Source organism: Streptomyces spongiicola (assembly GCF_003122365.1).
Classification (GTDB): Bacteria; Actinomycetota; Actinomycetes; order Streptomycetales; family Streptomycetaceae; genus Streptomyces; species Streptomyces spongiicola.
Map to the genome: position 1 here is coordinate 2,610,172 of NZ_CP029254.1, position 57,671 is coordinate 2,667,842.

The window sequence follows — 57,671 nt, forward strand, 5'->3', positions numbered from 1 at the left end:
GAAACCTCCCGAGAACGATCAGCCGCTCGGCCGGCGGACCGCGAGGGCCGTCCGCCGCGCACTGCCTCCCATCCGGACTTTCACCGTCGGTCCAGGAATTTCACCTGGTCAACCGGCCGCTGGCTGCGGACGGGTCGCGGACTGTAACCGCCGGTTCGGAATTGCACCGACCCCGGAGTGCGCTGCTGCTGATACAGGCCAAGTGTGCCATGAGCACCCGTGGGCCATACGGGTGAACTCGTGTGTGCTGGCTCACAGCGGACCCGGTCGCGGACGGACCCCGCCGCGGACGGACCCGGCCGGCGCGGCGCCCCATTGGCACCGGACCGCGTCCGCCACCCGCCGGTGCGCCGCACACCGCCGAAGGCCCCGGCCGGGGCCTTCGGCGGCGGCCGGGGGCTCCCGGACGGCCGTCCGGGAGGGGGCGGGACCCGCCCGGCGCGGGCTTCCCGGACACCGGTGCGCCGCGCCGTCCGGCGGACCGCGTACGGCTCCTCCGGTGGCAGCGCACGGCCCCGCCGGTGGCAGCGCACGGCCCCGCCGGTGGCAGCGCACAGATCCCCCGGGGCAGCGCACAGCTCCTCCGGCGGCAGCGCGACTCCCCCGGTGGCAGCTCACGGCCGTCCCGAGCCGGCGCCCACCGTCAGAGCGCGGGCGCGAAGACATCGGCCTGCGCCGCGTCCCGCACCGCGAGCAGGCGTCCGGCGGACCGCGCACGGCTCCTCCGGTGGCAGCGCACAGATCCCCCGGGGCAGCGCACAGATCCCCCGGGGCAGCGCACAGATCCCCCGGCGGCAGCGCGACTCCCCCGGTGGCAGCTCACGGCCGTCCCGAGCCGGCGCCCACCGTCAGAGCGCGGGCGCGAAGACATCGGCCTGCGCCGCGTCCCGCACCGCGAGCAGCGCGCCCCGCAGCACCGCCTCACCGCCCAGCGCGGTCGGCCGGATCGCGGTGCGCAGCGGCGACAGGACGGCCAGTCGCGCCTCCACCCGGGCGGCGAGCGCTGCTCCGCCGGCGTACCCGACCTCACCGCCGAGCACCACGCAGCCGGGGTCCAGCACGGCGGCGACGGCGGCGGCCCCGACGGCCAGCCGCCCGGCGAGGGCGTCGAGGAAGGCGTCACCCCGCCCGCCGGGGCACTCCCCCGCCGCCGCCCGTACCGCCTCCTCGGCCTCGCCGCCGATGCCGTGGCGCACGGCCAGCTCCCGGACCGCGGCCGCGGCCGCCAGCGCGTGGAACCCGGCCTCGCAGCCGGTCGCGGACGGCAGACCGCCGGTTCCGGGCACGGGCAGGAAACCGATCTCCCCGGCACCGCCCGACGCACCCCGCCGCAGCGCACCGCCGAGGACGACGGCGGCGCCGACCCCCTGGCCGAGCCAGAGCAGCACGAAGTCGTCCAGGTCGCGGGCGGCACCGAGGCGCTGCTCGGCGACGGCGGCCAGATTGGTCTCGTTCTCCACGAGGACGGTCCCCGGAAGGCGCTGCTGGAGGGCGGCGACGAGTCCGCGATGCCAGGCGGGCAGCGCGGTGGAGTCGCGCAGTTCCCCGGTGACCGGCTCGATCAGTCCGGGCGCGCCTATGCCGACGCTGTGCAGTCGTGTGGCACCGGCCTCCCGGGCGGTGTTCTCCAGCAGGGCCGCGGCCTGCTCGACGGCCGGTTCGGTGCCCGTGTCGCCGCCGATGGGCAGCGTCGCCTCGGCCAGCGTGGTGCCCAGCAGGTCGGCGACCACGACGGTGAGTCCGCGGGTGCGCACGTCGAGGGCCGCGAGATGGGCACGGTCGGCGACGATGCCGTACAGCCGGGCGTTGGGTCCGCGCCGCTGCTCGCCGGCCTCTCCGACGACCCGGACCAGGCCGGACTCCTGGAGCCGTTCCACCAGGTCGGCGACCGAGGGCCGGGAGAGCCCGGTGAGGGTCTTCAGCTGGCCCGCCGTCAACGGGCCCTCCTGCTGGAGCAGTCGGAGCGCGAGCCTGTCGTTGATGGCCCGGGCGGTGCTCGGGGATGCGGGCATGCCGGAATCCTTCCAGATCCCCACCGGCCGGCGCTATTTATCAGGCAGGGTTCCTGATAGTTTACGCGCACACCACGACTCCCGGGGAGGACGGCCCGATGCCGGAGGACGGCCCGATGCCGGCGGAGACGGCCCACGACAGGCGACGGCTGAGCGGGGCGCGCTGGGCCGTCGCCGCCGTCTTCTGTGTACACGGCGCCGTGACCGGCAGCTTCGCCACCCGGATCCCCTGGATCCAGGACCACGCGGGCGTCAGTGCCGGCCAGCTCGGGCTGGCCCTCGCCTTCCCCGCCGTCGGCGCCTCCCTCGCGATGCCCCTCGCCGGAGCGGTCACCCACCGGTACGGGGCACGCACGGCTCTGCGGGGGCTGCTCTCGCTGTGGACGCTGTCCCTGGTCCTGCCGGCGCTCGCCCCCGACATGCAGACGCTGTGTGCCGCCCTGTTCGTGTACGGCGCCACCGCCGGGATGTCCGACGTCGCCATGAACGCCCTCGGGGTCGAGGTGGAGAACCGGCTGAACCGCTCGGTGATGTCCGGCCTGCACGGAATGTGGAGTGTGGGCGCGCTCCTGGGCTCGGCGGCCGGCACGGTCGCCGCGCATCTCGGCACCGACGCGCGGCTCCACCATCTGCTCGCGTCCGCCGTGCTGACCGCGGTCGGGCTGCTGGCCTGCCAGGGCGTGCTCGACCTGCGCGGCTCCGCCGGCGAGAGGCCGCCGCGGTTCGCGCTGCCGCCGAAGTCCGCGCTGGCCATCGGCGCGATCGGCTTCTGCGGGGTGTTCGCCGAGGGCGCGAGCCTGGACTGGTCGGCGGTGTACCTGCGGGACGTACTGGGCGCCTCCGCCGGCCTCGCCGCCGCGTCCACCACGGCGTTCGTGCTGACCATGGCGGTGGCCCGGCTCGCCGGCGACCGCGTCGTGGACCGGTTCGGCCCGGTCGGCACGGTCCGCGCCGGCGGGGTGCTGGCGACCGGCGGAGGGGTACTGGTGGTCCTGGCGCCCCACCCGGTGGCCGCGATGGCGGGATTCGGCTGCATCGGCCTCGGAGTCGCCGTGGTGGTGCCGCTGGCGTTCGCGGCGGCCGGGCGCAGCGGGACCAATCCGAGCCTGTCGATCGCGGGAGTGGCGACGATCACCTACACCTCCGGACTGATCGCACCCTCCGCGATCGGCGGGATCGCCGATCTGACCTCGCTGGCGGTGTCGTTCGGGCTGGTGACGGTGCTCGCGGCCGGGCTGGTTCCGGGGGCGGGAGTGCTGCGGGGCAGCGGCCGGGGCGCGACGTCCGGACCACCCGGACCACCCGGACCACCCGGACCACCCGGACCACCCGGACCACCCGGACCACCCGGACCACCCGGTGGGCGGCGTCCGGCGTCCGCGCCGGACCTCCGGGCCTAGTGCCTCGCGGCGGACGGAGGCACCGGACCCCCGCGCTCGGCCGGGGGCTCCGCGGCGGGCGGAGGGGCCCGGAGGGCGCCCCGGACCGCCCCGGCGCGAGGAGTCGGGGCCCCCGCGGCCTCGTACGATGGGCGCCGGTCACCGCCCCCTCTCACCTGGAGCCCGCATGAACCTCGGCGTGCGCTGGAGCCTGCACGGCGACGGACGAAACCCCGCTCCGGGAGCGGTCGTACGGCCCGACGAGCGGCTTTCGTGGCCGCGTACCGCGGGCCTCGGTGCCCAGCACGTGGTGGCCATGTTCGGAGCCTCGTTCGTGGCACCGGTACTGATGGGCCTGGACCCCAACCTCGCCATCATGATGTCCGGGGTCGCGACCATGATCTTCCTGCTCGCGACCCGCGGCCGGATACCGAGCTATCTGGGCTGCTCGCTGTCGTTCGTGGGCGTGGCCGCGGCCATCCGGGCCACCGGCGGGGACAGCGCCACCATCACCGGCGCGATCCTCGTGGTCGGCGTGGTGCTCCTCCTCGCGGGCCTCGCCGTGCGGCGCTTCGGCGCACGGATCATCCACGCCGCGATGCCACCGATCGTCACCGGCGCCGTGGTCATGCTCATCGGATTCAACCTGGCACCCGTCACGGCCGCGGTGTACTGGCCGCAGGACCAGTGGACCGCCCTGCTCACCATGCTGTTCACCGGGCTGGCCGTGGTGTGCCTGCGCGGCTTCTGGTCACGCGTCGCGATCTTCCTGGGGCTGCTCTTCGGCTACGGCGTCTCCTGGCTCCTCGACCGGGTCCTCGGGAGGATCAACTCCCCGGTGGGCGGTACCGAGGCCGTCGACCACTGGCGGCTCGACCTGTCGGGCGTCGGGGAGGCCGAGTGGATCGGGCTCCCCGGCTTCCACGCCCCGGCGTTCGAGTGGTCGGCGATCCTGGTGGCGCTGCCCGTCGTCATCGCCCTCGTCGCGGAGAACGCCGGCCATGTGAAGGCCGTGGGCGAGATGATCGGGGAACCGGTCGACGACAGGCTGGGCACCGCCATCGCCGCCGACGGCGCCGCGTCGATGCTCTCCAGCGCGGTGGGCGGGCCGCCGAACACCACGTACTCGGAGAACATCGGCGTCATGGCCGCCACCCGGGTGTACTCGACGGCCGCCTACTGGGCGGCCGCGCTCTTCGCCCTGCTCTTCGGCCTCTGCCCGAAGTTCGGCGCGGTCGTCGCCGCCATCCCGGGGGGCGTGCTCGGCGGCATCACGGTCATCCTGTACGGGATGATCGGTCTGCTCGGCGCGCAGATCTGGATCAACGCGAAGGTGGACCTGCGCAATCCGCTGAACCTCGTCCCGGCGGCCGCGGGCATCATCATCGGCGTCGGCGGCGTCAGCCTGGAGTTCACCGACGACTTCGAACTCGGCGGTATCGCCCTCGGCACCATCGTCGTCATCACCGGCTACCACGTGCTGCGCGCCTTCGCCCCCGCCCATATGAAGCAGCGGCAGCCGCTGCTGGACGCGGGCACTTCCGCGTACGACGAGGACGGAGCCGGCGGTCAGCCGGTCGCCAACTCGAAGGCGTAGTCCGGTGTGAAGGTGCCGGCGGCGCCCCTGCACCCGTCCGACTCCCCCGGCAGCTTGACCCACAGATAGGCGTCGATCCGGGACTCCCCCGTCTCGGTGGTCGGGGTCCGGCCGAGTGCGCGACCGGAGGGATCGCACCAGGCGCCCTGCTCCGGCGCGCCGTTGCCGTTGCGGCTGGTGTCGATGACGGCGCCCAGCCCCGGGGGCCCGCCGAGGGCCTCCAGCACCCGGCGTGCGTACCGGGTCTCGTCGCCGGTGCGGTGGAAGTTGGAGACGTTGGTGAAGATGCCGTCGCCGCTCGCGGCGGCGCCCGCGGCGCGCAGTTCGGCCGCCTGCCTCGCCGCCGGGTGCCATCCCGAGTGGCCGGCGTCGAAGTACACCCTCGCCTGCGGGTTGGCCGCCTTCATGGCGCGCGCCGCCCGGGCCAGCGAGGCGTAGCGGGCCGCCCGGAGGCCGTCGGACAGACAGCCCGAGAGCGCGATCGAGTCGGGTTCGAGGACCACGATGACCGGTTCGCGGCCGAGGCCTGCGGCGAACTCCGCCGTCCAGGCGTCGTACGCGGCCAGATCCGGCGCGCCGCCCTGGGAGGCTCCACCGCAGTCCCGGTCGGGGATCGCGTACGGCACCAGCACCGGCACCCGGCCCGCCGCGGCCGCGCCTGCGGTCACCGCCCGTACCTCGCCCCTGATCCGGCCGGGGTCGTGCTCCGGGAACCAGACCGCGGCGGGGTGCGCGGCGATCCGTGACTCGATCAGCGGCCTTCGGGGATCGTCAAGGTGCTCGCGCACCCAGTCCAGGACCTGGGAGCGCGGATGCCGGTGGAGCAGGCCGGGGGCGTCCGGCGGCCCGGTGCGCGGTGCCGGGCGGCTCGCCGGCGAAGCGGGCGCGGGAGCCGCCGACCGCTCGGGCGGAGGTGGCGGCAACGGTGATCCCGACGGTTGCGCGGGCGCGGACGGCGGGCGGCTCGGGCGCGCGGGCAGCGGGACGGTCACGGGCGAACTCCTCACCTCGGGACGTGCCGTGTCGTCCTGGCCGCCGCGTCCGGCGGCCGACATCAGTCCGGCTACGGCTCCCAGTGCCACCACCGCCGAGGCCGCCGTGGTCATGACGCCGCGGCCGGCCGCGAGACGCCGCCCGTTCCGTTCCGCCCGGCGCCGATCGCGTGCGACTGGCATGCGCTGTGCTCCCCTCCCCCTGGCCGCCGCGGCCGTGGCGTTCCCCCGTTCCGGGGACACCTGCCGCCGTGCGGCGCGTGTCCGAGCCTATGCCTGGGACGCTGCCCCCATGGCGAAGATCGCACAGTACCCGGCGGACGGCGGGGCGCACGGCGCGCCGCCCGGCACGGTCCCGGCCCGGATGCGGGCGTTCCGCTCCGGCTGGCCGGTGGACGACGGGATCGCGGTGTTCAACGACGCGTATCTGGCCGTCACGGAGGAACTGGGCCGGCGCATCGACCGGGGCGAGTTCCCCGACCGCGGATCGGCCGCCACCCTGCGGGTTCTCCTCGCCGAGCGCTATCTGGCGGCAGTTGACACGGTGACCGCGGGCGGGCGCGCGCCGGCCTGCTGGCGTCCGCTGTTCCAGCTGCGCCGTCATCGAGGCGTACGCCCGCTGCAGTTCGCGCTCGCCGGGATCAATGCGCACATCGGGCACGACCTCGGGCTGGCGGTCGTGGACACCTGCCGTACGCTCGACTGCCGGCCGACGGACCTCGAAGGGGACTTCGACCGCGTGGGTGAGATCCTCACGATGCTGGAGGAGCGCATCCGCGAGGATCTGATGCACGGTCCCGAACTGCTGGAGATCACCGATCCGCTCGCCCATCTGCTCGGCTCGTGGAGCCTGGAGCGGGCCCGCGACGGCGCCTGGTCGGCGGCGCGGCTGCTCTGGGGGCTGCGCGGACTCCCGGCGCTCGCGGCGGAGTTCACGGAACGGCTGGACGCCGGGGCGGGCCTGGTCGGACGCTGCCTGCTCACTCCGCTGCGCTGACCGAAGACCCCGCGGCGGGCCCGGTCACCCACTGCCCGCTCACACCACCGCGCTGACCGAAGACCCCGCGGCGGGCCCGGTCACCCACTGCCCGCTCACACCACCGCGCCTCACTCCGCCGCGCTGGGGAGACGCGACCGGAATCCGGCCGCGGCGTGCGGACGGGGCCGCCGCCGGCCGGGGGTTCCCGGCCGGCGGCGGCTGAGGTGACCTCCCGGGGCCGGCCGGATCGCGGTCGGCGGCGGGGGTTCGTTCACGGAGGACCCGCGGGTGCGGGTCCCGGACCGGGGCGAGCCGGAGCCGTCGCGGAAGCCGGGGCGCATTCCTCGCCCCGGCCGTCGGGGAGTCGGGCTTCCCCGCGGGCGGTCCCGCCGGTTGCCCTCAGTCCTCGGGAAGCTCCACCGGGGCGATCTCCTCGAAGACGTCGCCCGGTCCCGGGTTGGTGGCGTCGGTGGCGCCGCCGAGGTGGTGCATCACGCCCCACACGGCGTTGAGCGCCGTCTGCACCGCGCCCTCGGCCCAGCCGGCCGTCCACGAGATGTCGTCGCCGGCGAGGAAGATGCCGCGCTTGTCGTCGGGCAGCCGGTCCTGCACGAAGTGGGTGAACAACCGCCGCTGGTAGCGGTAGTGGCCCGGCAGGTTGGCCTTGAACGCGCCCATGAAGTAGGGCTCGTCCTCCCAGGACACGGTCACCGGGTTGCCGATGATGTGCTTGCGGATGTCGACCTTCGGATAGATCTCGCCGAGCGACTTCAGCATGACCTCCATGCGCTCGCTCGCCGACAGCGGGAGCCACTTCAGGCTGTCGTCGCACCAGGTGTAGGAGAGGCAGATGACGGCGGGCCTGTCCGGGCCGTCGTCCAGCAGGTAGGTGCCGCGCGTCATCCGGTCGGTGAGCGTCATCGACATGACGTCGCGGCCGGTCTGCTCGTCCTTGTCCAGCCAGAACGGCCGGTCCACCGGCACGAACAGCTTGGACGACTCCATGTAGTGGGTCCGCTCCATCGCCGTCCAGTGGTCGATGGGGAACAGCGAGTCGTCGCAGGCGATCTTGGAGAGCAGCATCCAGGACTGTGCGGTGAAGATCGCCGCCTGGTAGGTGCGGATGTCGCCGGAGGAGTCCGTGACGGTGATGCGGTTGCCCGCGGTGCGGTGCAGCCGGGTCACGGCGGGCCGGGGCTCCCCGCCCGCGTGCAGCGTGGCGAGCGAGGTGCCGTACGTCCAGTGCGTGATCTTCTCCGGCGTGCGCTCCCAGAGGCGCAGCGGCAGCTGCTGGGAGCCGCCGACGATGCCGCGGTGGTGGTCGTCGGCCTCGGTGTAGACGACGCGGAGGATCTCCAGGATGGAGTTGGGGAAGTCGGTGTCCCAGCCGCCGGTACCGAAGCCGACCTGGCCGAAGATCTCGCGGTGCCGGAAGGACCTGAAGGCCTCGGACTCGCAGAGGAAGCCGTAGAAGGTCTGGTTGTCGAGCTTCTCGACGAGCTTCGCCCAGATCTCGCGGATCCGCGGCACGTCGCGCTCGCGCATGGCGCGGTTCATGTCGGAGAAGTCCGCGCCCTCCTCCAGGCAGTCGTTCCAGGCCTTCGCGACGTCGCGGTACACCTGCGGGAGGTCGTCGATGGTCTGCGCGTAGTGCGACTCGCCCTTGAGGTCGACGACGGTCGAGGGGGTGGCCTCGGCCAGCGGGTTGGGGAAGGGCCGCGTCTCCAGCCCCACCAGGTCGATGTAGTGCGCCAGCGCCGTCGAGGAGGGCGGGAAGCGCATGGCGCCCATCTCCGCGGTGAGCGAAGGGTCGCAGCCCTCGAAGCCCACCGTGCGCAGCCGGCCGCCGATCCGGTCCGCCTCGTAGACGACCGGCTTGAGCCCCATCTTCATCAGCTCGTAGGCGGCGACGATGCCGGAGAGGCCGCCGCCGATGACCGCGACCTCGGTGCCGTGCTCGGTCGCGGGTATCTGGCCCAGGCCCGCCGGGTGTGCGAGGAAGTCGTCGTAGGCGTAGGGGAAGTCAGGCCCGAACATGGTGATGGGCGGCTGCGCGCCGGTGTGCGGGACGGAGGTGGGCACCGTGGACGTCATGGGTGTTGCTCCTGGTGTGGCGGGGCGGGGCGGGAGGTCTCAGCGGGCGAGCGGCCCGTACAGGCCGGGGCGGCGGTCGCGCAGATAGGGGTTGCCGGCGCGGGAGGCCGCCAGCAGATCCGGGTCGGCGTCGCCGGCCACCAGGTCCTCTCCCAGGCCGGCGCGGGCCCGGACGATGCCGTCGGGGCCGGCGAGGCAGCTCAGCCCGGCGAAGTCGAACTCCCCCTCGGGGCCGGTGCGGTTGGCGTACGCCACGTACATCTGGCTCTCGAAGGCGCGCACCGGGAGGAGCTTCTCGGCGACGAACCGGAACGGGTTCATCAGCGCGGTCGGCACCACCAGCAGGTCCGTGCCCGCCAGGGCGTGGGCGCGCACGTTCTCCGGGAACTCCACGTCGTAGCAGATCAGCAGCCCGACCCGGAGGCCGCCGAGCTCGGCCTGGACGACCGGCTCGTCGCCGGGGGTGAACCACTCCTGCTCGAAGCGGCCGAAGAGGTGGGTCTTGCGGTAGTTCGCGAGGCGCTCGCCCCCGGGACCGACCAGCTGCGCCGCGTTGTACACGGCTCCCGGGTCGCCGCCGGCGCCGCGCTCCGGGTAGCCGTAGACGACGGCGATCCCGTGGCGGGCGGCGATCGCGGCGACGGCCCGGGCAGCGGCGCCGTCGGCGGTCTCGGCGAGGCGGTGCACGTCGGCGCCGATGGCGTACCCGGTGAGGAACATCTCCGGCGCGACGAGGAGGCCGGCTCCCCCGGCGGCGGCCCGGGACGCGTGGGCGTCGAGGATCTCGAGGTTCTTCGCGATGTCGCCGGGGGTCCCGGAGCTCTGGAGCAGGGCTGTGCGCAGCGGAGGCATGGGCCTACCTCGGAAGGAGTGGGTGAGGTGTCGGGGAGACGTCAGAAACCGTACGTTCCGGCCAACCGCAGGGACAAGGCGGGACCGTTGCGTTCGGAGACTCGATCCGTTGCGTGAATCCGGGGTGCACCGGTGATTCGTTGCACGGGGCGCCCGGCAACCCCTGCGCGTCCCGGCGGCGTCCGGCACCGGCGGGGCGTCCGGCACCCGGCGCCAGTCCGGCACCGGCGGGGCGTCCGGCACCCGGGGCGGGTCCGGCACCGGCGGGGCGTACCTCCCGGCGGGCCGGGACGGTCCCCGCCGGGCCGGGGCGACCCCGGCGGGGATCAGGCGGGTGCCCCCGAGGAGAACCGCCTGAGCAGGGGCGACAGCACCAGCACCGACTTGGTCCGCTCCACGAAGGGCTCGCCGGCGATCCGCTCCAGGACACGCTCGAAGTGGCGCATGTCCGAGGCGAAGACCTGGACGATCGCGTCCGCCTCACCGGTGACGGTGGAGGCGGACGCGACTTCCGGGTACCGCGCGAGGCCGCGCTTGATCGTCTCGGGTGAGGTGTTGCTGCGTGCGTGGATCTCGATGAAGCCCTCGGTCTCCCAACCCATCGCGCCCGGGTCGACGCGGACCGTGAAGCCGGTGATGACCCCCTCCGCCCGGAGCCTGTCCACACGCCGTTTGACGGCGGGCGCGGACAGGCCGACGAGCGAACCGATGTCGGCGTAGGAACGGCGGGCGTCCTCGGCGAGGGCGTGGACGATGCGTTCGTCGAGATCGTTCAGTCGCACGGGCGGTGGATCACTTCTCTGCTGTTGCCATCCGGGAGCGGCGAATGCCGTAGAGGAAGTAGAACACGAGCCCGGCCGCCATCCAGCCGGCGAACCACACCCAGGTGACACCGGGGAGGCTGAGCATCATGTAGGCGCAGAAGAGGAAGCCCAGGATCGGGGTGACCGGGAAGAGCATCACCTTGAAGGTGCGGTCCATGTCCGGGCGCTTCCAGCGCAGGATGACCACGGCGACGTTGACCAGGGCGAAGGCGAAGAGGGTGCCGATACTCGTGGCGTTCGCCAGTTCGCCGAGCGGGATGAAGGCCGCCAGGACACCGCAGAACAGCGAGACGATCACGGTGTTGGCCCGCGGGGCGCCGGTCTTCTCGTTGACCCTGGCGAAGACCTTGGGGACCAGGCCGTCGCGGGACATCGCGAACAGGATGCGGGTCTGCCCGTACAGCACGGCGAAGACGACGCTGGCGATCGCGACGACGGCGCCGGCGGCCAGCACCACGCCCCAGAAGCTCTGGCCCGTGACGTCCTTCATGATCTGGGCGAGCGCCGCCTCGGTGCCCTCGAAGTCCTGCCACGGCATGGCGCCGACGGCGACCAGGGCGACGAGGCAGTAGAGCACCGTGACGATCAGCAGCGACAGCATGATCGCCCGCGGGAGGTCCCTCTTCGGGTTCTTCGCCTCCTCGCCGGCGGTGGAGGCGGCGTCGAAGCCGATGTACGAGAAGAAGAGCGTGGCCGCGGCGGCGCTGATGCCGGTGACGCCGAGCGGGGCGAGCGGGGCGTAGTTGCCGGCCCTGATGCCCATGAAGCCGATGCCGATGAACAGCAGCAGCGTCACGATCTTGACGGCGACCATGACCGTGTTGACCCGTGCGCTCTCCTTGGCGCCTCCCATCAGGAAGACCATGGCGAGCAGCACGACGACGAGCGCGGGAAGGTTGATCAACCCGCCCTCGCCGACCGGAGCGGAGACGGCGTCCGGGATCGTCACTCCGATCGTGCCGTCGAGCAGTTCGTTGAGGTACTCGCCCCAGCCGACGGCGACGGCCGCGACGGAGACGCCGTACTCCAGCACCAGGCACCAGCCGCAGACCCAGGCGACCAGTTCGCCCATCGTGGCGTACGAGTAGGAGTACGACGAGCCGGACACCGGTACGGAGCCGGCGAGTTCGGCGTACGACAGGGCCGAGAACAGGGCGGTCAGCCCGGCGATGACGAAGGAGATCGCGACGGCCGGGCCGGCCAGCGGGGTGGCCTCCCCGAGCACGACGAAGATGCCGGTACCGAGGGTGGCACCGATGCTGATCATGGTCAGCTGCCACATGGTGAGCGAGCGGCGGAGCGTGCCGCCCTCGCCCCGGCCCCCCTCGGCGACGAGCTGCTCGACGGGCTTGCGCCGCATCAGACGGCTACCGAGGCCCTGGGCGGGCCCCCCGGGGTCCCTCTGGGGAGTGACGGGGGGCGCTGCGCCGTGATCCAACACTGGGGAGGCTCCTTATCGCTGCCTGTCGCTGCAATCGCTGCAATCGCTGCTGGCGGTGAGGCGGCGACCACGGCGGCCCGGCGCGGGCGCGGCTGAGGGCAGCCCGGAGCGCGGGGAATCGCCGAGCAGACGATCCCCGCCACTCCACGTACAGGCAGGACCCTACGAGGTCGACGTTCCCGACCGTAATGCATGAGCTTTGCGCACCCGCGGGTGATCGTTGCGCGCTGGGGGCGACCGCGGAGGAACGTTGCACCGGCGCGCAAAGGCGTTCAGATGTCACGCAGCCGGTCGGCTATCTCCCTCAGCAGGGACGGGTCGTGCGCGCCGCGGGGCGCGGGCGGCCCGGAGAGGCGGACCAGACCCGACTCGGCGAGGTCGGCGAGGAGGACCCGGACGACCGCGAGGGGCATGTCGGCGTCCGCCGCGACCTCGGCGACCGGCCGGGGCTCCCGGCGCACCAGCTCCAGCAGCGCGGTGCGGGCGTGGTCGAGCCGAGGGTCCGGCCTGTCCCGTTCGACGGCATCGACCTGCGACATCGGGTCGATGTCGTGCTCTGCTGCGGGACGGGTCCGGCCACGGGTGACGGTGTACGGCCGCACCATCGGCCCGGTCTCGTCCTCGTACCAGTGATCGTCGTACCAGTGATCGTTCACGGGACTACGCGTCGGGTGCCTCGTCCGCCGACCTCTCGGGAACCGTCATGTGCCGGCCGACACGCTTCACGAGCAGCGCCATCTCGTGGGCGAGCTGCCCGACGTCGGTCTCGGCGCCGCTGAGCACCGCGAGACGGCTCCCGCCGCCGGCCGGGGTGATGAAGAGATAGGCACCGTCCAGCATGACCATCGTCTGGCGGATCTTCCCGGCCGCGAATCGGGAACCGGTCTCGCCGGCCAGGCTGTGGAAGCCCGCGCACACGGCGGCGAGATGCTCCACGTCCCGCTGCGGCATACCCCGGGAGGCGCAGGTGACCAGGCCGTCCGCGGTGAGCAGGACGGCCTGGCGGACGTGGTCGGTCCGCTCCAGCAGGTCGTCGAGCAGCCAGCCGAGTCCGCTCGCGGCGGTACGCCCGGCCTCCCTGTCGTACGGCTCAGCCGTCATCGCGTGTCCCTTCGTCGTTCGTGGTCCCCGGCCGGTCCCCCGGCACGCTCCCGGGCGGCTGGTCCCCGGGCCGTCCGTGCTCGCTCCGGCCGTGCTCGCTCCGGCCGCCCTCAGGCCGACCGCTGCCGCCCGGCTCGCCGCTCCGTCCGTGCCCACCCGGGCCGCCGCTCCGCCCCCGTTCGAGTCCTCGTTGGAAGGCCCCGAACACGGCCCGCATCTCCTCCGCACCGATCTCCCGGTCCACCGGTCCGGATCCGTCCCGGCCCGGTCCTGGAGGTGGCTCACCCAGCGGCGCGGCGACGAGGGGCGCCCGACGGATCCGGGTGGGCAGGGGCCGAGGCGCCCCGGTGTGCGCGGACGGCTCTGCGCCGACGGGCCGGGGTGAGGGGACCGCCTCGGTCCCCGGCTGCGCGGATCCCTCCCGCGGCGGCGGGCCGGAGGGCGGTGCGGGGCCCGCCGGGGTCCCTTCCACTGCGGAGCCGGTTGCGCGGACGGTCCTCGGCTCCTCCGCCGCGGGGAGCGACGACCCGCCCGCCGCGGCCGCCTCGTGCTCCCCGTCCGGGGCGGAGGACGGGACCGGTATCCGGGCCGGTTCGGGGTCCTCCTCCCCGTCCGCGTCCGCGTCCGCGTCCGCATCCACTTCCGGGTCCACTCCCGCGCCCGCGCCCACACCCGCTTCCGGATACGGCGGCTTCGGATGCCGCCTCGGATGCGGATCCGGCTCCGGCTCCGGGTCCTGGCCCTGGCCCTGGCCCTGGCCTCGGTTCTGGTTCTGGTCCTGGTCCTGGCCTCGGTTCTGGTCCTGGTCCTGACCCCGGTCCCGGTCCCGGTCCCGGTCCCGGTCCGCCGGCGTGATGATCGCGTTCGGCAGCAGCACGACCGCGGTGGTCCCCCCGTAGGGGGAGCGGGTGAGGGTGACGGTGATGCCGTGCCGGGCGGCGAGACGGCCCACGATGTACAGGCCGAGGCGCTCGTCCTGGACCGGGTCGAAGTCACCCGGCCTGGACAGGGTGCGTTGCGCCTGGGCGAGTTCGTCGCCGTCCAGGCCGAGGCCGCGGTCGTCGATCTCCAGCACGAAGCCGTTACGGGCCTCGCTCGTACGCATCGTCACCTGGGTGTGCGGCGGGGAGAAGGCGGCGGCGTTCTCGACCAGCTCGGCGACGAGATGCACCACGTCCGCCACGGCGTCCGCGCCGACGCGTACCGGTGGCATCGGGGGCACCACGATCCGCGTGTAGTCCTCGATCTCGCCGACCGCTGCCGCCACCACGTCCACGAGCGGTACCGGATCGCGCCACCGCCGTCCGGGCGCCGCGCCGGAGAGGATGATCAGGCCCTCGGCATGGCGCCGCATCCGGGTCGTCAGATGATCGATCCGGAAGAGTTCCCCGAGCGTGTCGGGGTCCGTCGTCCGCCGCTCCAGGGTGTCGACGAGCTTCGCCTGCCGGTGTACCAGCGCCTGGTTCCGCCGTGCGATGTTCAGCAGCACGGCGAAGACGCCGCGCCGCAGGGTCGCCTGCTTGACCGCCGCCTCGACCGCCGCCCGGCGCGCCGCGTTGAGGGCCGTTCCCACCTGGGCGATCTCGTCGGGTGCGCCGTCCCCGTCGGCGAAGTCGAGCGGCGGCGCGGCGGCGGCCGGGTCGACGTCCTCGCCCGCGCCGAGTCGTTCCATCACCTCGGGCAGCCGCCGGGTGGCGAGGACGTCCGCCGCGTCCCGCAGCTCCTCGAGCCGTCCCGCGATCCGCCGGCCGGCGCTCACCGAGAGCCACACGGAGAGACCGGCCGCGGCGAGACCGGCGAGTCCGACGGCGGCCGCCTCGGCCATCTCGCGGTAGGCGAAGGCGCGTCCGCGCTCGGCCGCGTTCAGGGCCGACTCGGTGCACAGCAGCATGTACCGCCGCACCGCGCGGTCCGTGGTGGTCCGCCACGACGCGTCCGCAACGGCCCGGCCCGCCTTCTCCGCGCCGGCCCGCAGCAGCGCGTCCTCTCCCGCGGTCAGCGCCCGGTACTCGGCGCCCCGCTGGAAGTCGGTGAAGAGCTTCCGGGAGTCGGGCGGCAGTGCGGGGACGTAGGTGCGGTGGAAGACGCGCCGGTCCTCGATGGCCGCGGTGAGCGCGTCGTACTGGGCGTCGGTGACGACCCCGGCGGCCCGTGCCCCGGCGACGAGGGCGTCCTCACGGGAGACGAACTCCCGCACGCGTACCAGCTCCACCACGACCTGCGCCTCGCGAGCGAGCTGTCCGGCCTGCAACGCGGTGAGCTGGGACTGGACGTCGAAGGTCGGCTCGACGATCACCGTGTAGGCCTCCACGGCCTCGGCCCAGGACAGCCGGCGCTCGACCACCCCGTCCCGCAGTTCCTCGAGCCCCGCTACGGCCCGGACCATCGCGTCCAGGGACTCCCGCTGCCGGTCGGTGAGGTCCTCTCGCCGGTCCCGGTCGCCGACGGCGTCGAGCATGGCCTGCACGGCCCCGTCGGTCGCACGCTGCTGGGCCTGCAGCGCGGCGGCGTCGGCCGCCCCGGCGTCGCGCTCGCCCGCCCCCAGATAGGCGGCCGCGAGCCGGCGTTCGACCTGGATCTGCCCGACGGCCGTGTCGACGGGGGTACCGAACGTCTCGTACACGCTCTGGAGCCGGATCAGCGCCCGCAGGTCGCCCGTCACGGACACCATGGCGAAGCTCCACAGCGCCAGCAGCGCCGCGGCGGGCACCAGGGTGAGGGCCACGATCCTGCCGCGGATCGTGGGAGGGCGCAGTCGCCGGCGCATGGGCTCCCCCCCCTGGACGTGCGGGACGTACGGCCAGCGGGGGTACTACCGCCGGGTAGGGGCAGAAGCTACGCGATCCGCAACCGGCCGCGCAATGCTGCCGCCGGTAACGGCGCGACCGGCCGCCGGCCGCCGACCGCCGGCCCGGGGCGGCCGACGGCCGGCGGCAACGGGCACGGGCCACGGGCCGGAGGGGCAGCGGCGAGGCGGCGGTCACCGTCAGCCGGCACCCGACACGCGCCCGACGGGCGCACCCGGCCGGTACCCGACGGGCGCACCCGGCGGGCACCGACCGCACCGGCAGCGACCGGACGGCGCGCACCCTCCGCCCCGCGCGGGTAGGAGTCGGGTCCCGCAGACGATCCCGCACCCCACGGACGGAGGGCCCATGGCACCGGACCCGAACTGGCTCGATCCCGGACCGTTCCTGCGCGGGGTGGCCTGGCTCGACGGCGGGCGGCCGGTGCGGGCCGATCCCGGCGATCTGGCCCGGCTGCCGTGGGACACCAGGGAACGCGCCGCGCTCCCCATCGGCGTACGGCTGGAGTTCACGGCCCCCCACGGCGCCCGGGCGGTGGAACTGCGCTACCGGGCCAGGGTGCCCCGCCCCACCGACGCGCTGCGCGACCTGGCGCACTGCTTCGCGCTGTGGCACGGCGGTCGCTGTGCGTCCGAGTCGTTCACCGAACCGGCGGAGGAGGCGGTGGTCACCATCCCCCTGCCACCCGGACCGGGGCCGTTCACCGTCCATCCTCCGGAGTCCCAGGCGCCCATGGTCCTCGGGGTGCGCGGGGTGGGCGGCCGGGTGGTCCCCGCGCCGCGACGGCCGCGCTGGCTGGTCCACGGCGACTCGATCGCCGAGGGCTGGTGGTCCACCCGGCCCGCGCACGCCTGGCCTTCGGCCGCCGGCCGGACACTCGGCCTGGACTGCGTCAACCTCGGCTACGCCGGCTCGGCCCGCGGCGACCTCGCGACCGCGCAGCAGCTCGCCTCGCTCCCCGCCGACCTGCTGACCCTGGCCTTCGGCACCAACTGCTGGTCGGGCGTACCCTGCTCCGCCCCCCTGCTGTACGAGACGACCCGTGCCTTCGTCTCCCTCGTCCGGCAGGGGCATCCGGATGTGCCGCTGCTGGTGGTCTCGCCCGTCCTGCGCCCGGACGCCGAGACGACGCGCAACGCGCTGGGCGCGACGCTGGGGGACCTCCGCACGGCGATGGAGGAGGCGACCCGGGACCTCGCCGCCGCCGGTGACACCCGGCTGGCCCTGCTGCCCGGTGCGGGTCTGCTCGCGGCGGACGACCTGGCGGACGGCCTGCATCCGAACGACAGGGGCCACGCCCGGATCGCCGCGGCGGTGGCCGGGGCCGTGGACGGGTGCGGCTTCGCCGCCACGCGGGCAGCCGCCGGCGCGGCGGGGACACCGGGCGCAGCGGTTACGCCGGGCGCAGCGGTTACGCCGGGCGCAGCGGGCGTCCACGCGGACGCAGCGCACCGGGCCTTTCCGCCCCCGGCTCCGTGAGCGGCGCGCGGCCGCACCCGGGCCGAACGCCCGCCACCGGGAGCCGACCCGCCTCCCCGCCTCCCCGCCTGCCCGCCTGCCCTCAGAGAAGACCGGTCGCCGCCCCGGGGACGCTCCCCGGAACCGGTCCGCCTGCCTGCCCGCCTGCCTGCGTACCTGCCTGCCGTCAGCCTTCAGCCTTCAGCCTTCAGCCTTCAGCAGAGAACGGCCGCGGCCCCGGGGGACGCTCCCCGGGGCCGCGGCCGTTGGCGTGCGGTGCTCGACCGGCTGGGCCGGTCGGACCGCGGCCGTCAGTTCCAGCTGGCGTGCAGCGGCTGGCCCTCCGCGTAGCCGGCGGCGCTCTGGATGCCGACGATCGCCTTCTCGGCGAACTCCGCCAGCGAGCCCGCGCCCGCGTAGGTGCAGGAGGACCGGACGCCCGCGATGATCGAGTCGATCAGGTCCTCGACGCCGGGCCGGGCCGGGTCGAGGAACATGCGCGAGGTGGAGATGCCCTCCTCGAACAGTGCCTTGCGGGCCCTGTCGTACGCCGACTCCTCGCTCGTCCGGTTGCGGACGGCACGCGCGGAGGCCATGCCGAAGGACTCCTTGTAGAGCCGGCCGTCGGCGGTCTGCTGAAGGTCGCCCGGAGACTCGTAGGTGCCGGCGAACCAGGACCCCACCATCACGTTGGAGGCACCGGCGGCGAGCGCCATGGCGACGTCGCGCGGGTGGCGGACACCGCCGTCGGCCCACACGTGCTTGCCGTACTTCCCGGCCTCCGCGGCGCACTCGAGGACAGCGGAGAACTGCGGCCTGCCCACACCGGTCATCATGCGGGTGGTGCACATCGCGCCGGGGCCCACCCCCACCTTGACGATGTCCGCGCCGGCCTCGACGAGGTCCCGGACGCCCTCGGCGGCGACGATGTTGCCCGCGGCGACCGGCACCCGCGGGTCCAGCGCGCGGACCGCCCTGATCGCCGCGATCATCGACTCCTGGTGGCCGTGCGCGGTGTCGACGACGAGCGTGTCCACGCCGGCGTCGAGGAGTTGCTTGGCCTTGCCCGCCACATCGCCGTTGATCCCGACGGCGGCGGCGATGCGCAGTCGGCCGTTCGCGTCGGTGGCCGGCGTGTACAGGGTGGCGCGCAGCGCGCCCCTGCGGGTCAGGATGCCGGCGAGCCGGCCGTCCCCGTCCACGGCGGGGGCGAGCTTGCGGTTGGCGCCGTCGAGCCTGGTGAACGCCTCGCGCGGGTCGATGTCCGCGTCGACGAGCAGCAGGTCCTTCGACATCACCTCGGCGAGCTGGGTGAAGCGGTCCACGCCGGACAGGTCGTGCTCGGTGACCACGCCGACGGGGCGCTGCTCCTCGTCGACGACGACGCCCGCCCCGTGGGCGCGCTTGTGCAGCAGCGACAGCGCGTCGGCGACGGTCTGGTGCGGGGTGAGCACGATGGGCGTGTCGAGCACGAGATGGCGCGTCTTCACCCAGGTGATGACGTCGGTGACGACGTCGATCGGGATGTCCTGCGGGATGACCACGAGCCCGCCGCGGCGGGCCACGGTCTCGGCCATCCGGCGGCCCGCGATGGCGGTCATGTTGGCGACGACCAGCGGGATGGTGGTCCCCGTGCCGTCGGGAGAGGCGAGGTCGACGCCCTGTCGGGAGCCCACGGCCGAGCGGCTCGGCACCATGAACACGTCGTCGTACGTCAGGTCGTACGGCGGCTTGATGTCGTTGAGGAAACGCACGTGCTGAACATCCCAGTCGGATCGGAGGGGTCCCGGACACTCGCCCGGGAGAAGGCGCACGTACTTCATTCTCCCATGAGCGGGGTCGTGTACCGGGCGGGCCGATCATCCAGCACCGCCGGACACCCTCTCGTCGGATCCTCCGAGATCGAGCAGTACGGCGAGCCGTCCGGGCATGGCGTCGACCGCGTGGCCGAAGACGTCCTGGACCAGCTGCCACTCCCCGGGCTGCGCGGCGGCGTACTCCTGCCACCGGCGGACGAGGACGAGGGTGCCCTCCTCACCGGGGAGGTCGGTGAGGCAGTCGGCGAGGGCGTCCCAGTTCCGGCCGAACCAGGCCGGGAGCCCGAGGCTCGCGGCGCAGCGCTCCATGAAGGTCCGCTTGTCGGTGACGCCGTGGAGGTCGAGCACGGTGATGTTCCGCCCCGGGGTGGCGCCGAACAGTGCGGCGAGGGGACCGTTTCTCATCGGAGTACCACCCTGAACGTCTGGTAGTGGTCGTCGGTGTAGTAGACCTCCCCCTCCCGGCCCGTGACGATGCGGCGTGCGCCGCGGTCGCGCTCGCCCGGCGTGGGCACGGTGTACTCCCGGTAGTAGCCCCGCTCCCGCTCGGGCAGCATCCCCTCGAGGTTGCCGAAGGTGCTGCCGTCCCTGCGGTACGGGAAGGGGCCGCCGTCGTCGATCAGCCGCAGGGTTTCGCGTGCCTCCCGCGGCAGGTCGAAGGTGCGGACGGTGGCGAGGGCGGCGGGCGCCGAGGCTGCGGGGCTGTGCCCGGTACCGGCGCCGCCGCCCGGGCAGCCGGTCAGCAGCAGGGCGGTGAGGGCCGAGAGCAGCACGAGCAGGAGCCGCGAGGACCGGTTCAGCATGCCGCCGATGCTGTCACGCACGGGCGGCGAAGCCGGTGAGGAGCGCCCGGCGTGGGAAGGGAACGCCCGCGAAGCGCGGTCACGAGGGCGGGCGCGGTCATCTGCGCGGGCGCGGTCGCGTGGAGGCCGCAGACGCATGGGGGCCCGCGGGTCACGAGGAGAGCCGCGGTCACGCGGGGCCGCCTCGGGATCCCCGAGCCGCCTCGGGATTCCGGGGCGGACCGGGCTCGTCGCGGAGGCGTGCGATGGCGGGGCCGGCCGGCCCCTGCATCGGCGTCACGGGCGACCGGCCTCCGGCGCCCACCGGACGGGTCCGTCCGCTCGGGCCCAGGCCCGGCGCCGTCGCCGACCGGGCCGACGCGGCGGGCGGCCGACGCCGACCACGGCCGCCCGGCCCTCAGTGCGGTTCCGCAGACCGCCGGTGCCGGCGCAACCCGGCGCCCGGCCCGGGCCCCGACCCGGAACCTGACCGCGTTCCCGGCCCCGGCCGTGGTCACACGGGGGGCGAGCCCCGATCCGCGCCGGCGCTCAGTGGTCCGCCCCGCTCAGTTGCTCCGGGTCTTCGCTCACTGGTCCGCCCCGGCACTGAGTTGCTCCGGGGGTCTGCGCTCAGTGGTCCGGGTCGGCCCGCTCACGCGCCGGGCGCGGGGCGGGGCGGGACTCCGTGAGGAGGTAGTCCGCCGCCGCCGTGTCCGTCACCAGGCTGGTCACCAGACCGGACCGCAGCACCGCCCCGATCGCCGCCGCCTTGCGCTGGCCCCCGGCGATGGCGACCACCTCGGGAATGCGGCGCAGCCGGTCGGCCTCGACGGTGATGCAGCGCTCGCCGAGGTCACGGCCGACGCGTCTGCCGTCGGCGTCGAACAGGTGGGCGGACATCTCGGCCGCGACGCCGAGCGAGGCGTAGTGCGCCCGCTCCTCGTCGCTGAGCATGTCGTGCACCGTCGAGATGCCGGGCTCCCACGAGCCGATCGAGACGCAGGCGACCGTGACCTTGTCGAAGTACTCGAAGGCCCGGGCGATACCCGTCTGGTTCCGCAGCGCGGCGGCCGTGGCCGGGTCCGGCAGCAGCATCGGCGCGTAGATCGGGTGCGCCTCTCCGCCGGAAACCTGAGCGGCGCGCCGCACCGCCTCCACCGAGCCGCGCTCCGCGGTCCCGGCGTCGTACACACCCGTGAGCTGGACGACCGTGCAGGGCGGCAGCCGGTCGAGCGCGGCCGCCATGTGGATCGTGGAACGGCCCCAGGCCAGCCCCAGCACGTCCCCCTCGGCGACCAGTTCGCCGAGGAGATCCGCCGCGACCTCCCCGAGGTTCTCCGGGTCGGGCGACTCTTCCACACCCTCGGACGGGGATTCCACGACGACCGCGTGCCGCAGGCCGTAGCGGGCGCGGAGCGCGTCGGAGCGCTCCGCGTCCAGTTCGGCGGGGACACGGATCTCGATCCGCACGAGGTCGCGCTCGAGCGCGGTCTCCAGGACCCGGGCCACCTTGAAGCGGCTGACGCCGAACTCCTCCGCGATCTGGATCTTGGACTTGCCCTCGAGATAGAAGCGCCGGGCCATCGCCGCCGCCTGCACCAGCTCCGCGGGTCCCATCCGCAGGGCCGACCGTCCCGCCGACATAGCAGACACCGCGTTCTCCTCACTGCTGTTCACACTCCGGAACCGCCATCCTGACAGATCCGGGTGTTGTCGATCAGCCCGGTAGGGCCCCGTTCACCGAGCCGTGGCTCAGTGGTTGCACGCCCAGGGCGCCGACGCGATCGTCCGGTCGGCCTGCCGGCGCAGGGTCCGGACGGCCTGCGCCGGGTCCTCGGCCCCGTAGACCGCGGATCCGGCCACGAACACGTCGGCGCCCGCCTCGGCGCACCGCTCGATCGTGGACTCGGAGACGCCGCCGTCGACCTGGAGCCACAGTTCCAGGCCGTGCTTGTTGATGAGTTCCCTGGTACGGCGGATCTTGGGGAGCATGATGTCGAGGAACGCCTGGCCGCCGAAGCCCGGCTCCACGGTCATGACCAGCAGCATGTCGAGTTCGGGGAGCAGGTCCTCGTACGGCTCGACGGGGGTGGCGGGCTTGAGCGCCATGGCGGCGCGCGCGCCCTTGGCCCGGATCTCCCGCGCGAGCCGCACCGGTGCCGCGGCGGCCTCCGCGTGGAAGGTGACGGACCCGGCGCCGGCCTCCACGTACTGCGGGGCCCAGCGGTCCGGGTCCTCGATCATGAGATGGCAGTCCAGCGGGGTGCCCGTCGCCCGGCTCAGCGACTCGACGACCGGAACGCCCAGCGTCAGGTTGGGCACGAAGTGGTTGTCCATGACATCGACGTGGAGCCAGTCGGCGCCTTCGACGGCCTTCGCCTCCTCGGCGAGCCGGGCGAAGTCGGCGGACAGGATGCTGGGGTTGATCTGGGCCATGTGCCAAGACTGCCATGCTCCCGCGCACTTCTCGGCCCCGGAACCGGAGGAAGCCGCCCTTTCCGCGGCGCCGCCCGCTCCGCCAGGCACCCCAGTAACCACGAATCCGACATTCCGGAACGTCCGGCGGTTCCGGCCGCTGCCGCCCGGGCCGCCGGACGCCGCCGGCCCGACCCGCCGCCCGGCCGAGATCCCCCGATCCCCCGGTTCGCCGGTTCGCCGGTTCGCCGGTTCGCCGGCACGGAAGGCCCACGGTGCCCGGGTCCGAAGCCCCAGGACGGCGTGCGGGTTCTCGCTTCTCGTGTCCTACGGCGACGCCGTGGCCTCTTCTCACGGCGACTCCGACTCGTGCCGTGCCCAGCCGCTCGGTCTCACGGCGATGCCCAAAGCCCCGGGAGTGGTCGCGCGGGGCGGGTCTCCGCCCCGTCGCACCTGCGTCCGGCGGGCTGCTGACGGGCGCCGTCGCCGGTCTCTCGCATCCTTCGCGACCGCCGGTGACCGGCGTGGTCAACCGACCCGCGGATGCGGGAGCACCACCGAGCGTCACCGGCGGTGTCCGCCGGAGATCGCCGTCCCTCATGGTGCCGCGATGTGGAAAGCCCCGAACCCGCCCTCGCCGCCCGGACCTGCACGTGGTGATGTGCCGTGCGATGTGCACTGTTACCTGTGCGCCGTGCTGAGCTGCACTGTGTTGAGGGGAGTCGAACCCCCGCGTTGCTCTTCACGCTGCCACAGGTGGGTCGGAAAACCGCCGGCCCTCGGTGTGTGCACGCTTCCGAAGCTGCTACCCGCTCCACATCGTTCCGGCCCTGCCGGACCAGTCAGTCCAGCAAGTCGACCTCCCAGTTCGTACGCTGGATCCGCACATCGACCTCGCGGATCTCCCGGGCCAGCGCATCCGCCTGACCGCGTAGTTCCGCGACCGGAAGCGCGGAGAGCATCATCAGCTCGGACCGAAGCTGCCGGCCGTACCCCCGATCGCCGGTACCCGCTGCCGCGTCCGCCGCCGCGGTGACCACCGAGTGACGCAACCGCAGGACATCCCGGCGTGCGAGGGCGTCGGTGAGCGTGCCCTCCGGGCCCATCTCCACGGAGGCGTTGGTGCGGTTGATCCGCCGGATCAACGTTTCCAGCGCGTCCAGCACCTCACCGGTCTCGGCCAACAGCCGGGCCGCGTCCTCGGAGGGCGTCTCGCCTTCCTGGTACCGCGCACTGCCGACGACGCGCGCGCGCAGTTGTTCCACGCGGCGCACCGCTTCCGCACGTTCTGCCAATGCCTCGGCAAGCTTCACGACTCCGCCTCCCCCTCCGTGAGGTCGCACGAGTATACGAGTGGGCACCGGCGGAAACGCATCCGGATTTCGACCCGCCGGGGGCCGCCGGAGGCCGCCCTCACCCGCCGGGGCGGCCTCCGGCGGGTGAACACGGACAGCCGCTCGGGGCCAGAGAGCGCATGGGGACCCGACACGCCCCGCAGGACCGAACGAACGCCTCCGATCTGCGCGGTCTCGACCGTGGCCACGGTCGGTGAGACGCGGCCGCGAGAGGGGGAACCCACCGCGGCGCCGCGCCGTCAGGCCGTGCGGCGCAGCAGTGCCAGATACATGGCGTCCGTGCCGTGGAGATGCGGCCACAGCTGGACGTCCGGGCCGTCGCCCAGGGCCGGTACGCCCGGCATCAGAGGGCGGGCGTCGATCCACTCGGCCCGGACCGGCCCGTGCTCCCCGAGCACGTCGTCGACGACCGCGCGGGTCTCGGCGGGATGCGGCGAGCAGGTGGCGTAGCCGACCACTCCGCCGACCCGGACCGACTCCAGCGCCTCACGGAGCAGGGCCCGCTGGAGCGGGGCGAATCCGTCCAGGTCCTCGGGGCGCCGCCGCCAGCGTGCCTCGGGCCGGCGGCGGAGCGCGCCCAGGCCGGTGCAGGGCACGTCGACGAGGACGCGGTCGAAGGCGCCCGGTCGCCAGGCCGGGCGGGTACCGTCCGCGGTCACCACCTGGTACGGGCCGGGATTGCCCGCCAGCGCCCGCTCGACGAGACGGGCCCGGTGCGGCTGCTTCTCGGCGGCGACCAGGGCGGCACCGCGCTCGGCGGCCAGCGCGCCCAGCAGGGCCGCCTTGCCGCCGGGCCCCGCGCACCCGTCCAGCCAGCGCTCGTCCGGGCCGTCCAGCGGCGCTGCCGCGAGGGCGAGCGCCACGAGCTGGCTGCCCTCGTCCTGCACTCCCGCGCGCCCCTCCCGTACAGGGCCGAGGGCGCCCGGCTCACCGCCCTCGGCGAGCCTCACGGCGTACGGCGACCAGCGTCCGGGCAGCCCGCCGTCCGCACCGAGCAGCGAGAGCAGCTCGCCCGCGGTCGACCGGCCCGGCCTGGCGACCAGCGTCACCTCGGGCCGTTCGTTGTCGGCCTCCAGCAGGTCCTCGATCCCGGCCCGCCCGCCGCCCAGCGCGTCCCACAGGGCAGAGACGACCCAGCGGGGGTGCGAGTGGACGACGGCGAGGTGGTCCTCGGGGTCCTCGTCGTAGGGCGGCGCGACCCGTTCCAGCCAGCCGTCGAGGTCGTTCCGCGAGATCCGGCGCAGCACGGCGTTCACGAACTTCGCGCGGCCGTCGCCGAGGACGACCCGGGCCAGCTCGACGCTCGCGGACACCGCGGCGTGGGTCGGGATGCGCGTGCCGAGCAGTTGGTGCGTGCCCAGCGACAGTACGTCGAGGACCGGCGGGTCGACCTCGCGCAGCGGCCGGTCGACGCACTCGGCGATGATCGCGTCGTAGGTGCCCTGCCGACGCAGCGTGCCGTACACCAGCTCCGTGGCGAGCGCCGCGTCCCGGCTGTCGAAGTCGCCCTGTTCACGGGCCCTGCGCAGCAGCGGGGGCAGGACGAGGTTGGCGTAGGCGTCGCGCTCGTCCACCGCCCGCAGTGCGTCGAAGGCGAGGATCCGCACGGGATCCTTCTTCGGGGGCCGGTAGGACTGGGAGGGACGGCGACGGCTCTGCTGGCTCAAAGGTGCTCCGCGTTCCGGAAAGGTCGAACCCCCTCAGCCTACGACGCCCGGCCGGGCACCCCGACCCGTCCCCGCCGCGCCCGGGTCCGCGGGGGCCCCCGGCCGAAGCAGGCCGCGTTGACTTCGCCGCGCCCGCGCCCTGCGCGCGGGTACGGCCCCTTGCTCGCCAGCTCGCGAGCCTCGGCGAGCTGCCGCGCCGCGCGCGCGGGGACGGACCGTGCAGGCCACGCAGGCTCGTCGCTGGACGTGTCGAAGACGATGCCGCGCCCCGCGCACGGGGACGGCCCGGCTGCCCCGGGGCCCCGCCCGTCCCGACGGCCCCGCCGCGCCCGCCCGCGGGGACGGCCCACACGATGAGCGCCACGACGGCCGCCTCAGCGACCGCCGCGACCGCCCGCGGGGACGGCGCCTGGGCCGCTTCTCCGCGCCCTTGGAGGGCGGCCCCGCCGCGCCCCGCCCGCGGGGAGGGTGCGCGCTCAGGAGCCGAGCGTCTCCCCGGGGGCGATCCGCACACCGCGCGCCCAGTCGGCGGCCCGCATCGGCTTCCTGCCCTGCGGCTGGACCCAGTGGAGTTCGACTGCGTGCGAACCGGTCCCGGCGTGCACGTGGTTCTTGCCCACCGAGAGCTCCCCGGGTGCCAGCTCCGCGCGGTCCGGCAGCGGCTGGACGCCGACCAGCTTGAGGCGCTCGCCGCGGAACAGCGTCCACGCACCGGGCGCGGGAGTGCAGCCGCGGACGAGGCGGTCGATGTGGAGGGCCGGGGTGTGCCAGTCCACGTGCGCGTCCTCGACCGTGATCTTCGGTGCCAGGCTGACCCCGTCGGGGGGCTGCGGCACGGCCTCGAGGGAGCCCTCCTCGATCCCGTCCATGGTCGCGGACAGCAGCCCGGCTCCCGCGAAGGCGAGCCGGGTGAGCAGGTCGCCGCTGGTGTCCGTCGGCCGCACCCGCTCGGTGATCACACCGTAGACCGGGCCGGAGTCCAGCCCCTCCTCGATCCGGAACGTGGAGGCTCCGGTCGTCTCGTCGCCCGCGAGGATCGCGTGCTGTACCGGGGCGGCGCCGCGCCAGGCGGGCAGCAGCGAGAAGTGCAGATTGACCCAGCCGCGGGACGGGATGTCCAGTGCCCGCTTGGGGAGCAGCGCGCCGTAGGCGACCACGGGGCAGCAGTCCGGTGCGATCTCGCGCAGCCGGGCGAGGAACTCCTCGTCCCGCGGCCGCGCGGGCTTCAGGACCTCGATCCCCGCCTCCTGCGCCCGCTGGGCGACCGGGCTGGCCACCAGGCGGCGGCCGCGGCCGGCGGGGGCGTCGGGGCGGGTGACGACCGCCGCCACCTCGTGCCGGCCGGAGGCGATCAGGGCGTCCAGGGCGGGGACGGCGACCTCGGGGGTGCCCGCGAAGACAAGTTTCAATGGTAATACCTCGCTCTGTGTACCGGGGCGATCGCGCGACGCACCAGTGTATGGGGCGGGCCGACGGGGGGCGCGCGGACTGCCGCGCGCCCCGCGCATGTGCGCACGCACCTGCGGAGCGTGACCAGATCACCTGGTGGCGCGTTGTCAAGGGAGATTGACCGAAGCGGGCCGCCGGTGCGGTCCGACCGTATTCAACGCCGGTTCGAGAGGCTTGTTCATGGCCGACCACGCCACCCACGACGCCCAAGCCCGGGCAAGTCTGCATCTGTTGGTGCGGGACATCGAGCGGGTCCGCCGGCAGGTGGACGCTCTGCGCACGCTCACGGCCCAGCTGGGGAACGTCTACCGTCCGCGTCGCTCGGGCCCGTCCACGGGCTTCGTCGTCTACGGCCGCGCACCCGCCCCGACCGTCCGCCTGGCCCAGGAACTGCGGGACAGCGTCGAGACGTTGGTGACCGCCGCGGTCGACTTCGACCGCTCACTGGGCTTCTCGTGGGACGCGGTGGGCTCGGCGCTCGGCGTCACCAAGCAGGCGGTGCACCGCCGTTACGGATCGCGGCGGGCGACGCCGCAACCCACCGAGCTGCCCGCGGAGCCGGACCCCGGGGCGGCCCGCCCGATGCCCGTCGCCCCCGCGGTGCCGGCCGCTCGGTCGATGCCGCCGCAGCCGGGTCCCGGCGGCCACCCGCTCCGCGACGAGGTCCGCCACAGCGCCTTCCCCGGCCCGCGCAACGGCTGACCCCTCCCCCGACCGCCCCGGCAGAACCCTCCCCCGACCGCCCCGGCAGAACCCTCCCCCGACCGCCCCGGCAGAACCCCACCCACGGTGCGCCGGGGAGGTGGCGCGGGGGGCCGGGCCCCGGCCGCGTTCCGCGGTGGCTGCACCGCGGCGGCGCCGGGCCGCGCCTGCCAGGCGGCCTGTCGCCTTGATCCCGTACTCGGTCTCGCCCTTGTGACGCGACCAGATCGTGGGGCCGAATCCGACCATGTACTGGGGCACGCGGATGCCGAAGAGCTTGGCGGTGGAGAGATGTCCGAGCTCGTGCCAGGCAATGGAGAAGAGCAGCCCGACGGCGAAGAGCACTATGCCGAGGACCGTCAACAGAATCGTCATGCGCGAGCCTCCGCTGTCGCCTTCTCCGCCGGTGCGGCCAGTTCCCGGGCGCGGGCGCGCGCCCAGGTCTCCGGGTGCTCGTCGCGCACAACGCCGTCTTCGACTGGTCCATGATCGCCAGGGAGTACGCACGGGCCGAGCACCTCGGCCGCGGTCCGCGGTGGCTGCACCGCGGCGGCGCCGGGCCGCGCCTGCCAGGCGGCCTGGCCCGGCGGCGGTGCGCCCCATGCGGAACCGGGCGGCTGGGGCAGCGCCGCGAAACGCCGCCGGTCACTCCCGCTCCGGGCCGCGCGGGCGGTGTCTGATGGCGTCCCGCCGGGTGGTGCAGGGGATCGAGGCGACGGAAACCCGCAGTTCGCCGGCGGTGAATCGGCCGGATCGGACGTTCAGCCCGCTTCAGCGGGACGCTTCGCGGGCTGCCGCCTCCACGGAGATCGCCATGGGCCCGGAACCGGAACGCGGAGCACTCGCTCACCTACTCCACTTCGCGGGGCAACCTGCCGCGCCGTCCCGCACGGGCCGGGCGGCGCCGTCCCGAACCATCCCGGCCCGTCCCGCCCCTGTGCCCAGTGCCGTCCCCATGTCAGCCGGCGTCACGGCGTCAGCCGATGTCCGGCGGGTCCACCCGAATGCGTACCGGATCGCCGCCCCCGCCCCGTGCCAGCCTCGCGGCCTGGGCCGACTTCAGCGCGGCGGCGAGTGCGGCGCCGCTCCCGGGCGGTACGCGCAGCAGGGCGCGCTCCCACGGCTCTCCCGGTGCCCGTCCCACCCGAGAAGCCGATGGAGGGTCACCCGGCCGTCGCGGTCGCCCCGGAGGAGGCGGCGGAAGGGGTACCGGCCCGAGCACCTCGGCGTCGTCGGGCAGGGACGCCGAGGCCAGGAAGTCCGCCACCGACTCCGCGCGCCCGGTCACCGAGGCCATCCGCGATACCGGCGGGAACCCCAGCTCGGCGCGCTCCGCCAGCTCGCGCCGGGCATGGCCGGCCGGATCCCATCGCACCAGCGCCTGAACCGGGCGCAGCGTGGGTTCGGCGACCACGACGACCGTGCCGCCGTCCGCCTGGCTCCGCACCAGCGAGGCGGCCCCCGTCCAGCGCCGCAGCGCCTCCTCCCCCGCCCGCAGGTCGGGGCGCCCGAGCATGGCCCAGCCGTCGAGCAGCAGCGCCGCCGCGTAGCCGCCCTCGGCCACCGGTTCGGCGCCCGGTGTGCTGACCACCAGCGCGGGACGGGCGGGTACGGAGTCCAGCACATGGTCCCGCCCGGACGTCCGCACGGGGACGGCGGGAAACGCCCGCCCCAGCTCCTCCGCCGTGCGGCGGGCCCCCACGATCCGGGCGCGCAGCCGCGATCCGCCGCACTCGGCGCAGTGCCAGCCGGCGGCGTCCCGCCCGCACCAGCCGCATCCGAGGGCCTGCTCCCGCGGGGCCTCCAGCGGACCCGCGCAGTGGCCGCAGCGCGCGGGCGCCCGGCAGCGCTCGCAGGCCAGCCTCGGTACGTAGCCGCGACGGGGCACCTGCACCAGCACCGGCCCCGTCCGGAGGCCGTCACGTACCGTCCGCCATGCGAGCGTCGGCAGCCGGGCGGCCCGTGCCGCCTCGTCGCGGGCGAGATCGCCGTCGCCGACCGTGCGGATCAGCGGCGCGGCACGGCGCACCTGCTCCCGGTCCGCGGCCAGCGGCCGTGCCCAGCCGGTCTCGACGAGCTGGGCGGCCTCCACCGTGCAGCTCACGCCGCCCAGCAGGAATCCGCAGTGCTCGTGCGCCGCGCGCAGCAGCAGCACTTCCCGCGCGTGCGGCAGCGGCGCGTGCTGCTCGCTGTGGCTGGAGTCCCCGTCGTCCCATATCGCGACCAGTCCCAGGTCACGGACCGGCGCGAACATCGCCGCGCGCGTCCCGACCACCGCTCGGACCGAGCCGCGCCGCACGGAGAGCCACTGCCCGTACCGCTTCTCGGGGCCGGCCTCCGCGGTGAGGACGGCGTGGCGGCCCGCGCCGAGGAGTCCGGTCAATGCCGCGTCCACCCGGGCCACGGCTCGCCCGTCCGGGACGACGGCCAGGGCGCCCCTCCCGGAGGCGAGGGTCGCGGCGACGGCCCCCGCGAGTTCGTCTGCCCACCGCGGTCCCGGCAGCGCCGTCCATACGGCTCTCGGCACGCCCCCGCCCGCCAGGGCGTTCAGAAAGGCCGGGCCCTGCTCGTACCGGGTCCAGGTGCGTGGCTCCGGCGGCGCCGGGGACGGCAGCGGAGCGGGCGACGGCCGGGACTCCGCTCGTGCGCTCCTGGGCGGCACGGCGAGCTGGAGCACGTCGGCGAGGCTGCCCGCGTACCGGTCCGCGACCGCCCTGGCCAGACCGAGCAGTCCGGGGCTGAGCACGGGCTCGGGTGAGACCACGCCCGCGAGGGCGGCGAGCGGGCCGGCGTAGTCGGAGTCGGCCCGTCGCTCGACGATGAACCCGTCGATCAGCCGGCCGCCTTCCCGGCGGCCCTCCCGGACCCGGTGGGACCCGGCGCCGAAGCGCACACGGACCCGCACCCCGGGCTGTGCGTCCTCGTCCAGTTCCTCGGGCACCGCGTAGTCGAAGTACTGGTCGAGGTGGAGTACGCCCTTGTTCACCACGACCCGGGCGACCGGCCGCTCCCCGGCGAGGGCGGCCCCTCGCCAGGTGCGCGGCCTGGCCCGCGGCCTGGCGGCCTTGCGTACGGTCTCCCGGATGAGCGCAAGCTGCTCCGGCGAACCGTCCCCGGATCGCTCGGAGGCTTCGTCGGCGCTGCTCACAGCCACATTCCTACCAGACGGCACCGACAGTGCCCGGGCCCGCGGAACACCGTCCCGGTCAGCTGCGGCCGGCGGACGCGGAAGGGCACCGGACGCGAACGGCGAGCGGCGCGGCGACCCGGGCCGTGCACGCGGAACGGCCCGGCCCGCGAACGCCGAACAGCCCACGCGGGACGCCGAACGCCGAACAGCCGGCAGCCAACGCGGGACACCGAACGGCCCACGCGGGGCGGCGGGGGACCACGGCGCAGGGCGAGGGCGGGTGGGCCGGTCTCGCGCTCTCCGCCCTCGTCATGCGCCGGACGGCCGCGGGGAGCCGCGGCCGGCGCACGCGGGGCGGCGCACGGCCGGCGGGCAGGGGCCCGGACCTCTCGCGGCCCGGGACGACCTCCCGGCCCCATGGCCGGTCACACGGAACGCCCGGCCGGGAAACCCGGCCGGGCGTTCCGCACGAATGCCCACGGCCCGATCAGCACGACCTCGTGTCACGACGACCCCTGGAAACCGCTCCCGGGCGGCCTTGGTCCTCGCGTCGGGCGGTCGCCGTCAGAGGCCCGCCGCCGCGCGGAGGGCGTCGATGCGGTCGGTGCGTTCCCAGGTGAAGTCGGGGAGTTCGCGGCCGAAGTGGCCGTAGGCGGCGGTCTGGGCGTAGATGGGGCGCAGGAGGTCGAGGTCGCGGATGATGGCGGCGGGGCGGAGGTCGAAGACGTCGCCGATGGCGTTTTCGATCTTGTCTGTGTCGATCTGGGCGGTGCCGAAGGTCTCGACGAACAGGCCGACCGGCTCGGCCTTGCCGATCGCGTAGGCGACCTGGACCTCGCAGCGCGAGGCCAGGCCCGCCGCCACGACGTTCTTCGCCACCCAGCGCATCGCATAGGCGGCCGAGCGGTCCACCTTGGACGGGTCCTTCCCCGAGAACGCCCCGCCCCCATGGCGCGCCATACCACCATAGGTGTCGATGATGATCTTCCGGCCGGTCAGACCCGCATCGCCCATCGGGCCGCCGATCTCGAACCGGCCCGTCGGATTCACCAGCAGACGGTAGCCCTCGGTATCCAGCTTGATACCGTCCTCCACCAACCGCCCCAGCACATGCTCCACCACGAACTCACGGATATCCGGCGCCAGCAACGAGTCCAGATCGATGTCCGAGGCATGCTGCGAGGACACCACCACCGTGTCCAGGCGCACCGCCTTGTCACCGTCGTACTCGATCGTGACCTGCGTCTTGCCGTCCGGCCGCAGATACGGAATCGCCCCGTTCCTCCGCACCTCCGACAACCGGCGCGACAACCGGTGCGCCAGATGAATCGGCAGCGGCATCAACTCCGGCGTCTCATCACACGCATACCCGAACATCAACCCCTGATCGCCCGCACCCTGACGATCCAGCTCGTCCCCATCACCCTCCACCCGGCTCTCATACGCCGCATCCACACCCTGCGCGATATCCGGCGACTGCGCACCGATCGACACCGACACACCACACGAAGCACCGTCGAAACCCTTCTTCGACGAGTCGTAGCCGATCTCCAGAATCCTGCCCCGCACCAACGTGGGAATATCCGCCCACGCCTTCGTCGTCACCTCACCGGCAACATGCACCAAACCGGTAGTGACCAACGTCTCCACAGCAACCCGGGAAGACGGATCCTCCCGCAACAACGCATCGAGGATGGTGTCACTGATCTGGTCAGCGATCTTGTCAGGATGACCCTCGGTCACGGACTCCGAGGTGAACAGGCGACGGGACACAACGCTCCCTGTGGTTGCAGCGGCTGCTGGCTGATCATTGGCGGACCGGCCGGGGGCTGCGCCCCACGTCGTTCCGCGGCACAGTTTATCGGGCACCGCCCTCGACCGGACCAGCGTCTCGCTCCCCGGTCGGCCAACCGTGGGCCGAATCACCCGCCACCCTGCCGCGGACGACGGCGAAGCACAGCCGAAAGGTCGGGTTTCGACGGATTTGACGGGCCTTTGCGCGGTGGGGGAAATTCATCCCGGACTCCCCGGGTCCCGGCGTGTCCGCCGGGACCCGACCGCGGGAAGCAGTGCCGCCTCCCATCCCGCCCGGGGCCGCGGATGCCGGGCCGCGGGAAAGGGCGGCGGGAACGGCCGCGGGAAAGGGCGGCGGGCGGCCCCACCGGAGATCTCAGCCCAGCCGGGCCGCGACCAGGTCCCAGACCGTGTCCGCCAGTCCTTCCTTGGGGCCGTGCGGAACCGGCGTCTCACCCCCGTCCGCCGCCAGGACCACGGCCTCGTTCTCCTCGGAGCCGAACGTCCGGTGCTCCCCCACCTCGTTGACGACCAGCAGGTCGCAGCCCTTGCGACGGAGCTTCTCGCGGCCGTTGGCGAGCACGTCGTCGGTCTCGGCGGCGAAACCCACCACCAGCCGGCCGGGGCGGGGCCGCGCCGCGGAGATCTCGGCGAGGATGTCCGGGTTGCGGACCAGGGCGATCGGCGCCTGCTCCTGCCCGTCCTTCTTCTTGATCTTCCCCTCGGCATACACCGCGGGGCGGAAGTCGGCCACCGCGGCGGCCATCACGACCGCGTCGGCGCCGGGGGCGGCCTTCAGCACGGCCTCGCGCAGTTGCAGCGCGGTGCCGACGTGGACGACGTCGACACCGGCCGGGTCGGTCATGCCGGTGTTGGCCTCGATCAGCGTCACCCGGGCCCCGCGGGCCGCGGCGGTGCGGGCCAGCGCGTAGCCCTGTTTGCCGGAGGAGCGGTTCCCCAGGTACCGGACGGGGTCGAGGGGCTCACGGGTGCCGCCGGCGCTGACCACGACATGGCGTCCGGCCAGGTCGGGGGCCACCGCGCCGCGGGCCAGCACCCGGCGGCAGACCTCGAAGATCTCGCCGGGATCGGGCAGCCGGCCCTTGCCCGTGTCTGCGCCGGTGAGCCGGCCGACGGCCGGCTCGATGACCACGGCACCGCGGCGGCGCAGCACCGCCGCGTTCTCCCGGGTCGCGGGGTGCTCCCACATCTCGGTGTGCATCGCGGGCGCGAAGACGACCGGGCAGCGGGCGGTGAGCAGGGTGTTGGTCAGCAGGTCGTCGGCGAGTCCGTGGGCCGCCCTGGCCAGGGTGTCGGCGGTGGCGGGGGCGACGACGACGAGGTCGGCGTCCTGCCCGATCCGCACGTGCGGGACCTCGTGGACGTCGGTCCAGACCTCGGCCGAGACCGGGTGCCCCGAAAGGGCGGACCAGGTCGCGGCGCCGACGAACCTGAGCGCGGAGGCGGTGGGCACGACCCGGACGTCGTGCCCGGACTCGGTCAGCCTGCGCAGCAGCTCGCACGCCTTGTAGGCGGCGATACCGCCGCTGACACCCAGAACGACCCTCGGCTTGTCCACTGCCTCTCCCGCCACCCCGCCGATCACGACACGTATCGCCTCTATGACACACCACAGGCCCGGCGGGTGCTCCGCCGGGCCTGTGGTGACAGTGCCGCGTGCTGCCCGGGACCGCTCGCGGAGCGCCCCGGGACGGTACTACTGGGCCGGGCCCTCGACGGCCTCGGAGGTCAGCAGACCCGCGTTGATCTCGCGCAGGGCGATCGACAGCGGCTTCTCGTGCACGTGGGTGTCCACCAGCGGACCGACGTACTCGAGGAGCCCTTCACCGAGCTGCGAGTAGTACGCGTTGATCTGACGCGCGCGCTTGGCGGCGTAGATCACCAGGCTGTACTTCGAGTCGGTCGCCTCGAGCAGCTCGTCGATCGGCGGGTTGATGATGCCCTCGGGCGCGGTGATGGAAGAGGACACGCTCTAGCCTTCCGAAGAAACTACGGGGAGATCAGAAAGATCAGACAACTTCCATCAAGGCTAGCAGCTCACGGGCGACGTCCTCGACGGAGGTGTTCACCAGGGTGGTGTCGAACTCCGGCTCCGCCGCCAGCTCGACCTTCGCGGCCGCCAGCCGCCGCTCGATGACGTCGGGGGCCTCGGTGCCGCGGCCGGTGAGGCGGCGGACCAGTTCGTCCCAGCTCGGCGGGGCCAGGAAGACCAGCTGGGAGGCCGGCATGGACTCCTTGACCTGGCGCGCGCCCTGGAGGTCGATCTCCAGGAGCACCGGTTCCCCGGCCTCCAGGCGCTCCTGGACCGCCCGGCGCGGAGTGCCGTAGCGGTTTCCCGCGAACTCTGCCCATTCCAGGAGTTCGCCGTTGGCGACCAGTTTGTCGAACTCGTCGTCGCCGACGAAGAAGTACTGGACACCGTGGCGCTCTCCGGGGCGCGGCTTGCGGGTGGTGGCCGACACCGAGAGCCAGACCTCGGGGTGGACCTTGCGCATATGGGCGACGACCGTGCTCTTGCCGACCCCGGAGGGGCCGGAGAGCACGGTCAGCCGCGGACGTACCTCTGCTGCCATGCAGCGATTATCCAGCTTCCCGGGAGTGCCCGGGAACGTCAGGCGGGGCCGCCGCCGAACTCGCGCTCGAGCGACGCGATCTGGTTCGAGCCGAGACCCCGCACACGGCGGCTCTCGGAGATGCCCAGTCGCTCCATGATCTGCTTGGCACGGACCTTGCCGACGCCGGGGAGCGACTCGAGCAGGGCGGAGACCTTCATCTTGCCGATGACGTTGTTCTCCTGGCCCTGCTTGATGACCTCGTGGAGGGAGGCGCCGGAGTGCTTGAGTCGATTCTTGACCTCGGCCCGCTCCCGGCGAGCCGCGGCGGCCTTTTCGAGCGCGGCTGCGCGCTGTTCAGGGGTAAGGGGCGGAAGAGCCACGCCTACGTCACCTCGGATGTCGAACTGTCGGATACGGACCGGTGAGGAACCTAGTCGGCCCACACCAGGCGAGCAACGAACAACGCAGTGGCCGTTGCATCGCTGACTCTCGACGGAGACTAGCGGCCTGGACCGCTCCAGTCAGCGAGAACAGCGGAAAAGTCCTGGTCAGCATCGGCCGACTTGGATATTCCAGACATATGGACCCTCCATCTGTCAAGAAAGCGTCGGTCGAAGGCGCAGATGAGCGCCCTGCCGAGCGACCCGGCAGGCGCTCGAAGGCGGGCTCCCCGCTGCGGCCCCCCGGAGCGCCCGCGGACACCAGCGGACCGGGACGGACCCGCGAACGGACCGGGCGACTCAGGACGGACCCGCGAACGGACCGGAACGGGCCGCAGGGATCTCGCGGCGGAACGCGAAGACCGGAGGAACCCGCGGCAGACCCGCGGCGACCCGGACGGAACCGCGAAGACCCGGGAGCGGCGGCGCCGCCCGCGGGGCTACGCTCCGCCGACCGCCACGCGATCTCCGGCGAAGCGCTCGGCGCCGCACGCAGGGGCGGCCCTGTCCGGGCCGTGCCGCAGGACGCCGCGGCTCACGCTCGGCACGACGTTGCGCACGGCGCCGCCGAAGACGCCCGGCAGGTCCGCCGGCGTCGCGCCCTGGGCTCCGATGCCCGGCGCGAGGAGCGGGCCGTTGATGTCCAGGTCCACTCCCGCGGCGCCGAGCGTGGCGCCGACCACGGCGCCGACCGGGCCCATCGGGTCCGCCCCGGCGTTCTCGTCGGCCATGTGGTCGAGCATGAGCTGGGCGAGCGAGCCCCCGCCCGAGGCCGTGGCGCGCTGGACCTCGGCGCCCTCCGGGTTGGAGGTGAGGGCGAGGACGAAGACCCCGCAGCCGCTGAGGACGGCCTGGTCGAGCGCCGGGCGCAGCGACCCGAAGCCGAGGTACGGCGAGACCGTCACGGCGTCGGAGAACAGCGGCGAGCGCCGGTCGAGGAAGGCCTCCGCGTAGGCGCCCATGGTGGAGCCGATGTCGCCGCGTTTGGCGTCCATCAGGACCAGCGCTCCGGCGGCCCGGGCCTCGGCCACGGCCTGCTCCAGCACCGCGAGGCCCCGCGAGCCGAAGCGCTCGAAGAACGCGGACTGCGGCTTGAGGACGGCGACCCGGTCGGCGAGCGCCTCGACCACGGTGCGGGTGAACCGCTCCAGGCCGTTGACGTCGTCGGCCAGCCCCCAGGCGGTCAGCAGCGAGGCGTGCGGGTCGATGCCGACGCATAGCGGGCCGCGGGCGTCCATGGCCCGGCGCAGTCGGGTGCCGAACGGTTCCGGTGTACTCATGCGGTGGCCGCCTTTCGGGTCTCGGCGCCGACGGCCTCGGCGAGGGTTGCGTGGGGGCTCGCCGCGAGCCGTGCGGCCAGGCCCTTGTGGACGGACCTGGCGTAGAACGGGCCCTCGTAGACGAAGGCGCTGTAGCCCTGGACGAGGGTGGCGCCGGCCAGGATGCGCCGCCAGGCGTCCTCGGCGTTCTCGATGCCGCCGACGCCGACGAGCGTGATGCGGTCCCCGACGCGGGCGTACAGGCGGCGCAGCACCTCCAGGGAGCGCTCCTTGACGGGTGCGCCGGACAGTCCGCCGGTCTCCCCCACCAGCTCCGGGTCGGATCTCAGGCCGAGGCCGTCGCGGGCGACGGTGGTGTTGGTGGCGATGATGCCGTCGAGGCCCAGCTCGACGGCGAGGTCGGCGACGGCGTCCACGTCCGCGTCGGCGAGGTCCGGGGCGATCTTGACCAGGAGCGGGACGCGGCGCCCGGTGACCGTGCGGTCGGCGGCCTCGCGCACCGCCCGGAGCAGGGGGCGCAGTGCCTGCGTGGCCTGGAGGTTCCGCAGGCCCGGGGTGTTGGGCGAGCTGACGTTGACCACGAGGTAGTCCGCGTGGGCGGCGAGCCGCTCGGTGGAGGTCACGTAGTCGGCGACGGCCTCCTCCTCGGGGACGGCCTTGGTCTTGCCGATGTTGACGCCGACGACCGTGCGGAAGACCTCCCGGCGGGCGGCGAGCCGGGCGGCGACGGCGGCCGAACCGTCGTTGTTGAATCCCATGCGGTTGATCAGCGCCCGGTCCGGTACCAGGCGGAAGAGCCTGGTGCGGGGGTTGCCCGGCTGGGGCTGCGCCGTGACGGTGCCGATCTCGACATGGTCGAAGCCGAGCATGGACATGCCGTCGATGGCGGCGGCGTTCTTGTCGAAGCCGGCGGCGAGACCGAAGGGGCCGTGCATCCGCAGGCCGAGGGCCTCGGTGCGCAGTTCCCCGTAGCGGGGCGCGAGCACGGCGGCGGCGAGCGTGCGCAGCACCGGCAGGCGGGCGGCGAGCCGGATCCACCGGAAGGCGAGGTGGTGGGCCTTCTCCGGGTCCATCCGCCGGAAGATCAGGTTGAAGAAGAGCTTGTACATCCCAGTGGTGTCCTGTGTCTCCTCACGAGGACGGGTGTCCTCACGAAGAGGGGGACACCGGTTCGGTGTCCCCCTCGTGGGCTGCTAGTCGCGGGCCGCGACCAGCTGCTCCGCGTGTTCCTGGAGCGAGCGGACGCCCACCCCGCCGAGGTTGAGCGCGTCGATGCCCTGGACCGCGGCGGCGAGCGCCTGGACGGTGGTCAGGCAGGGGACGCCGCGGGCCACGGCCGCGGTGCGGATGTCGTAGCCGTCGAGACGGCCGCCCGTGCCGTAGGGGGTGTTGACGATGAGGTCGACCTGGCCGTCGTGGATGAGCTGGACGATGGTCTTCTCGCCGCCGGGGCCCTCGCCCTCGGACTGCTTGCGCACGACGGTGGCGTGGATGCCGTTGCGCCTGAGCACCTCGGCGGTGCCGGAGGTGGCGAGCAGTTCGAAGCCGTGGGCGACCAGCTCCCGGGCCGGGAAGATCATCGAGCGCTTGTCCCGGTTGGCGACGGAGATGAACGCGCGGCCCCTGGTGGGCAGCGGACCGTAGGCCCCGGCCTGGGACTTGGCGTACGCGGTGCCGAAGACGCTGTCGATGCCCATGACCTCGCCGGTGGAGCGCATCTCCGGGCCGAGGACCGTGTCGACGCCGCGCCCGTGGATGTCGCGGAAGCGGCTCCACGGCATCACGGCCTCCTTGACGGAGATCGGGGCGTCCAGCGGGAGGGTGCCCCCGTCGCCCCGGGCCGGCAGCAGGCCCTCCTCGCGCAGTTCGGCGATGGTGGCGCCCAGCGAGATCCGCGCGGCGGCCTTGGCCAGCGGCACGGCGGTCGCCTTGGAGGTGAACGGCACGGTGCGGGAGGCGCGCGGGTTGGCCTCCAGCACGTACAGGATGTCGCCGGCCATCGCGAACTGGATGTTGATCAGTCCGCGTACCCCGACGCCGCGGGCGATGGCCTCGGTCGACGCCCGCAGCCGCTTGACGTCGAAGCCGCCGAGGGTGATCGGGGGCAGGGCGCAGGCGGAGTCGCCGGAGTGGATGCCGGCCTCCTCGATGTGCTCCATCACTCCGCCGAGGTAGAGCTCGGTGCCGTCGTAGAGGGCGTCCACGTCGATCTCGATGGCGTCGTCGAGGAAGCGGTCGACCAGGACCGGCCGGTCGGGGCCGATCTCGGTGGACTCCGCGATGTACGCCCGGAGCCGCGTCTCGTCGTAGACGATCTCCATACCGCGGCCGCCGAGCACGTACGAGGGGCGTACGAGGACCGGGTAGCCGATCTCGTCGGCGATGGCCTTGGCCTCGGCGAAGGTCGTCGCGGTGCCGTGCTTGGGCGCCGGCAGCCCGGCGTCGGCGAGCACCCGCCCGAAGGCACCGCGGTCCTCGGCCGCGTGGATGGCCTCGGGGGACGTGCCGACGATCGGGACGCCGTTGTCCTTCAGCGCCTGGGAGAGGCCGAGCGGGGTCTGGCCGCCGAGCTGGACGACGACACCTGCGACCGGGCCGGCCTGCTGCTCGGCGTGCACGATCTCCAGGACGTCCTCGAGGGTGAGCGGCTCGAAGTACAGCCGGTCGGAGGTGTCGTAGTCGGTGGAGACCGTCTCGGGGTTGCAGTTGACCATGACGGTCTCGTAGCCGGCGTCGCTCAGCGCGAAGGACGCGTGGACGCAGGAGTAGTCGAACTCGATGCCCTGGCCGATGCGGTTCGGGCCGGATCCCAGGATGATCACCGCGGGCTTCTCCCGCGGGGCGACCTCGGACTCCTCGTCGTAGGACGAGTAGAAGTAGGGGGTCCTCGCGGCGAACTCGGCGGCGCAGGTGTCGACCGTCTTGTAGACCGGGCGGATGCCCAGGGCGTGGCGCACCTCGCGGACGACGTCCTCGCGCAGGCCGCGGATTCCGGCGATCTGGGCGTCCGAGAAGCCGTGGCGCTTGGCCTCGGCCAGCAGGTCGGGGGCGAGCTTCTCCGCGTCGGCCAGGTCGTCGGCGATCTCCTTGACCAGGAACAGCTGGTCGACGAACCACGGGTCGATCCTCGACGCCTCGAAGACCTCCCGCCGGGTGGCTCCGGCGCGGATGGCCGCCATCACGGTGTTGATCCGGCCGTCGGTCGGACGGCCCGCCTCGCGCAGCAGCTCGTCCTTGTCGCCGGGCTCGCCGGTGAAGTCGAACTGGCTGCCCTTCTTCTCCAGCGAGCGCAGCGCCTTCTGCAGGGCCTCGGTGAAGTTGCGGCCGATGGCCATGGCCTCGCCCACGGACTTCATGGTCGTGGTGAGCGTGCTGTCCGCGGAGGGGAACTTCTCGAAGGCGAAGCGCGGGGCCTTGACGACCACATAGTCGAGCGTCGGCTCGAAGGAGGCCGGCGTCTGCTCCGTGATGTCGTTCGGGATCTCGTCGAGGGTGTAGCCCACGGCGAGCCGCGCCGCGATCTTCGCGATCGGGAATCCGGTGGCCTTGGAGGCCAGGGCGGAGGAGCGGGACACCCGCGGGTTCATCTCGATGACGATGACCCGGCCGTTCTCGGGGTCGACGGCGAACTGGATGTTGCAGCCGCCGGTGTCGACGCCCACCTCGCGGATGACGGCGATACCGATGTCGCGCAGGACCTGGTACTCGCGGTCGGTCAGCGTCATCGCGGGTGCGACCGTGATCGAGTCGCCGGTGTGCACGCCCATGGGGTCGAAGTTCTCGATGGAGCAGACGACCACGACGTTGTCGTTCTTGTCGCGCATCAGCTCCAGCTCGTACTCCTTCCAGCCGAGGATGGACTCCTCCAGGAGCACCTCGGTGGTGGGCGACAGGGTCAGGCCCTGGCCCGCGATGCGCCGCAGCTCGTCCTCGTCGTGGGCGAAGCCGGAGCCGGCGCCGCCCATGGTGAAGGAGGGGCGGACGACCACGGGGTAGCCGCCGAGGATGTCCACGCCCTTGAGGACGTCGTCCATGGAGTGGCAGATCACCGAGCGGGCGGACTCGCCGTGGCCGATCTTCCTGCGGACCTCCTCCACGACCTCCTTGAACAGGTCGCGGTCCTCGCCCTTGTTGATCGCCTCGACGTTGGCCCCGATCAGCTCGACGCCGTACTTCTCCAGCGTCCCCGCCTCGTGGAGGGAGATCGCCGTGTTGAGCGCGGTCTGGCCGCCGAGGGTGGGCAGGAGCGCGTCGGGGCGCTCCTTGGCGATGATCTTCTCGACGTAGTCGGGGGTGATCGGCTCCACGTACGTGGCGTCGGCGATCTCCGGGTCGGTCATGATCGTCGCCGGGTTGGAGTTCACCAGGACGACGCGCAGGCCCTCGGACTTGAGGACCCGGCAGGCCTGGGTGCCGGAGTAGTCGAACTCGGCTGCCTGACCGATGACGATCGGGCCGGAGCCGATGACCAGGACGGACTGGATATCGGTGCGCTTAGGCACGCTGGCCCTCCATCAGGGAGACGAAGCGGTCGAACAGGTACGCGGCGTCGTGCGGACCCGCGGCCGCCTCGGGGTGGTACTGGACGCTGAAGGCCGGCCGGTCGAGCAGCCGGAGGCCCTCCACCACGTCGTCGTTCAGGCAGACGTGGGAGACCTCGGCGCGGCCGTAGGGGGTGTCGGAGACCCGGTCGAGCGGGGCGTCCACGGCGAAGCCGTGGTTGTGCGCGGTGACCTCGACCCTGCCGGTCGTACGGTCCTGCACGGGCTGGTTGATGCCCCGGTGGCCGTACTTGAGCTTGTAGGTGCCGAAGCCCAGCGCCCGGCCCAGGATCTGGTTGCCGAAGCAGATCCCGAACAGCGGCGTCCCGCGCTCCAGCACGCCCCGCATCACCGAGACGGCGTGGTCGGCGGTGGCCGGGTCACCGGGGCCGTTGGAGAAGAACACGCCGTCGGGGCCGACCGCGTACACCTCCTCCACCGTCGCGGTGGCGGGCAGGACGTGCACCTCGATGCCCCGCTCGGCCATCCGGTGCGGGGTCATGCCCTTGATGCCGAGGTCGACCGCGGCGACGGTGAACCTCGCCGTGCCGACCGGTACGGCCTCGCCGTCGGGGCCGATCGCGGGGACGACGTACGCCTCCCCGGTGGTCACCTCCGCCGCCAGGTCGGCGCCCTTCATCTCGGGCGCCTGGCGGACCTCGGCGAGCATCGTGCCCTCGTCGGGCAGCGCGTTGCCGGAGAAGATCCCGACGCGCATCGCTCCCCGCTCGCGCAGATGGCGGGTGAGGGCTCGGGTGTCGACACCGCTGATGCCGACGACGCCCTGGGCCGCGAGCTCCTCGTCGAGGGAGCGGCGGGAGCGCCAGTTGGAGGGGACCCGGGCGGGGTCGCGCACGACATAGCCGGACACCCAGACGCGCCGCGACTCGGGGTCCTCGTCGTTGACGCCGGTGTTGCCGACGTGCGGGGCGGTCATCACCACGACCTGCCGGTGGTACGAGGGGTCGGTGAGGGTCTCCTGGTAGCCGGTCATCCCGGTGGAGAACACGGCCTCGCCGAAGGTCGTCCCCACCGCCCCGTAGGCACGGCCGCGAAAGGTCCGGCCGTCCTCCAGGACGAGTACGGCGGGAACCCGGGTTCCCCTGGTGGAGGTCGTCATCGTGCGGCGCCTTCCGTGGTGTCGTTCTTGGTGATGGAGTCGACGGCCCCGACCCAGGCGGTGTGGTCGGCCGCCCGGTCGGAGCGGAAACCGGAGTCGATCAGCCGGTCGCCGTGCTCCCAGGTGACGATCAGCAGACCGCCCTCGGTGAGCACCTTCCCGGCGATGCCCTTGTCGAGGCGGGCGCCGCGCAGGGCCCCGGCCGGGATGAAGAAGTCGGCGGCCCCGGGGCGTACGACGTCGATTCCGGCGCCGGTGAGCGTCAGCTCGGCGCGGCTGCGGTTGCCCAGGCCCCGGGCGACGATCCGGTCGAGCCACTGCCCGGCGGTCGTGGAGCCGTGGTAGCGGCCGCTGAGCCGGAGCCTCGCCTCACCGGCGTCCTCGGGGGTCACCGGAAGCTCGGGCAGCCCGGACTGGAGTTCGCCCCGCCACTTCCAGCCCTGGCGCATCAGCCAGTAGACGAGGGCGATGAAGAGCAGGAGCCCGGCGACCCAGCCGAGCCGGGCGGCCCAGTCGGTCACCTCCGCCGACTTCCGCTCGGCCTCTTCGGCCGCCTGAATGACCAGTGGTGTCCTCACGCCAGCTTCCCGTCCATGAGCGTCGCGCGGCCCCGCAGGAACGTGTGGGTGACGCGCCCCGGCAGCTCGCGGCCCTCGTAGGGGGTGTTGCGGCTGCGGGAGGCGAAGCCCGCGGGGTCCACGGTTCCACGGTATGCCGGATCGAGCAGGGTGAGGTTGGCGGGCTCACCTGCCGAGACGGGCCGCCCGTGGCCCTCGGCGCGGCCGATCCGGGCCGGCGCGAAGGACATCCGGTCGGCGACGCCCTCCCAGGTCAGCAGCCCGGTGTCGACCATCGTGTGCTGGACGACGGACAGCGCGGTCTCCAGGCCGACCATGCCCATCGCGGCCGCGGCCCACTCGCAGTCCTTGTCCTCGTGCGGGTGCGGCGCGTGGTCGGTGGCGACGATGTCGATCGTGCCGTCGGCCAGGGCCTCGCGCAGCGCCGTCACGTCGCGCTCGGTGCGCAGCGGCGGGTTGACCTTGTAGACGGGGTCGTAGGTGCGGACCAGTTCGTCGGTGAGGAGCAGATGGTGCGGGGTGACCTCGGCGGTGACGTCGATGCCGCGGGACTTGGCCCAGCGGACGATCGCGACGGAGCCGGCGGTCGACAGATGGCAGATGTGGACGCGCGAGCCGACGTGCTCGGCCAGCAGCACGTCACGGGCGATGATCGACTCCTCGGCGACGGCGGGCCAGCCGCCGAGGCCCAGTTCGGCGGAGACGACGCCCTCGTTCATCTGGGCGCCCTCGGTGAGCCGGGGCTCCTGCGCGTGCTGCGCGACGACGCCGCCGAACGCCTTCACGTACTCCAGCGCCCGGCGCATGATGACGGCGTCGTCGACGCACCTGCCGTCGTCGGAGAAGACGGTGACGGCCGCCGCGGAGTCGTGCATGGCGCCGAGTTCGGCGAGCTTCCTGCCCTCCAGGCCGACGGTGACGGCGCCGATCGGCCGGACGTCGCAGTAGCCGTGCTCCCTGCCGAGCCGCCACACCTGCTCGACGACGCCGGCGGTGTCGGCCACCGGGAAGGTGTTGGCCATGGCGAACACGGCGGTGTAGCCGCCGCTCGCGGCCGCGCGGGTGCCGGTGAGGACGGTCTCGGAGTCCTCGCGGCCGGGCTCCCGCAGGTGGGTGTGCAGGTCGACCAGGCCGGGCAGCAGGATCCTGCCCGCGGCCTCGACGACGCTGGCACCGCCGGCCTCGATCCCGGTACCGACCTCGACGACGGTCTCACCGTCGATCAGTACGTCACGCACCTCGCCGCCCAGCACCTTCGCGCCGCGGATCAGTGTCTTGTTCGGCTCGCTCATGGTTACTTCGTCTCCTCGGTACGAGCGTGGGTGACGGCGGGCTCGTTGCCGCCGAGAAGCAGATAGAGGACCGCCATACGCGTGTGCACGCCGCCTGCGACCTGTTCGACGGCGGTGCAGCGGTCGGAGTCGGCGACCTCGGCGGTGATCTCCATGCCGCGGACCATGGGGCCGGGGTGCATCACGATGGCGTGTTCGGGCATCTTCGCCATGCGGTCGCCGTCGAGGCCGTAGCGCCGCGAGTACTCGCGCTCGGTGGGGAAGAAGGCCGCGTTCATCCGCTCGCGCTGCACCCGCAGCATCATCACCGCGTCGCTCTTCGGCAGCACGGCGTCGAGGTCGTACGAGACCGCGCAGGGCCAGTGCCCGACACCCACGGGCAGCAGGGTGGGCGGCGCGACCAGGGTGACTTCGGCGCCGAGGGTGTGCAGCAGCTGCACGTTCGAGCGGGCGACGCGGCTGTGCAGGATGTCCCCGACGATCGTGATCCGCCGGCCCGCCAGGTCCCGCCCGAGTCCGGCGTCCCGCCCGACCAGGCGGCGGCGCATGGTGAAGGCGTCGAGCAGCGACTGGGTCGGGTGCTGGTGGGTGCCGTCTCCGGCGTTGACGACCGCGGCGTCGATCCAGCCGGAGGTGGCGAGCCGGTAGGGAGCGCCGGAGGCGCCGTGCCGGATGACGACGGCGTCGACGCCCATCGCCTCCAGGGTCTGCGCGGTGTCCTTGAGCGACTCGCCCTTGGAGACGGACGAGCCCTTCGCGGCGAAGTTGATGACGTCCGCGGACAGCCGCTTCTCGGCGGCCTCGAAGGAGATGCGGGTCCTGGTCGAGTCCTCGAAGAAGAGGTTGACGACGGTCCGGCCGCGCAGGGTGGGCAGCTTCTTGATCGGCCGGTCGGCGACCCTGGCCATCTCCTCGGCGGTGTCGAGGATCAGGACGGCGTCGTCGCGGGTGAGGTCGGCGGCCGAGATGAGGTGGCGCTTCATCTGGGTGTGCTCCGGGGTGTGGAGATGTGCGGGCATGCGGGCGCGCGAGAGCCGCCCGTAGGGCGGGGCGGGGCCGTACGGGGCTGCTATCGCCCGCCGGACCGGGCGGTCTCGTCCGGGCGGCCCTCGGCCGCGGGAACGCCCGTCTCCCGCCGCTCGCCGAGCAGCACGGCGTCGCGGCCGTCCTCCTCGTCGAGCTGGACACTGACCGTCTCCCGCAGCGACGTCGGGAGGTTCTTGCCGACGTAGTCGGCGCGGATGGGCAGCTCGCGGTGGCCGCGGTCGACCAGGACCGCGAGTTGGACGGCGCGGGGCCGGCCGATGTCGTTCAGCGCGTCCAGGGCGGCGCGGATGGTGCGCCCGGAGAAGAGCACGTCGTCGACGAGGACGACCAGGCGGCCGTCGATCCCGTCGGGCGGGATGTCCGTGCGCGCGAGGGCGCGGGCGGGGCGGAGCCGCAGGTCGTCGCGGTACATGGTGATGTCGAGCGAGCCGACGGGGATGGTGCGGCCGGTGATCCCGGCGAGCTTGGCGGCGAGCCGGCCGGCCAGGAAGACACCGCGGGTGGGGATGCCGAGGAGCACCACGTCGTCGGCGCCCTTGGCGCGCTCGACGATCTCATGGGCGATGCGGGTCAGTACCCGCGCGATGTCGGGGCCCTCGAGAACGGGGCGCGCGGCATCGGAAACTTCTGCGACTTCTGCGTCCATACGAAACGGACCTCCTTCTCCGCCTCACGGGACGGACCTTAAAGGACGTCGGATCTTGCGCCGTCCACCGTACCAGGACCGGCGGGAGCCTCCGTACCGCCCCTGGCGGGAGGGCGTACGGACCATTCGGCTTGACGCACCCAAGTAACGCTGCGTAACCTTCACAGTGAGTGACCAACCTCGCGGCCGAGCCGCACGTGATCAGCGTCCGGGGAGCTATATGTCCAGCGAATACGCAAAACAGCTCGGGGCCAAGCTCCGCGCCATCCGTACCCAGCAGGGGCTCTCGCTCCACGGGGTGGAGGAGAAGTCCCAGGGCCGCTGGAAGGCCGTCGTCGTCGGGTCGTACGAGCGCGGAGACCGCGCCGTGACCGTGCAGCGCCTCGCCGAGCTGGCGGACTTCTACGGTGTACCGGTGCAGGAACTCCTTCCCGGCACCACGCCGGGCGGTGCCGCCGAGCCGCCGCCGAAGCTCGTGCTCGACCTCGAGCGCCTCGCCCATGTCCCCGCCGAGAAGGCCGGGCCGCTGCAGCGCTACGCGGCGACCATCCAGAGCCAGCGCGGCGACTACAACGGCAAGGTGCTCTCGATCCGGCAGGACGATCTGCGCACCCTCGCCGTGATCTACGACCAGTCGCCGTCGGTGCTGACCGAGCAGCTGATCAGCTGGGGCGTACTGGACGCGGACGCGCGCCGGGCCGTCGCCCACGAAGAGGGCTGAGCCGACACCACCAGCAGAAACGTTGCCGCCGGGCCGTGGGAGGGGCTGCCTCCGACGGCCCGGCGCCGCGCTGCCACCTGCCCGCCGCCGGCGCTTCCGCCATCCCCTCACGGCCGGGCCGGCCGCCGCCTGGCTCCCGGGGCCTTCCGCGCCGGGCTCGTCCCGAACCGCCGCGTCCGCGCGGCGGCCCCCTCCTCGGTGTCTTCCCCCGGGGGTGGGTGCGCACGAGGCGCCGTGCCCGGACGCGCGGACCCGGTCTCCACGGCGGCTGCGCCCGCGCGTCCGGCCACGGCGAAGGCCCGCAGCACCGGGGCGGGTACTGCGGGCCCACCGGGCTCACGCCCGGCTCAGGCTCGGCCTATGCGGCTCGGCCTACGCGTCGCGCAGGGTCGGCTTGAGGTCCTTGAAACGTCCCAGCAGGCCGTTCACGAAGGACGGCGAGTCGTCGGTGGAGAACTCCTTGGCGAGTCGCACCGCCTCGTCGATCACCACGGCGTCCGGGGTGCCGTCCACCCAGACGAGTTCGTAGGCGGCGAGCCGCACGATGTTGCGGTCCACCACGGGCATCCGGTCGAGCGTCCAGCCGACCGCGTGGGTGCCGATCAGTGCGTCGATCCGGTCCGAGTGCTCCGCGTAGCCCTCGACCAGCTCCATCGTGTACTCGCTGACCGGCGGCTGGCGGTCGTCGGACCGCGAGTGCCGGATCCAGTCCGCGAGGACCTCCTGCACGGACGCCCCGCGCTGGTCGGCCTCGAAGAGGATCTGGAAAGCGCGCTTGCGGGCCTTGTTGCGGGCGGCCACGGTTAGCTGTTCACCCGGCCGAGGTAGTCGCCGGAACGGGTGTCGACCTTGATCTTCTCACCCGTGGTGATGAAGAGCGGGACCTGGATGGTGTAGCCGGTCTCCAGGGTGGCGGGCTTGTTGCCGCCCGTGGAGCGGTCGCCCTGCACACCCGGCTCCGTCTCCTGGATGACGAGCTCGACGGCCGCCGGAAGCTCGACGTAGAGCACCTCGCCCTCGTGCTGGGCGACGGTGGCGGTGAAGCCCTCGACGAGGAAGTTCGCGGCGTCGCCGACCGCGTTGCGGCCGACGTGCAGCTGGTCGTACGTCTGCATGTCCATGAAGACGAAGTACTCGCCGTCCATGTACGAGAACTGCATGTCGCGGCGGTCGACGGTGGCCGTCTCGACCTTCACGCCGGCGTTGAAGGTCTTGTCGACGATCTTGCCGGAGAGCACGTTCTTGAGCTTGGTGCGCACGAAGGCCGGGCCCTTGCCGGGCTTGACGTGCTGGAACTCGACGACGGACCAGAGCTGGTCGTTGTCGAGCTTGAGCACCATGCCGTTCTTGAGGTCGTTCGTGGTGGCCACGGTTGCGGAATCTCCTGGACTGACGCTGGTGGACGACCGGGGAGAAGCGAAGGTGCGCGCTGCGAGCGGAGCTAGAGCGCGAGCAGCTCCTTGGTCGTGATGGTGAGTAGCTCGGGTCCGCCGTCCGCCTCCTGGCGCACGACGAGCGTGTCATCGATCCGGACCCCGCCCCGGCCCGGGAGGTGGACCCCCGGTTCGACGGTGACCGGCACACAAGCGTCCAGTTTACCCATGGCGGCAGGTGCCAGCTGCGGGTCCTCGTCGATTTCCAGTCCCACACCGTGACCGGTGAGCGGCGCGAGTCCCTCGCCGTACCCCGCCGAGTCGAGGGGGTGACGGGCCGCGCGGTCCACGTCCCGGTACCCGGCGCCGGGCAGCAGGGCCTCGCGGCCGGCCCGCTGAGCGGCGAAGACGAGGTCGTACAGCTCGATCTGCCAGTCGGCGGGAGTGGTGCCGATGACGAAGGTGCGGCCGATCTCGCAGCGGTAGCCCCGGTAGTTGGCGCCGAGGCAGACGGAGAGGAAGTCCCCTTCCTCGACGCGCCGGTCCGAGGGCCGGTGGCGGCGGCGCCCGGAATTCGGGCCGGTGGCCACGGAGGTGGGGAAGGCCGGGCCGTCGGCACCGTGGTCGACGAGCCGGCGTTCCAGCTCGAGGGCGAGATGGCGCTCGGTGCGGCCGACGAGGATGGACTCCAGCAGTTCGCCGAGGGCCTGGTCGGTGATCTCGGCCGCGATCCGCAGGCAGGCGATCTCGTCCTCGTCCTTCACCATCCGCTGCTGCTCGACGGCGCCGTCCAGATCGCTCAGCCGCAGGCCGGGGGCGACGGTGCGCAGCGCGCGGTGGCGGGCGACGGTGAGGTGGTTCTCCTCGACGGCGAGCGCTTCGGCGCCGGATCCCGCCGCGCTCTCCGCGGCGGCGACGGCGGGGTCGTCACCGTGGACCGGCATGACGGTGAGCCGCAGCTGCTCGTCGAGACGCCCGTCGACGGGGTCACCGGTGGGCGCGGTGGGGCACAGCAGTTCGTCGGCGGAGTCACCCGCCGGGCCCAGGAGCAGTACGGCACCCGGTGGGGCGCCGCCCGCGAGGTATCGGACGTTGGCAGGCCGGGAGATCAGGGCCGCGGCGCTCCCGGCCGCGACACAACGGTCGCGCAGCCGGCTGCGGCGGACGGCGAACACCTCGGACATGGGACGAGCCTAAGAGGGCGGAGCCGATCCGGCCGGTTGAGAGCGTCCGTGCGGGGGGCCTTCCGGGGTGCGCCACCCCGGGGGAAGCCGCCTCGGCCCGCTCCGTGTGCTCCGCGCCCCGGGGCGCCGCCGGGCCGCCGGGGCCGGTGCACCCACGATCTCGACGCCACCGTCCGCTTCTGCACCGAAGCGCTCGGCTTCCGGTTCGACGCGAGTGGAGCGCGCCTCGGGCAGGAGTCCACCGCTGCGTCTTCCTGGACACGGGCGACGAACGGGTGCTCGAACTCTTCGACGCGGGTTCCACCCCGCCCGGCCGGTTCGGGCCGGCCCTTCGACACGCCTCCCCTCCCGACCGACGAGGAGCGGGCCCGCGCCGCCGCCCTCGTGCACTTCGCCCTCCGCACGGAAGACCCGGACACCCTCTGCCGGGGCCGCGGGGGCCGCCGGCGCGGACGCGGGCGGCTGCGGCGGCGGAGTCGCCGGGGCGGCCCCCACGGCAGTGGCGGGGACCGTGACCAGCGCGCCCGCCACCAGACCGATGACGGCCGGAACATGCTGACGAGGCATCAGGGGCTCCTCACTGCTAAGGCGGTACGGCCGGCGCCATGGGCGAAGCCCTGGCGAGCCAAGCCGAACACGTCCCGCTCCCGCCGTCGCCCCGGCCTGGTCCGTCCGGACGAGCCGTGCCCCGTACGGACCACGACGCCGGCCCCACGGGGGTCCCGCCGATCCGGCCCGCTCGCCGCCGCACCCCGAAGGCCGTTCCCGAGAGCAGTTCTGACGGCACGTCGCTCCGACGGCATATCGCTCCGACGGTCCGGAGGGCGTCTCCGGAGGGCCTCTCCGGAGGGGCCTCTCCGGGCTCACCTCGAGGGGCGCATCCCGGCCGCGGGGCCACCACGCCCCGCGCCCCGCGCCCCGGAGCGCGGCCCCGGGCCCGCACACAGCACCGCGACGGCACGGCGCCGGCACCGCTCCGGCACGGCTCCGGCACGGCCATCAGGACGTCGCGGCGACATCAGGACGCCACGACACCACGACGCACCCGTACGCCGCCCGGTGAGGGCCGCCGACGCCACCGCCGACGCCACCGCCCGCGAGGCCCCGCTCCCGGAAGGCCCGGCGGCGCCGCGGCCGCGGCCCCCGCGGGGCTCCCCGCACGAGCCGCGCTACGACCCGAGGACCGACGTCAGCAACTCGCCCGTCCACGCCAGCAGTTCACGCCCGACCACCGGCTTGCCGCCGATCCTCCCCGCCGTCGGCCGGGGCACCAGTACCTGCTGCACCGCCGGCTTGATCACCGTCCGCGGGTACAGCCGCTTCAGCCGCAGCTCCTGCGACTCGCGCAGCTCCACCGGCGCGAAGCGGATGTTCGGGCCCTGGAGGACGATCTCGCCGACCCCGCAGGCGCGGGCGAGCATCCGCAGCCCGGCGACCAGGAGCAGGTTCTCCACCGGCTCTGGCAGCTTGCCGTAGCGGTCGACGAGTTCCTCGCGCACCGCCTTGACGTCCTCCTCCGAGTTCGCGGCGGCGATGGCCCGGTACGCCTGGAGGCGCAGCCGCTCGCCCGGCGCGTAGTCGTGCGGGACGTGCGCGTCGACCGGCAGTTCGATCTTGACCTCCAGCGGCGGCTCCTCCTCCGCGCCGCCCTCCAGCGAGGCCCGGTAGTCGGCGACCGCCTCGCCCACCATGCGGACGTACAGGTCGAAGCCGACGCCCGCGATATGGCCGGACTGCTCGCCGCCGAGGAGGTTGCCGGCGCCGCGGATCTCCAGGTCCTTCATCGCCACGTACATGCCCGCGCCCATCTCGGTGTGCTGGGCGATCGTCGCCAGCCGCTCGTGCGCGGTCTCGGTCAGCGGCTTCTCCGGCGGGTACAGGAAGTACGCGTAGCCGCGCTCCCGGCCGCGGCCGACCCGGCCGCGCAGCTGGTGCAGCTGGGACAGGCCGAAGTTGTCGCCGCGCTCGACGATGAGGGTGTTGGCGTTGGAGATGTCGATGCCGGACTCGACGATCGTCGTGGAGACGAGCACGTCGAACTTCTTCTCCCAGAAGTCGACGACGACCTGCTCCAGCGCGCTCTCGCCCATCTGGCCGTGAGCGGTCGCGATCCGCGCCTCCGGAACGATCTCCCGCAGCCGCGCCGCCGCCCGGTCGATCGACTCGACCCGGTTGTGGATGTAGAACACCTGTCCCTCGCGGAGCAGTTCACGGCGGACGGCCGCACCGATCTGCTTCTCCTCGTAGGGGCCGACGAAGGTCAGCACCGGATGGCGCTCCTCCGGCGGGGTGGTGATCGTCGACATCTCGCGGATGCCGGTGACCGCCATCTCCAGCGTCCGGGGGATCGGCGTCGCGGACATCGTCAGCACGTCGACGTTGGCGCGGAGCTTCTTCAGCTGCTCCTTGTGCTCGACGCCGAACCGCTGCTCCTCGTCCACGATGACCAGGCCCAGGTCCTTGAACCTGGTCTCGGACGAGAACAGCCGGTGCGTGCCGATGACGATGTCGACGGAGCCGTCCCGCAGCCCCTCCAGGGTCGCCTTCGCCTCGGCGTCGGACTGGAAGCGGGACAGGGCCCGGGTGACGACCGGGAACTGGGAGTACCGCTCGGAGAACGTCCCGAAGTGCTGCTGCACCAGCAGCGTCGTCGGGACGAGCACCGCCACCTGCTTGCCGTCCTGGACGGCCTTGAAGGCGGCCCGTACCGCGATCTCCGTCTTGCCGTAGCCGACGTCACCGCAGATCAGCCGGTCCATCGGAACCGACTTCTCCATGTCCTCCTTGACCTCGGCGATGGTGGTCAGCTGGTCGGGTGTCTCGGCGTAGGGGAAGGCGTCCTCCAGCTCCCGCTGCCAGGGCGTGTCCGGGCCGAAGGTGTGTCCGGGCGCCGCCATCCGGGCGCTGTAGAGCTTGATCAGGTCGGCGGCGATCTCCTTGACCGCCTTCTTCGCGCGCGCCTTCGTCTTCGTCCAGTCCGCCCCGCCGAGCCGGTGCAGCGTGGGCGCCTCGCCGCCGACGTACTTGGTGACCTGCTCCAGCTGGTCGGTGGGGATGTAGAGGCGGTCACCGGGCTGGCCGCGCTTGGCGGGGGCGTACTCGACGAGCAGGTACTCGCGGGTGGCGCCCTGGACGGTGCGTTGCACCATCTCCAGATAGCGGCCGACGCCGTGCTGCTCGTGGACGATGTAGTCGCCCGCCTCCAGGGTGAGCGGGTCGACCTGCTTGCGGCGGCGCGTCGGCATCCGCGCGCCGTCCCTGCCCGCGGCCTTCTGACCGGACAGGTCGGTCTCCGTCAGCACCGCGAGCTTCAGACCCCGGTCGACCAGCCCGTGGTCGATCGAGCCGCAGGCGACATGGACGACGGACGGGGAGATCTCGCCGAGGTCCGCGTCCAGGCGGGCCGCGATGCCCTCGCCGCCGAGCACCTCGACGGTGCGGGACGCCGTGCCGTGGCCCTCGGTCACGAACACCGTGCGCCAGCCGTCGGCGAGCCACCCCTTGGTGTCGGCGAGAGCACGGGCGGTGTCCCCCCGGTACGCCTCCGGGGCGTGCATCCCGAGCGTCAGGGTGTCGCCGGTCAGCTCCTCGTCCGCCGCGAACGGCGACACGGACCACCACATCATGCCCAGCTCGCGCGCCCGGTCCCGCACGTCGGCGATCCCCCGCAGGGAGGCCGCGCCGAGGTCGATCGGCGCCTGCCCGCCGCCGGCCGAAGCGGCCCACGACGCGTGCAGGAACTCCTGCGAGGTGGCCACCAGGTCGGCGGCCCGGGTACGGACCCGCTCGGGGTCGCACACCACGGCCATCGAGCCAGCCGGCATGACGTCGAGCAGCAGCTCCATGTCGTCCACCAGGACGGGGGCGAGGGACTCCATGCCCTCGACGGCGATCCCCTCGGCGATCCTCCCCAGCAGTTCGCCCAGCTCGGGATGCTCCTCGGCGAGGGCCGCGGCCCGCTGACGCACCTCGTCGGTGAGCAGCAGCTCACGGCACGGCGGCGCCCACAGCCCGTGCTCGGCGACCTCCAGCGAACGCTGGTCGGCGACCTTGAAGTAGCGGATCTCCTCGACCTCGTCGCCCCAGAACTCGACCCGGAGGGGATGCTCCTCGGTCGGCGGGAAGACGTCGAGGATGCCGCCGCGCACGGCGAACTCGCCGCGCTTCTCGACCAGCTCCACCCGCGAGTAGGCCGCGGCCGCGAGCCCTGCGACGACGTCCTCCAGATCGGCGGTCCGCCCGGTGCGCAGGGCCACCGGCTCCAGGTCCCCGAGGCCCTTGACCTGGGGCTGGAGCACCGAGCGTACGGGGGCGACGACGACCCGGACCGGCCCGGCGGCCGGGTCGTCCGCGCTGGGGTGCGCGAGCCGGCGCAGCACCGCGAGCCGCCGGCCGACGGTGTCGGAGCGGGGGGACAGCCGCTCGTGCGGCAGGGTCTCCCAGGAGGGGTAGTCGACGACCGTGTCCGGGTCGAGCAGCGACCGCAGCGCGGCGGCCAGGTCCTCGGCCTCGCGGCCGGTCGCGGTCACGGCCAGCACGGGCCGGTGGGCCTCGCGGGCCAGGCCCGCCACGACGAAGGGCCGGGCGGCCGGCGGTCCGACCAGATCGACATGCGGCCGGTGACCGTCGCCCGCGGCTTTCACCGCTTCGACGAGGGCGGGGTCCTTGACGACGGCGTCGAGCAGACCGTGCAGGCTCATGAAGGGTTATCCGTCCGGGTCCGTAAGAAGGTGGGCAACGCGAGCCGCCCGGCACGTATGGGTTCCCTGTGATCCAGGGCCGGCCGGGGCTCTCCAGGGTACGCCCGCCGGAAATCCGGAGGGGCGGCTTGACCGGGGCCCGCCTCCGGTGCGGGTACGTCGCGGGATCTCGCCACCCGGCCGGCGGCGACAGAGCCGTATGCGGCCGTCGACGGGCAGACGCGGGCAGGCGGGGGGGCAGACACGGGCAGGTGAGGGCGGACGAGGGCAGGCGCGGGCAGGCGACTGGAGGCGAGGGCAGGCGCCGGGCGACGACAGGCAGCAGGCAGTTCAGGCGGCTCAGACGGCTCAGACGGCTCAGGCGGCTCAGGCACCGCAGGCAGTCACCACGGCGGCGGGCCCAGACGCCGGGACGACCACCGGCAGACACGGCAGACACGGCAGACAGGGCAGACACGACAGGCAGCCGGCAGGCGGCAGCCGGCAGGCGGCAGCCGGCAGGCGGCAGGGAGCGGTGACGGCTCCGGCCCGGCGAGCGGGAAGGACGCTCGCCGGGCCGGTCCCTCGTGCCGTGGACCGCCGCGGCTACTCGGCGGCGATGGCGTTCAGGACGTTCATCCGGCCGGCGCGGAAGGCCGGCACCAGCGCGGCGACCAGTCCCACGAACGCCGACCCGACGAAGACGTACAGGATCGTCGGCCACGGGATGTCGAGGACGCCCAGGCCCTCCAGAGCGAGCAGCTTCTGCGCCGCGGTGCCCCAGCCCATGCCCAGGCCGAGGCCGAGCAGGGCCCCGAAGAGCGCGATCACGACCGACTCCAGGCGGATCATCCGGCGCAGCTGGCGGCGGGACAGGCCGATCGCCCGCATCAGGCCTATCTCCCGGGTCCGCTCCACCACCGACAGGGCGAGGGTGTTGACGACGCCCAGGACGGCGACGATGACGGCGAGCGCGAGCAGGCCGTACACGATGTTCAGCAACTGGCCGACCTGGTCCTTCAGGACCTGCTTGAAGTCGGTCTGGTCCAGCACCCGGTACTGCGGGTAGGCGGCGAGGGCGTCCTTGAGGGCCTGGTAGGCCTCCTGCTCCTTGCCCTGCTCTGCGTCGGCGAACATCATCGTGTTCATCGGCATCCGCTCGGGCGTGAGGTACTGCCCGGCGGTGCTGATGGCCATGTACATCGAGCCCTTGTCGACGTTGGTGTCGTCGGAGGTGACGGCCGCGACCCTCAGTTTCGCGGTCTCACCGCCCCGGAACGCCACCGTCATCGTGTCGCCGACCTTCACCCCGTGCTGCTCGGCGTAGTCCTCGCCGACGGACATGGCGTCCTTGCCGTACGCGGCGGCGAGATCCCCGGCGACGATCTCGCGGCGCAGGACCTGGGCGTACGTCGGGTCCGCGGCGACCAGCCACTCGTCGTCGCTGGACGTCCCGTCGGGAGCGGTGACGGTCGCGCCCACCCTCCGGTACTCGGTGACGTCGGCGACGCCGGGCACCTGCTCCAAAGCCTTCTGCGCCTGCGGCACGATCATGCCGTTGGCGGACTGGACGACGAAGTCGGCGCCGACGGACCTGTCGAGTTCCTCCGTGGCCGAGGCGACCATGGACGAGCCGACGACGGACAGGCAGGCGACGAGCGCGAGGCCGATCATCAGGGCGGCGCCGGTGGCCCCGGTGCGGCGCGGGTTGCGCAGGGCGTTGCGTTCGGCCATCCTCCCCACCGGCCCGAAGACCCGGAGGAGGACCGCGCCGAGGACCCGCACGACGCCGCCCGCCAGCAGCGGGCCGACGACGATGAAGCCGACGAGGCTGAGGACGACGCCGGCGCCGAGCCAGATCGAGCCGCCGGCGGCCTCGTCGGCTCGTGTCGCCGCCCAGAGCGCGGCGCCGCCGACCCCGGTGAGGACCAGGCCGATGACACCCCGGACGAGTCCGGCCCGCCCGTCGGCGGGGGTGCCGGCGTCGCGGAGGGCGGCCATCGGGGAGACCTTCCCGGCGCGTCTGGCCGGGATGTAGGCGGCGACGAGCGTGACGACGACGCCGAGCACGAGGCCGACCGCGGGTGTCGTCCACTTCACGGTCAGATCCGCCGTCGAGAGGTTCATGCCCACCGCGGACATGAGCCCCATCAGGCCGACGGCGAGCCCCACCCCGGCGCCGACCCCGACGACCGAGCCGACGACGCCGAGGAGCAGCGCCTCGACGAGCACCGACCGGTTGACCTGGCGGCGGCTCGCCCCGACGGCACGCATCAGGCCGATCTCGCGGGTGCGCTGGGCGACCAGCATGGAGAAGGTGTTGACGATGAGGAAGACGCCGACCAGGACGGCGACCCCGGCGAAGCCGAGCATCGCGTACTTCATGACGTCGAGGAAGCCGCTGACTCCCTGCCGTCCCTCGTCCGCCGCCTCGGCCTGCGTCTGGAGCGTGTACGGGCCGTCGACGGCGGCGGCGACGTTCCTCTTCAGCCGCTCGTGGCTCACCCCGGGCGCGGCATCGACCATGATATGGGTGAACTGCCCGGTTCCACCCAGTAGTTCCCGCTGGGCGGTGGCGGTGTCGAAGTAGACGATGGCGGCGCCGGGGTTGGTGACCTTGAAGGACGCGATACCGGAGACCGTCGCCGTGAAGTCGCCGGTGACGGTGATGGTGCGCAGCCTGTCGCCGACCTTCAGGCCGTGTTTTCCGGCGGTGTCGGCGTCGACCATGACGTCGGTGGGGCCGCGGGGGGCGCGGCCGGAGGTGATCTCCATGGAACGCAGATCGCCCCGGCCCCAGTTGGCGGCGATCGTCGGAGCGCCGGTGCTCGAACCCATGTTCTCGTTGTGGGCGTCGACGACGGTGACGCCCGTGGAGACGACGGCACCCGCGGCGGACTTCACGCCCTCGGCCTTCTCCACGGCCGGCAGCAGCGAGGCGGGCAGGGTCTCCGGACGGCCGCTCCCCGGCGCCTGGTCGTCGGCCCCGGACTTCGCGGGGCTGACGGTGACATCGGCGGTGGTGACCGCGAAGAGCTTGTCGAAGGTGGTGTTCATCGTGTCGCTGAACACGAGGGTCCCGGACACGAACGCCACGGACAGCAGGACGGCGACGGCGGACAGGGCCATACGCCCCTTGTGCGCGAGGAAGTTCCGCAGCGAGGTCCTCAGCACGGTCACGAGGTCCGCCCCCGGGCGTCGAAGTCCTTCATGCGGTCGAGGACCTGCTCGGCCGTGGGGTCGAGCATCTCGTCCACGATCCGGCCGTCGGCGAGGTACAGGACGCGGTCGGCGTAGGAGGCGGCGACCGGGTCGTGGGTGACCATGACGATGGTCTGGGCGAGTTCGTCGACGGACCGGCGCAGGAAGCCCAGGATCTCGGCGCCGGAGCGGGAGTCGAGGTTGCCGGTCGGCTCGTCGCCGAAGATGATGTCGGGCCGGGAGGCGAGGGCGCGGGCCACGGCGACGCGCTGCTGCTGGCCGCCCGACAGCTGGCTGGGGCGGTGCTTCAGCCGGTCGGCGAGCCCGACGGTCTCCACCACCCGGT

43 protein-coding genes, 1 pseudogene and 1 riboswitch (1 of these 45 running past the window's edge) are annotated in these 57,671 nt (G+C 73.4%); of the genes and pseudogenes, 6 read left to right on the plus strand and 38 right to left on the minus strand.

What is annotated here, in order from left to right; translation table 11 throughout:
* Positions 1–54: 54 nt before the first annotated feature.
* A riboswitch (FMN riboswitch) is annotated at positions 55–185 on the minus strand.
* 663 nt (positions 186–848) lie between these two features.
* The gene (locus tag DDQ41_RS11300; RefSeq protein ID WP_109297673.1) at positions 849–2,012 is read right to left on the minus strand and encodes an ROK family transcriptional regulator; all 1,164 of its coding nucleotides are present in this window, start codon (positions 2,010–2,012) and stop codon (positions 849–851) included.
* A gap of 116 nt (positions 2,013–2,128) precedes the next feature.
* Between DDQ41_RS11300 and DDQ41_RS11305 the strand changes: the two genes are divergently transcribed.
* Entirely contained in the window at positions 2,129–3,412 is a 1,284-nt protein-coding gene (locus tag DDQ41_RS11305; protein WP_109297674.1) for an MFS transporter, read from the plus strand.
* Positions 3,413–3,578: 166 nt separating this feature from the next.
* Positions 3,579–4,988 carry a uracil-xanthine permease family protein gene (locus DDQ41_RS11310; RefSeq protein ID WP_109294387.1) on the plus strand — a complete coding sequence of 470 codons (1,410 nt, stop codon included), beginning with the start codon at positions 3,579–3,581 and terminating at the stop codon, positions 4,986–4,988.
* On the opposite strand, the gene DDQ41_RS11315 is transcribed toward DDQ41_RS11310, so the two are convergent.
* Positions 4,961–6,163 carry a glycoside hydrolase family 6 protein gene (locus DDQ41_RS11315; RefSeq protein ID WP_109294388.1) on the minus strand — a complete coding sequence of 401 codons (1,203 nt, stop codon included), beginning with the start codon at positions 6,161–6,163 and terminating at the stop codon, positions 4,961–4,963. The two genes, DDQ41_RS11310 and DDQ41_RS11315, sit on opposite strands and share 28 nt — an antisense overlap.
* A 109-nt stretch (positions 6,164–6,272) precedes the next feature.
* Between DDQ41_RS11315 and DDQ41_RS11320 the strand changes: the two genes are divergently transcribed.
* Entirely contained in the window at positions 6,273–6,977 is a 705-nt protein-coding gene (locus tag DDQ41_RS11320) for a DUF5995 family protein (RefSeq protein ID WP_109294389.1), read from the plus strand.
* A gap of 381 nt (positions 6,978–7,358) precedes the next feature.
* Here DDQ41_RS11320 and DDQ41_RS11325 read toward each other — a convergent pair whose 3' ends face one another.
* The 7 genes from DDQ41_RS11325 to DDQ41_RS11360 all read right to left on the minus strand — a co-directional run bounded on the left by DDQ41_RS11325 (position 7,359) and on the right by DDQ41_RS11360 (position 16,038).
* Positions 7,359–9,053, minus strand: a complete 1,695-nt coding sequence (locus DDQ41_RS11325) for a flavin monoamine oxidase family protein (RefSeq protein WP_109294390.1) — start codon at positions 9,051–9,053, stop codon at positions 7,359–7,361.
* A 39-nt stretch (positions 9,054–9,092) separates the two neighbouring features.
* Positions 9,093–9,905, minus strand: coding sequence for a carbon-nitrogen hydrolase family protein (locus DDQ41_RS11330; protein WP_109294391.1), 813 nt, complete (start codon positions 9,903–9,905; stop codon positions 9,093–9,095).
* A 326-nt stretch (positions 9,906–10,231) separates the two neighbouring features.
* Positions 10,232–10,687, minus strand: coding sequence for an Lrp/AsnC family transcriptional regulator (locus DDQ41_RS11340; protein WP_109294392.1), 456 nt, complete (start codon positions 10,685–10,687; stop codon positions 10,232–10,234).
* A gap of 10 nt (positions 10,688–10,697) precedes the next feature.
* The gene (locus DDQ41_RS11345; RefSeq protein ID WP_109294393.1) at positions 10,698–12,170 is read right to left on the minus strand and encodes an amino acid transporter; all 1,473 of its coding nucleotides are present in this window, start codon (positions 12,168–12,170) and stop codon (positions 10,698–10,700) included.
* Positions 12,171–12,442: 272 nt separating this feature from the next.
* Positions 12,443–12,826 carry a DUF742 domain-containing protein gene (locus DDQ41_RS11350; RefSeq protein ID WP_245991452.1) on the minus strand — a complete coding sequence of 128 codons (384 nt, stop codon included), beginning with the start codon at positions 12,824–12,826 and terminating at the stop codon, positions 12,443–12,445.
* 4 nt (positions 12,827–12,830) lie between these two features.
* Positions 12,831–13,271, minus strand: coding sequence for a roadblock/LC7 domain-containing protein (locus DDQ41_RS11355; protein ID WP_109294394.1), 441 nt, complete (start codon positions 13,269–13,271; stop codon positions 12,831–12,833).
* Positions 13,261–16,038 (minus strand): sensor histidine kinase, encoded by a 2,778-nt coding sequence (locus DDQ41_RS11360; RefSeq protein ID WP_262508425.1) that lies wholly within the window; start codon positions 16,036–16,038, stop codon positions 13,261–13,263. Before DDQ41_RS11360 ends, DDQ41_RS11355 begins: the two co-directional genes overlap by 11 nt.
* A gap of 388 nt (positions 16,039–16,426) precedes the next feature.
* Here DDQ41_RS11360 and DDQ41_RS11365 point away from each other — a divergent pair, with 388 nt between their 5' ends.
* The gene (locus DDQ41_RS11365; RefSeq protein WP_262508426.1) at positions 16,427–17,557 is read left to right on the plus strand and encodes a GDSL-type esterase/lipase family protein; all 1,131 of its coding nucleotides are present in this window, start codon (positions 16,427–16,429) and stop codon (positions 17,555–17,557) included.
* 290 nt (positions 17,558–17,847) lie between these two features.
* Here DDQ41_RS11365 and DDQ41_RS11370 read toward each other — a convergent pair whose 3' ends face one another.
* The 8 genes from DDQ41_RS11370 to fmt all read right to left on the minus strand — a co-directional run bounded on the left by DDQ41_RS11370 (position 17,848) and on the right by fmt (position 26,981).
* Positions 17,848–19,290: a GuaB1 family IMP dehydrogenase-related protein gene (locus DDQ41_RS11370; RefSeq protein WP_216365100.1), complete on the minus strand. Its 1,443-nt coding sequence runs from the start codon at positions 19,288–19,290 to the stop codon at positions 17,848–17,850.
* 105 nt (positions 19,291–19,395) lie between these two features.
* Positions 19,396–19,758 (minus strand): barstar family protein, encoded by a 363-nt coding sequence (locus DDQ41_RS11375; protein ID WP_109294396.1) that lies wholly within the window; start codon positions 19,756–19,758, stop codon positions 19,396–19,398.
* Positions 19,755–20,156, minus strand: coding sequence for a ribonuclease domain-containing protein (locus DDQ41_RS11380; RefSeq protein ID WP_109297677.1), 402 nt, complete (start codon positions 20,154–20,156; stop codon positions 19,755–19,757). Before DDQ41_RS11380 ends, DDQ41_RS11375 begins: the two co-directional genes overlap by 4 nt.
* Before the next feature lie 609 nt (positions 20,157–20,765).
* Complete coding sequence (locus tag DDQ41_RS11385; protein WP_109294397.1) at positions 20,766–21,812, minus strand: sugar-binding transcriptional regulator; 1,047 nt, start codon at positions 21,810–21,812, stop codon at positions 20,766–20,768.
* A 75-nt stretch (positions 21,813–21,887) separates the two neighbouring features.
* Positions 21,888–22,571, minus strand: a complete 684-nt coding sequence (gene rpe / locus DDQ41_RS11390; RefSeq protein WP_109294398.1) for a ribulose-phosphate 3-epimerase — start codon at positions 22,569–22,571, stop codon at positions 21,888–21,890.
* A gap of 821 nt (positions 22,572–23,392) precedes the next feature.
* Positions 23,393–23,863 carry a DIP1984 family protein gene (locus DDQ41_RS11395; RefSeq protein WP_109294399.1) on the minus strand — a complete coding sequence of 157 codons (471 nt, stop codon included), beginning with the start codon at positions 23,861–23,863 and terminating at the stop codon, positions 23,393–23,395.
* Between the two features lie 281 nt (positions 23,864–24,144).
* Entirely contained in the window at positions 24,145–25,572 is a 1,428-nt protein-coding gene (locus DDQ41_RS11405; RefSeq protein WP_109294401.1) for an RsmB/NOP family class I SAM-dependent RNA methyltransferase, read from the minus strand.
* Between the two features lie 476 nt (positions 25,573–26,048).
* On the minus strand, positions 26,049–26,981 hold the full coding sequence (gene fmt, locus DDQ41_RS11410; protein WP_109294402.1) for a methionyl-tRNA formyltransferase: 933 nt from the start codon (positions 26,979–26,981) through the stop codon (positions 26,049–26,051).
* Positions 26,982–27,201: 220 nt separating this feature from the next.
* Here fmt and DDQ41_RS11415 point away from each other — a divergent pair, with 220 nt between their 5' ends.
* Positions 27,202–27,723, plus strand: coding sequence for a hypothetical protein (locus tag DDQ41_RS11415; protein WP_109297678.1), 522 nt, complete (start codon positions 27,202–27,204; stop codon positions 27,721–27,723).
* Between the two features lie 93 nt (positions 27,724–27,816).
* On the opposite strand, the pseudogene DDQ41_RS11420 reads toward DDQ41_RS11415, so the two are convergent.
* From DDQ41_RS11420 to pyrR, 15 genes and pseudogenes are all read right to left on the minus strand, one after another.
* A pseudogene (locus tag DDQ41_RS11420) lies at positions 27,817–28,098 on the minus strand (site-2 protease family protein); the annotation flags it as partial.
* Positions 28,099–28,699: 601 nt separating this feature from the next.
* Entirely contained in the window at positions 28,700–30,871 is a 2,172-nt protein-coding gene (locus DDQ41_RS11430) for a primosomal protein N' (protein WP_109294404.1), read from the minus strand.
* A 546-nt stretch (positions 30,872–31,417) separates the two neighbouring features.
* Complete coding sequence (metK, locus tag DDQ41_RS11435; protein WP_109294405.1) at positions 31,418–32,626, minus strand: methionine adenosyltransferase; 1,209 nt, start codon at positions 32,624–32,626, stop codon at positions 31,418–31,420.
* 397 nt (positions 32,627–33,023) lie between these two features.
* Positions 33,024–34,226, minus strand: a complete 1,203-nt coding sequence (gene coaBC / locus DDQ41_RS11440; protein ID WP_109294406.1) for a bifunctional phosphopantothenoylcysteine decarboxylase/phosphopantothenate--cysteine ligase CoaBC — start codon at positions 34,224–34,226, stop codon at positions 33,024–33,026.
* 138 nt (positions 34,227–34,364) lie between these two features.
* Positions 34,365–34,637 carry a DNA-directed RNA polymerase subunit omega gene (gene rpoZ / locus DDQ41_RS11445; RefSeq protein ID WP_003982715.1) on the minus strand — a complete coding sequence of 91 codons (273 nt, stop codon included), beginning with the start codon at positions 34,635–34,637 and terminating at the stop codon, positions 34,365–34,367.
* Between the two features lie 40 nt (positions 34,638–34,677).
* Positions 34,678–35,241, minus strand: coding sequence for a guanylate kinase (gene gmk / locus DDQ41_RS11450; RefSeq protein WP_109294407.1), 564 nt, complete (start codon positions 35,239–35,241; stop codon positions 34,678–34,680).
* Between the two features lie 38 nt (positions 35,242–35,279).
* Positions 35,280–35,603 (minus strand): integration host factor, encoded by a 324-nt coding sequence (locus DDQ41_RS11455; RefSeq protein WP_017945586.1) that lies wholly within the window; start codon positions 35,601–35,603, stop codon positions 35,280–35,282.
* Between the two features lie 500 nt (positions 35,604–36,103).
* Entirely contained in the window at positions 36,104–36,943 is an 840-nt protein-coding gene (gene pyrF / locus DDQ41_RS11460; protein ID WP_109294408.1) for an orotidine-5'-phosphate decarboxylase, read from the minus strand.
* Positions 36,940–38,052, minus strand: coding sequence for a quinone-dependent dihydroorotate dehydrogenase (locus DDQ41_RS11465; protein ID WP_109294409.1), 1,113 nt, complete (start codon positions 38,050–38,052; stop codon positions 36,940–36,942). Before DDQ41_RS11465 ends, pyrF begins: the two co-directional genes overlap by 4 nt.
* Positions 38,053–38,136: 84 nt before the next feature.
* The gene (carB, locus tag DDQ41_RS11470) at positions 38,137–41,445 is read right to left on the minus strand and encodes a carbamoyl-phosphate synthase large subunit (RefSeq protein WP_109294410.1); all 3,309 of its coding nucleotides are present in this window, start codon (positions 41,443–41,445) and stop codon (positions 38,137–38,139) included.
* The gene (gene carA / locus DDQ41_RS11475; protein WP_109294411.1) at positions 41,438–42,604 is read right to left on the minus strand and encodes a glutamine-hydrolyzing carbamoyl-phosphate synthase small subunit; all 1,167 of its coding nucleotides are present in this window, start codon (positions 42,602–42,604) and stop codon (positions 41,438–41,440) included. The genes carB and carA overlap by 8 nt, the downstream gene beginning before the upstream one ends.
* On the minus strand, positions 42,601–43,182 hold the full coding sequence (locus tag DDQ41_RS11480) for a PH-like domain-containing protein (protein ID WP_109294412.1): 582 nt from the start codon (positions 43,180–43,182) through the stop codon (positions 42,601–42,603). Before DDQ41_RS11480 ends, carA begins: the two co-directional genes overlap by 4 nt.
* The gene (locus tag DDQ41_RS11485; RefSeq protein ID WP_109294413.1) at positions 43,179–44,474 is read right to left on the minus strand and encodes a dihydroorotase; all 1,296 of its coding nucleotides are present in this window, start codon (positions 44,472–44,474) and stop codon (positions 43,179–43,181) included. The genes DDQ41_RS11480 and DDQ41_RS11485 overlap by 4 nt, the downstream gene beginning before the upstream one ends.
* Before the next feature lie 2 nt (positions 44,475–44,476).
* Positions 44,477–45,457 carry an aspartate carbamoyltransferase catalytic subunit gene (locus DDQ41_RS11490; protein WP_109294414.1) on the minus strand — a complete coding sequence of 327 codons (981 nt, stop codon included), beginning with the start codon at positions 45,455–45,457 and terminating at the stop codon, positions 44,477–44,479.
* 86 nt (positions 45,458–45,543) lie between these two features.
* Positions 45,544–46,167 carry a bifunctional pyr operon transcriptional regulator/uracil phosphoribosyltransferase PyrR gene (gene pyrR / locus DDQ41_RS11495; protein WP_109294415.1) on the minus strand — a complete coding sequence of 208 codons (624 nt, stop codon included), beginning with the start codon at positions 46,165–46,167 and terminating at the stop codon, positions 45,544–45,546.
* A gap of 220 nt (positions 46,168–46,387) precedes the next feature.
* Here pyrR and bldD point away from each other — a divergent pair, with 220 nt between their 5' ends.
* Positions 46,388–46,888: a transcriptional regulator BldD gene (bldD, locus tag DDQ41_RS11500; RefSeq protein ID WP_017945577.1), complete on the plus strand. Its 501-nt coding sequence runs from the start codon at positions 46,388–46,390 to the stop codon at positions 46,886–46,888.
* Positions 46,889–47,260: 372 nt separating this feature from the next.
* Here bldD and nusB read toward each other — a convergent pair whose 3' ends face one another.
* The 6 genes from nusB to DDQ41_RS11535 all read right to left on the minus strand — a co-directional run.
* Complete coding sequence (nusB, locus tag DDQ41_RS11505) at positions 47,261–47,689, minus strand: transcription antitermination factor NusB (protein ID WP_109294416.1); 429 nt, start codon at positions 47,687–47,689, stop codon at positions 47,261–47,263.
* Between the two features lie 2 nt (positions 47,690–47,691).
* Positions 47,692–48,258, minus strand: coding sequence for an elongation factor P (gene efp, locus DDQ41_RS11510; protein WP_109294417.1), 567 nt, complete (start codon positions 48,256–48,258; stop codon positions 47,692–47,694).
* Between the two features lie 71 nt (positions 48,259–48,329).
* Positions 48,330–49,445 (minus strand): aminopeptidase P family protein, encoded by a 1,116-nt coding sequence (locus DDQ41_RS11515; RefSeq protein WP_109294418.1) that lies wholly within the window; start codon positions 49,443–49,445, stop codon positions 48,330–48,332.
* A 1,169-nt stretch (positions 49,446–50,614) separates the two neighbouring features.
* On the minus strand, positions 50,615–54,145 hold the full coding sequence (mfd, locus tag DDQ41_RS11525; protein ID WP_109294419.1) for a transcription-repair coupling factor: 3,531 nt from the start codon (positions 54,143–54,145) through the stop codon (positions 50,615–50,617).
* 585 nt (positions 54,146–54,730) lie between these two features.
* The gene (locus tag DDQ41_RS11530; protein ID WP_109294420.1) at positions 54,731–57,304 is read right to left on the minus strand and encodes an ABC transporter permease; all 2,574 of its coding nucleotides are present in this window, start codon (positions 57,302–57,304) and stop codon (positions 54,731–54,733) included.
* Positions 57,301–57,671, minus strand: the end of a protein-coding gene (locus DDQ41_RS11535) for an ABC transporter ATP-binding protein (RefSeq protein ID WP_109294421.1). Its footprint extends 418 nt past the window's final position; the window shows 371 of its 789 coding nt (coding positions 419–789); its start codon lies beyond the right edge, outside the window — the gene reads right to left on this strand; the stop codon is at positions 57,301–57,303. Before DDQ41_RS11535 ends, DDQ41_RS11530 begins: the two co-directional genes overlap by 4 nt.

Bases quoted from the DNA above. Each gene is read 5' to 3' on its own strand.
- DDQ41_RS11300 (WP_109297673.1), bottom strand. From the start codon at position 2,012: ATGCCCGCATCCCCGAGCACCGCCCGGGCCATCAACGACAGGCTCGCG.
- DDQ41_RS11305 (WP_109297674.1), top strand. From the start codon at position 2,129: ATGCCGGCGGAGACGGCCCACGACAGGCGACGGCTGAGCGGGGCGCGC.
- DDQ41_RS11310 (WP_109294387.1), top strand. From the start codon at position 3,579: ATGAACCTCGGCGTGCGCTGGAGCCTGCACGGCGACGGACGAAACCCC.
- DDQ41_RS11315 (WP_109294388.1), bottom strand. From the start codon at position 6,163: ATGCCAGTCGCACGCGATCGGCGCCGGGCGGAACGGAACGGGCGGCGT.
- DDQ41_RS11320 (WP_109294389.1), top strand. From the start codon at position 6,273: ATGGCGAAGATCGCACAGTACCCGGCGGACGGCGGGGCGCACGGCGCG.
- DDQ41_RS11325 (WP_109294390.1), bottom strand. From the start codon at position 9,053: ATGACGTCCACGGTGCCCACCTCCGTCCCGCACACCGGCGCGCAGCCG.
- DDQ41_RS11330 (WP_109294391.1), bottom strand. From the start codon at position 9,905: ATGCCTCCGCTGCGCACAGCCCTGCTCCAGAGCTCCGGGACCCCCGGC.
- DDQ41_RS11355 (WP_109294394.1), bottom strand. From the start codon at position 13,271: ATGACGGCTGAGCCGTACGACAGGGAGGCCGGGCGTACCGCCGCGAGC.
- DDQ41_RS11360 (WP_262508425.1), bottom strand. From the start codon at position 16,038: ATGCGCCGGCGACTGCGCCCTCCCACGATCCGCGGCAGGATCGTGGCC.
- DDQ41_RS11365 (WP_262508426.1), top strand. From the start codon at position 16,427: ATGGCACCGGACCCGAACTGGCTCGATCCCGGACCGTTCCTGCGCGGG.
- DDQ41_RS11375 (WP_109294396.1), bottom strand. From the start codon at position 19,758: ATGAGAAACGGTCCCCTCGCCGCACTGTTCGGCGCCACCCCGGGGCGG.
- DDQ41_RS11380 (WP_109297677.1), bottom strand. From the start codon at position 20,156: ATGCTGAACCGGTCCTCGCGGCTCCTGCTCGTGCTGCTCTCGGCCCTC.
- rpe (WP_109294398.1), bottom strand. From the start codon at position 22,571: ATGGCCCAGATCAACCCCAGCATCCTGTCCGCCGACTTCGCCCGGCTC.
- DDQ41_RS11415 (WP_109297678.1), top strand. From the start codon at position 27,202: ATGGCCGACCACGCCACCCACGACGCCCAAGCCCGGGCAAGTCTGCAT.
- gmk (WP_109294407.1), bottom strand. From the start codon at position 35,241: ATGGCAGCAGAGGTACGTCCGCGGCTGACCGTGCTCTCCGGCCCCTCC.
- pyrF (WP_109294408.1), bottom strand. From the start codon at position 36,943: ATGAGTACACCGGAACCGTTCGGCACCCGACTGCGCCGGGCCATGGAC.
- DDQ41_RS11465 (WP_109294409.1), bottom strand. From the start codon at position 38,052: ATGTACAAGCTCTTCTTCAACCTGATCTTCCGGCGGATGGACCCGGAG.
- carA (WP_109294411.1), bottom strand. From the start codon at position 42,604: ATGACGACCTCCACCAGGGGAACCCGGGTTCCCGCCGTACTCGTCCTG.
- DDQ41_RS11485 (WP_109294413.1), bottom strand. From the start codon at position 44,474: ATGAGCGAGCCGAACAAGACACTGATCCGCGGCGCGAAGGTGCTGGGC.
- DDQ41_RS11490 (WP_109294414.1), bottom strand. From the start codon at position 45,457: ATGAAGCGCCACCTCATCTCGGCCGCCGACCTCACCCGCGACGACGCC.
- pyrR (WP_109294415.1), bottom strand. From the start codon at position 46,167: ATGGACGCAGAAGTCGCAGAAGTTTCCGATGCCGCGCGCCCCGTTCTC.
- bldD (WP_017945577.1), top strand. From the start codon at position 46,388: ATGTCCAGCGAATACGCAAAACAGCTCGGGGCCAAGCTCCGCGCCATC.
- DDQ41_RS11515 (WP_109294418.1), bottom strand. From the start codon at position 49,445: ATGTCCGAGGTGTTCGCCGTCCGCCGCAGCCGGCTGCGCGACCGTTGT.
- mfd (WP_109294419.1), bottom strand. From the start codon at position 54,145: ATGAGCCTGCACGGTCTGCTCGACGCCGTCGTCAAGGACCCCGCCCTC.